Here is a 54,604-nt window from a genome sequence, read left to right as displayed (position 1 = left end):
CGCCCGTGGCGTCGCCGCGACGGGCGATCGCGAAGGCCTGGCGCAGGCGGCCCGGGTCGCCGCCGAGCAGCGCCACGAAGCTGTCCACCAGCACCTTCAGCTGCGGCGCGCGCTCCAGCGAGAAGCTGCGCTCACCCTTGCCTTCGCGCTGCTGGGTGACCTTGCCGTCGGCGATGCGCGCGGTCTCTTCATGCGGTTTGGTGACGTGGCGCTCGAGCGTGTCGCCGCCCAGCCAGGCCAGTTCGCCGGAGACCACCAGCGGACGGTCGAGTACCTGCATGAAGCGCGCTTCGGCGAACGCCGTGCGCGCGGGCGCGGGACGACCCAGCTGGCTGATCAGCGCATCGGTGGCGTCAGGTGCCGAGGCGTTCGCCGAGCAGGTCAGGGCCAGGGTGCACAGGACCGCGCTGATCTTGCTGCCAGAAGTCATAGAAGTTGAACCAGTTGTAGGGGGCCACGTGGACGTAATGCTCCAACCGCTGGGCATAACGGGCGATGAGCGCATCCAGCGCCGGGCCACGGGCGTGGCGCGGGATATCCACCTGGTCGACCAGCGGCTCGAACACCAGGCGGTAGCGCCGGCCTCCCAGGTACAGCCCGAAGCACAGCACCACCGGCACCTTCAGCGAATGGGCCAGAAGCCAGGGACCGACCGGGAACGGCGCGCCCTGGCCGAGGAACGGTGCGTGGCGCAACGCCTCGTGGCTGCGCCCGCGATCGGCCAGCAGCGCGACCAGTGCGCCTTGCTGGCAGGCTTCGGCGATCGCCAGGGTGATCGAGGTGCCGTCCTGCGAGGCGTCGATCACGCAGGCGCCCACTTCCGGCGCCAGCGCTTCGAGCAATTCGGTCATCGCCGGGGTCTTCTGCTTGTCCAGCAGCACGCGCAACGGCATCTGCGGGCGTCGCGCGCCGATCGCGCGCAGCGCCTCGAAACTGCCCTGATGGGAGCCGAACAGCAGCACGCCATGCCCGCGCGCCAGGCGTTCGTCGAGCATTTCCAGCCCGACCGTCTCGATCTCGAAGTGCTTCTCGCCGTGGGCGAGCAGGAAGATCCGGTCCATGATCGTGGCGGCGAAGCAATGGATGTGCCGCATCACCTGCCAGGACGACGCGCGCCGGCCGAACACGCGGCTCAGGTAGGCGCGCGAGGCGGCACGCTCGGGGCCGCGGCGCAGGAAGAAGTAGAGCGTGATCGGGTAGAGAAACAGCCGTCCGAAACGCCGCCCGCCGTACAGCGCGATGTTGCGGATCAGCCACAGCGCGAAACGTCCGCCGCCTTCAGGCCGGCTTTGCCAATGCTGGGTCATGCGTCAGTCGCTCCCTCGACCAGGCCACGCGCCAGCAGGGTGCCGTCGCGACGTATTTCGAAGCGTACCTGCGCGCCGGCCGGCGTCAATTCCAGTTCGGCCGGCTCCTCCGGCTGGAGCGGCGCGACGAACTTGGCCTCGCGCACGCAGGCCAGCCGCTGGCCGCGCCAGGCACGCAGGGCCTCGGCGACCTGTTCGAGTAGCAGCACGCCGGCGACCAGCGGGCGCCCCGGAAAGTGGCCCGGCAGGCTCGGGTGGCCGGCCGCGAAGGAAAAAGTGGTGTGGTAGCTGTCGGTGCTCATGGCGCGCGGTTCCTGCCGCGGATCAGCTGGGGCCAGCGTAGCGCCAGCCGGTGCAACAAATCATGCAGGCCCAGGTGCGGCAGATGCCGCAAGTGCCAGCGACGGAAGAGGTATTCCAGGGCGAACACCAGCGCCATCAACAGGTAGGCGCCCAGGTGCACGTAGCCCTGTACCCACGGCTGCGGCAGCGGCCAGGGCGAAGGCACCCCCATTCTTTCAAGCAGGCCGCCCGGAACCTGGCACGACAGCAGCACGGCCAGTAGCAGCGCCTGGGCGCTCAACAGCGCGCTCCAGAACGCGGTAAGGCCCCGCGCGTAGGGAACGATGCCCGGCATGGCCAGCCGCGGCGCGCCTTCGATCGCCTCGATGAACTGCGCCACCAGCGGCTGGCGGCCCGCACGCAGGGTCCGTCCGAACACCCATGCCAGCAGCAGATTCAACAGTACCGGCACCGCGTCCAGCACCAGCGAGGCCAGGCCGCGCGAAGCGAGCCAGGCCAACACGCCGGACAGAGCCAGCCACAGCAGCCAGGTCCCCGGGCGGCGTTCACGCAGGGCTGGCCACCACAGCAGGCCCAACAGCAGCGACAGCGCCGCCAGCGACAGGAATTGCCGGTGCAGCAAGGCGCCGGCGACGGCCAGCAACGGATAGGCGAGCAACAGCGGCAGCGGGCGCTTGCCGACGCGCCGGGCTTCGGACATGACGTGCGCGTGCATCAGTGGTGGAAAAGTCGATGATCCGCGCAATGGGTTGGCGAGGGCGTCACGAGGACGCGAACGCGCCAGCTCAAGCGGCGCGGTTCTGCTCGACGTGCGCCGAAAGCGTGGCCAGGCTCGTGAAGATGCGCTTGTTCTCCGGATTGTCCGAGCGCAGCTGGAAGCCGTAGCGCTTGGACACCGCCAACGCGATTTCCAGCGCGTCGATCGAATCCAGTCCCAGATCGCCGCCGAACAGCGGCGCGTCCGGCTCGATCTGCTCGGGTGGGACCGATTCCAGATTCAGGCTCTGGACGATCAAGGTGGCCAGCTCGTGCTGGGCCGCAGTCTGTTCTGCCATGCTTTTTTCCGTACCCCATGCGTGCCTCCCCCCGGCGGCAACTGGCGCGGAGTGTAACATAGAGGCCTGTTGCTCCTGGTTTGCAATGCATGATGCAGGGTTGTGAAAACGCACTGGCCGAACCGTTGCCGCGCCGCGCGCCGCGGATCGCCTATCGCAGCGGTGACGCGGCCACGGTGCTGGCCGAGTACGGCACGCTGGCGGTGTTCGGATTCGGCAGCGGCGCGCCGGCGAGCGAGGATCCGCGCTGGTTGCGCGTCGCGCTGGAAAGCTTCGACGCGCCGGCGTCGCTGGAGCTGTGGCAAGTCGATGCCGAGGTGGACCACGGCCGTGACGGCGACGTGCGCTGGGCGGTCGGCGGCGGCTGGCTGTTCGCCGCGGTGGAGCTGGATGAAGCCGCCCATGGTGGCCCCGGTCCTGCGGCGACCCATGCCTACCATGCGTTGCGCCGGCTGATCGAGGGCCGCGCCGAACGGCACGTGTTGCGGATCTGGAATTACCTGGAGGCGATCAACCAGGGCGAGGGCGACGCCGAGCGTTACAAGCTGTTCTGCGAAGGCCGCGCCACTGGCATGGGCGGGTTCTTCGCCGAGGGCTACCCGGCCGCCACCGCGATCGGCCACCACGGACCGCGCGGTCGCCTGCAGGTGTACCTGCTGGCTTGCGACCAGCCGGGCGAACGCATCGAGAACCCCCGGCAGGTCAGCGCCTGGTGCTACCCGCGCCAGTACGGCCGCACGCCGCCGAGCTTCGCCCGCGCGATGCTGCTGCCGGCGCAGGACGCACTGGCGATTTCCGGCACGGCGGCGGTGGTTGGCCACGCCTCGGCGCATGAGGACGACCTGCAAGCGCAGCTCGAGGAGACCTTCACCAACCTCGAGGCGCTGCTGGCGCGCGGTCGCCTGGCGCCCGGGTTCGACACCCACTCGCCACTGAAGGCCTACGTGCGCCATCCGGCCGACGCCGCGCAGGTGCGCGAGTTCATCACCCGGCGCCTGCCCGGCGTGCCGGTGCTGTTGCTCCACGGCGACATCTGCCGCACCGAACTGCTGGTGGAGATCGACGGCTGGCGTTACGCCTGACGCACACCCGCGGCAGGGGCGTATCGCGGTCGTAGAAGACACCTGTGCGCGACCGCGCGGCCCGCTCATGCGCGCGCAGAGTGCGCTTCTACACCGGCCAGCTTTCCCTTGGGACAAGAGTGAATGGCGGGCTTGCGGGAACGCGTTTCGCGAAGACGCACGGTCCCACGCAGCCTGCGGTCGCGCACGGGTGCGCTCCTACCGTTTCGGTTTCTTGATGGGCCGTTTGTAGCCGGGGATCGTCTGCTGGCGCGCACGCCCGACCGTGAGTTCGCCCTCGGGCGCATCCTTGGTGATCACGGACCCTGCGCCGATGGTGGCGTTGGGGCCGATCGTCACCGGCGCTACGAGCGCGCTGTTGGATCCGATGAAGGCACCATCCTCGATACGCGTCAGGTGCTTGTTGGCGCCATCGTAGTTGCAGGTGATGGTGCCCGCGCCCACGTTGACGCCCGCGCCGATGCGCGCGTCGCCCAGGTAGGTGAGGTGATTGGCCTTGCTGCCTTCACCCAGTCGCGCCTGCTTGGTCTCGACGAAATTGCCGATGTGCACGCCAGGCGCCAGTTCGGTGCCCGGGCGCAGCCGCGCGAACGGCCCGATGGTGCACGGGCCATGCGTAATGACGCCTTCGAGATCGCAGTGCGCCAGCACCGCCGTACCGGCGGCCAGCTGCACGTCCTTCAACCGCACGAAAGGACCCACGTGCACCTCGTCGCCGAGCACCACGCGCCCTTCGAGGATCACGTCGATGTCCAGCTCCACGTCCATGCCGGCATGCACCTGGCCGCGAACCTCCAGCCGTGCCGGATCGGCCATGCGCACGCCCGCCAGCAAGAGTTCCCGCGTCGCACGGCGACGATGATGGTCTTCCAGTTCGGTGAGCTGCAGCGGGTTGTTGGCGCCGGCCGCCTCGACCGGATCGGCGCATTCGATGCAGGCGGCGGGACGGCCTTCGGCCGCGGCCATGGCGAAGACGTCGGTGAGGTAGTACTCGCCCTGCGCGTTGTTGCGCTCCAGCCGGCCGATCCACCCTCGCAGCGCGTCGGCGTCGCCGGCGAGGATGCCGGTGTTGACCAGGCGGATGGCGCGCTGCGCAGCGTCGGCGTCCTTTTCCTCCACCACGCCGGCGACGCGACCTTCGGCATCGCGCTGCACGCGGCCATAACCCAGCGGGTTCTCCAGCACGGTGGCCAGCAGCGCCAGGCCGTCGGCCGCGACCAGCGGCGCCAGCGTGTCGGCGCGCAAGAGCGGCACGTCGCCGTAAAGCACCAGCACGCGCGCTCCATCGGGAATGTGCGCCAGCGCCTGCGCCACCGCGTGACCAGTGCCGAGCCGCTCCGCCTGCTCGACCCAGCCGATGTCCGGATCGGCGGCGAAAGCAGTGTGCACCTGTTCGCCGGCATGTCCGTACACGACGTGGATGGTGCCCGGGGACAGCGCCCGGGCGGTCGCCAGCACGTGGGCCAGCAGGGGCTTGCCGGCCAGCGGCATCAGCACCTTGGGCTTGCGGGATTTCATGCGCTTGCCCTCGCCGGCGGCGAGGATCACGACGTGGAGGGGCGAAGCGGGCATGCGGGTACCGGTGGAAGCCTTCAACGGGCGCCGAGGATAACAGCGCCTTCGTGAAGCGGACTGGTCAGTCCTGCTTTTCCGGCGCCGGCTTCAGGTCCTCGAGCTTGGGCGTGTATGCCTGCACGAAAGCGTTGTGCAGCACGTTGATCACCGCCTGCCAGGCGCCGACGTCCTTGTTGTCGATCCGCCCGCTGATCGGCACCTTGGTCGCGAACTGGTCTTTCTCGTGGTTCTTGAACAGCCAGGTGATGCCGCTGGCGAGCGCTTCCCACGCGACCCGCAACGGGTTTTCCTTGTCCTGCTCGACATCCTGCTTCCAGCTGAACACCTTGACGTCATGCAGCAACGGCTTTGCATAGCCGTTGAGCTCGCCGTTGCGTGCCTGCAGTTGCATGACGAAGGTGCCGTTGCCACCGGCAAAGTCGAGCTTGGCGTAGGCGCGCGCCAGGTCGTTCAGCCGCTTGAGCTCGATCTGCCGGACGCGCAGGTCGAAGGTGAAATCCAGCAGCTTCGGATCCAGCGGATCGAAGCTTGCATCGGCCGTCAGCGGCGCATTGCCGAGCACGTTGGCGGTGGCATGGAAGTCGGCCACGCGACTGCCCTTGGCGCGATCGGCGTTACTCAGGTTGACCGCCCTGGCTTCCACGTCGGTCATCTTCATGTCGACCTTCGGGTGCGACACGAAGTTATGGAAGGTGACCTGGCTGTTGTGCGCGGTCACCTCGTCCAGCCGGATCGGCACCAGCGCTTCCAGTTGCTGGCGCCAGTCCACGCCCTTGCCGGCCTGGCTGGGCGCCTGGTCGCCGCCGTCGACGAAGTTGAGGCTGGCATGGTCGAACTCGACGCGACCGCGGACGGTGCCGTGGGTGAGCGCGCGCCAGCTGATGGCAATGTCAGTGGTGCCCGCGCTGAAGAACGGCACCGGCAGCTTGCCGTCGACCTTGTCGATGCGCAGGTCGCCCAGGCTGTAGGCACCACGCCAGAGATGGATGTCCACGTCCGCGACATGGCCGTGGTAGTCGCCCATGCGGTCCATCTTGCGGTTGAGGTAGTTCTTGACGACGTAGGGCAGGGCCAACCGCGCCACCACCAGGAGCGCGACGATGACCAGCACGATGACCAGCGTACGGCGGGCGACGTGTTTCATGCAGTGTCCAGACAGCCCAGTCCGCCGCGAGTCTAGGCGGATGCGTGTGGGCGCGGCGTTCAGATCAACGGGCGGGCGATTGCGGCCCGGCGGACACCGAGGTATGGCCGTGCTCGCAGCGGAAGGTGAACACGTAGTCGAGGCTGAAGGGCTTGGCTTCGGTGTCCACTGCGTGACTGTTGCCGTCTGCATCGGCCGCCCAGCGGGTGATGGTCAGCGGCGTGTAGCGCCAGTCCTGCAGGGCCTTGCGCACGGCCTCGGCAAAGGGCTGTTGTGCGGTCGGCGGGGCCATCCGTACCTCGCCCACGTTTCCTCGCGTGTCCACGATCACGCGTGCCGGGAGTTCGACCTGCGGCGGGCAGGCCGCAAGCTCCGAGTCGGGGTAGGCGGGCGGGACGTGTTGCTCGATGGTGGCCCCCATGGCGACCTGGCCCAGGGCCAGCGAGTAATGCGCCAGGCCCGTGTCGTTGGCGACCCGGTAACTCGTCGAGCCGACACCCGGGTCGGACGTGGGCTTCTGCGCCGTGTGCGCGCAGGCTGCCAGCAGGGTGGCAGCGCTGAGCAGAGTGATCGCACGAATCATGTCGGGTCCTTCCTCGATGCCGGCACAGCCTAGCCGGCGACACCGCACGCGCCAAATCCGCAGCTTGCTCGGAGCGGACCGTGGCGTGGAGTCGGGACTCACCCAGAAGCCCGTCTGGAAGCAACGTCGGCTTGCGCATACCCGCAAGCGCGGCCCTCATCCCAACCCTCTCCGACGGGAAGAGGAGGCCGGTCGCCGCAAACGAAAAACGCCGGCGCGAGGCCGGCGTTCCCAGGTCGGACTTCGCAGCCCTTCAATGCTTCAGGTTGCGGCGCAGGCGCTCGAGCGCCTGCAGCTGGGTCAGCGCCGCGACCAGCTTGGCCTGCGCCTCGGCCACGTCGATGGCGTCGGAGCGGTTGGCCAGGGCGTCCTCGGCTTCCTTCTTGGCGGCCAGCGCGGCGGCCTCGTCGATCTCCTCCGAACGCACGGCCGTGTCGGCCAGCACGGTGACCGCGTGCGGCTGCACTTCCAGGATGCCGCCGCCGGTGATCGAGATATCGACCTTCTCGCCGCCGGCCTCGGTCACGACGACCTTGCCCGGCTTCAGGCGGGTGATCAGCGGCGCGTGGCGGGGCGTGATGCCCAGCTCGCCCTGGTCGCCGGTGGCGACGACCATCGTCGCCTCGCCCGAATAGATCGCGGCTTCGGCGCTGACGACTTCGACGCGAATGGTGGTTGCCATGGTGGTGTCTCGTTCTGCTCAGGGGGAGGCGGGCCGGAGCGACCCGCCCGAGGGGATCAGGCCGCCTTCTTGGCGGACATCTCCTCGCCCTTCTTGATCGCCTCGTCGATGCCGCCGACCATGTAGAACGCCTGCTCCGGCAGGTGGTCGACGTCGCCGTCCACGATCATCTTGAAGCCGCGGATGGTCTCGGCCAGCGACACGTACTTGCCCGGCGCGCCGGTGAACACTTCGGCCACGTGGAACGGCTGGCTGAAGAAGCGCTCGCACTTGCGGGCGCGCGACACCACCTGCTTGTCTTCCTCGGACAGCTCGTCCATGCCCAGGATCGCGATGATGTCCTTGAGCTCCTTGTAGCGCTGCAGCGTGCCCTGCACGCGGCGGGCCACGTCGTAGTGCTCGGCGCCGATCACGTTCGGGTCGAGCTGGCGGCTGGTCGAATCCAGCGGATCCACCGCCGGGTAGATGCCCAGCGCCGCGATGTTACGCGACAGCACCACGGTCGCATCCAGATGCGCGAAGGTGGTCGCCGGCGACGGGTCGGTCAGGTCGTCCGCGGGCACGTACACGGCCTGGATGGACGTGATCGAACCGGTCTTGGTGGAGGTGATGCGCTCCTGCAGCACGCCCATTTCTTCGGCCAGGGTCGGCTGGTAGCCCACCGCCGACGGCATGCGGCCGAGCAGCGCGGACACCTCGGTACCGGCCAGCGTGTAGCGGTAGATGTTGTCGACGAACAGCAGCACGTCCTTGCCCTTGCCGCTCTCGTCCTTCTGGTCGCGGAAGTACTCGGCCATGGTCAGGCCGGTCAGCGCCACGCGCAGGCGGTTGCCCGGCGGCTCGTTCATCTGGCCGTAGACCATCGCGACCTTCGACTCCGGCAGGTTGTCGAGCTTGACCACGCCCGCGTCCTGCATCTCGTGGTAGAAGTCGTTGCCCTCGCGGGTGCGCTCACCCACGCCGGCGAACACCGACAGGCCGGCGTGCTGGGTGGCAATGTTGTTGATCAGCTCGAGCATGTTCACGGTCTTGCCCACGCCCGCGCCGCCGAACAGGCCGACCTTGCCGCCCTTGGCGAACGGGCAGACCAGGTCGATCACCTTGATGCCGGTTTCCAGCAGCTCGTTGGCGGCGGCCTGCTCGTCGTAGCTCGGTGCTTCGCGGTGGATGACCCAGTGGTCCTCGGCGTTGATCGGACCGACTTCGTCGATCGGATTGCCCAGCACGTCCATGATGCGGCCGAGCGTGGCAGCGCCGACCGGTACCTTGATGCCTTCGCCAGTGTTGTGCGCGACCAGGCCGCGACGCAGGCCTTCGGTGGAGCCCAGCGCGATGGTACGGACGACGCCGTCGCCCAGCACCTGCTGGACTTCCAGCGTGATGTTCATGCCATCGATCTTCAGTGCGTCGTACACCTGCGGCACCTGATCGCGCGCGAACTCGACGTCGATGACCGCGCCGATGATCTGAACAACTTTGCCCTGGCTCATGGATGTGCTCCGGATGGATTCTTTCAGTGTCTGATTGCAGCGCCGCTACGCGTCGCTAAAAAGGCTGTGCTGTTGCGGTCAGACCGCAGCAGCACCTCCGACGATTTCGGAAATTTCCTGGGTGATCGCGGCCTGACGCGCCTTGTTGTAGCTGAGCGTCAATTCGGCGATGACCTTGTTGGCGTTGTCCGAGGCGCTCTTCATGGCGACCATGCGCGCGGCGTGCTCGCTGGCGAGATTCTCCAGCACGCCCTGGTACACCACCGACTCGATGTAACGGCCGAGCACATGCTCGAGCACCGCGGCGGCATCGGGTTCGTAGATGTAGTCCCAGTCGTGGGTCTGCTCCAGCGTGATGCCGGCATAGGCCGACTCGCCTGCCTGCTGGTGCGCCGACAGCTCGGCAGCCACCAGAGGCAACGGTAGCAGCGCGTCGACCATCGGCTTCTGCGTCATCGTGTTGACGAAGTCGTTGTAGGCCAGGAACACGCGGTCCAGTCCATTGGCCGCATAAGCGTCCAGCACGACCTTGATCACGCCGACCAGCTGCTCGAGCTTGGGCCGCTCGCCCAGGTGGCTGACGCTGCCGACAAGGTTGACGCCCTTGATTCGACGGAAGAACTGGATCGCCTTCTGGCCGATCGCCACCACGTCGACCTGCGCGCCCTTGTCCTGCCACTCGCGCACCGCCGGCAACACGCGCCGGAACAGGTTCGAGTTCAGGCCGCCGCACAGGCCGCGGTCGGTGGAGATCACGATGAAGGCCACGCGCGCGACATTCTCGCGCTCGACCAGGAACGGATGCTTGAAGTCCGTGTTGGCCTGGGCCACGTGGGCGATCACCCGGCGCATCATCCGCGCATACGGACGCGAGGCCTTCATCAGGTCCTGCGCCTTGCGGATCTTCGAGGCCGAGACCATCTCGAGCGCGCGCGTCACCTTGCGCATGTTCTGCGTGCTCTTGATCTTGGTTTTGATTTCGCGTCCGCTTGCCATCTGTCTGCTCTTGGGTTCGACCTGCGTGGGGCGGTCTCATGGCCCGCCGTCAACGTGCGCGGCAGGCCTCAAGGCCCACCGGCGGGGTTCACCAGGAACCGGTCTTCTTGTACTCGTCCAGGCCGCTCTTGAAGACGCCCTCGATCTCGCCGTTCCAGTCGCCGGTAGCGACGATCTTCTTCATCAGCTCGCCGTGGTTCTGATGGAAGAACGCGTGCAGGCCACGCTCGAAGTCGAGCACCTTGGCCACCGGCAGGTCGTCCAGGTAGCCCTTCTCGGCGGCGTACACCGACAGCGCGAGCTCGGCGATCGACAGCGGCGCGTACTGCTTCTGCTTCATCAGCTCGGTCACGCGCTGGCCGCGGTCGAGCTGGGCGCGGGTGGCCGGGTCCAGGTCCGAGGCGAACTGCGCGAACGCAGCCAGCTCGCGGAACTGGGCCAGCGACAGCTTCACGCCGCCGGAGAGCTTCTTGACGATCTTGGTCTGCGCCGCGCCACCCACGCGCGACACCGAGATACCGGCGTTCACCGCCGGACGGATGCCCGCGTTGAACAGGTCGGTTTCCAGGAAGATCTGGCCGTCGGTGATCGAGATCACGTTGGTCGGCACGAACGCCGACACGTCGCCGGCCTGGGTCTCGATGATCGGCAGCGCGGTGAGCGAACCGGTCTTGCCCTTGACCTCGCCGTTGGTCTCCTTCTCGACGTAGGCCTCGTTGACGCGCGCGGCGCGCTCGAGCAGACGCGAATGGAGATAGAACACGTCGCCCGGGTAGGCTTCGCGGCCCGGCGGGCGCTTGAGCAGCAGCGAAATCTGGCGGTAGGCCACGGCCTGCTTGGACAGGTCGTCGTACACGATCAGCGCGTCTTCGCCGCGGTCACGGAAGTACTCGCCCATGGCGCAGCCCGAATACGGCGCGATGTACTGCAGCGCGGCCGACTCGGAGGCCGAGGCGACGACCACGATGGTGTTGGCCAGCGCGCCGTTCTCTTCGAGCTTGCGCACCACGTTGGCGATCGACGAGCGCTTCTGGCCGATCGCGACGTAGATGCTGTAGATGCCCGAATCTTTCTGGTTGATGATCGCGTCGATCGCCACGGCGGTCTTGCCGGTCTGGCGGTCGCCGATGATGAGCTCGCGCTGGCCGCGGCCGATCGGGATCATCGAGTCGATCGCCTTGTAGCCGGTCTGCACCGGCTGGTCGACGGACTTGCGCCACACCACGCCCGGCGCGACCTTCTCGATCGGCGAGGTCTTCTTGGCGGCGATCGGGCCCTTGCCGTCGATCGGGTTGCCCAGCGCGTCGACGACGCGGCCGAGCATTTCCGGACCGACCGGCACTTCGAGGATGCGGCCGGTGGTCTTGGCGGTGTCGCCTTCCTTCAGGTGCTGGAACTCGCCCAGCACCACGGCGCCGACCGAGTCGCGCTCGAGGTTCAGCGCGAGCGCGAAGGCGTTGCCCGGCAGCTCGATCATTTCGCCCTGCATCACGTCGGCCAGGCCGTGGATGCGCACGATGCCGTCGGACACGCTGATGATGGTGCCTTCGTTGCGGGCCTCAGCGCCGAGCTTGAACTGCTCGATGCGGCTCTTGATCAGTTCGCTGATCTCGGACGGGTTCAGAGTGGTGCTGGACATGGTCGCTTTCCTGAATTTGGGAATGCTTTTTCAAGAGTCCGGCCCCATGGCCGGTTTTACTCTTCGATATTTTGTTCAGTGCCGGATGGCCGGCCCCGATTCGCGACGCGAACGCCGCGTTTGAATCAACTCGCCAGGACGCTGGCCAGACGCTGCAGGCGACCGCGTGCGGAGCCGTCGATCACCTCGCTGCCCGTATCGATCACCACACCGCCGAGCAAGGCTGGATCGACCTTGGCTTCCAGTTCGATCTCGCGCTTGAAGCGGCGCTTGAGCGACGCCTTCAGCTGCTCGGCCTGCGTGGCATCCAGCGCCATCGCGCTTGTCACCTTGACCTTCAGCTGGGAGCCCGCCTCGCGCTTGTGCTCCTCGTACAGATCCGCCACTTCCGGCAGCAGCGCCAGGCGGCGCTGTTCGGCGAGCGTCTTGAGGAACTGCGCGAACGCGGTGTCTGCAGCCATGCCCTGCGGAAGATGCAGCGCTACCAGTTGCATCGGTTGCACGCGCGGATCGCCCACCAGCGCGGCCACGCGCGGATCCTTCGCGACCGCCGCGGCGAAGCCGAAGGCCTGCGACCATTCGCCGAGCTTGCCGGCCTCGTGCGCCAGCTCGAAGGCGGCGCGCGCGTACGGACGGGCGAGCGTGATTGCCTGGGCCATGGTCAGATCTCGGTGGCGAGCTGGTCGAGCAGCGCCTTGTGCGCGGACGGATCGATCTCGCGCTGCACGATCTTGGTGGCGCCCTGCACGGCAAGCGCGCCGACCTTCTCGCGCAGCTCCTCGCGGGCACGCTGGGCCATCGAGGCGATGTCGTCCTGCGCGCTCGCCTTCAGGCGATTGATCTCGGTGATCGCGTCGGCGCGGGCCTTGTCCAGGATCTGGTTGGCCTGCTGCTGGGCGCGATCGATGATCTCGGCAGCCTGCTGGCGCGCCACCTTGATCTCGGCGGCCACCTTGCTGTCGGCATCGCGCAGCTCGGCGCGGGCGCGCTCGGCGGCGTCGAGGCCTTCGGCAATCTTGAGCTGGCGCTCCTCGATAGCCTTGTTGATGTGCGGCCAGATGAACTGGACCGTGAACCAGATCAGGATCGCGAAGGCGATCATTTCGCCGATCAAGGTCGCGTTGAAATCCATCGCTGCGTTACCTGTAAATGCGGGGGTGGTACGGGTACGGGCGCCGCTATCGCGGGCGCCCGTAGGGAGCGGCGCGCAAGCGCCGCTTCGTGCTTACTTCGCCGTCAGGGCCGCCAGCAGCGGATTGGCCACCGCGAAGTACATCGCAAGCGCCACGCCGATCAGGAACGCCGCGTCGATCAGGCCGGCGAGCAGGAACATGCGGCCCTGCAGCAGCGGCACCAGTTCCGGCTGGCGGGCAGCGGCTTCCAGGAACTTCGAACCCATGACGCCGATGCCGATACAGGCGCCGAGGGCGCCCAGGCCGATGATCAGGCCCAGCGCGATGGCGGTGAAACCCTGGATTTGCGCGATTTGAACGATAGCTTCCACGACGATCTCCTCAGAAAGAAAAGCTTATGTGTTTCGGTTGGACGTTGTTCGAAAGACGGGACTGCAGATCAGTGGTGGTCGTGAGCCATCGAGATGTACACGACGGTCAGCACCATGAAGATGAAGGCCTGGATCGAGATGATCAGGATGTGGAAGATCCCCCACACGGTGTAGCCGATGATGCCCATGCCATACAGCGCCCAGCTGCCGGCGGTGAACAGCCCGGCAATCAGCATGAACACGAGCTCGCCGGCGTACATGTTGCCGAACAGTCGCATCGCGAGGCTCACCGGCTTGGAGAGCAGCTCGACCAGGTTCAGCGCGAAATTGGGGACCCACAGCAGCGGGTGTTTGCCGAACGGCGCGGTAAACATCTCGTGCATGTAGCCGCTGAAGCCCTTGGCCTTGAAGCTGTAGAAAATGATCAGGATCAGCACGGTCAACGACATCGCGAAGGTCATGTTGATGTCGGCCGTGGGCACGGCACGGAAGTGGCCGATGCCGAACTTTTCGGTGATCCAGGGCAACAGATCGACCGGCAGCAGGTCCATCGCGTTCATCAGGAACACCCAGACGAACACGGTCAACGCGAGCGGGCCCAGCACGCGGCGGTCGCCGTGGAACACGTCCTTGACCTGGCCGTCGACGAACTCGAGCACGATCTCGACAAACGCCTGACCCTTGCCCGGCACGCCGGCCGTCGCCTTGCGCGCCTTCGCCCAGAACCAAAGGCAGAACAGGACGCCGAGCACCAGCGACACCGTGACCGAATCGATGTGCACCGCCCAAAAGCCTTCCGGACTCGTATGCGGAGTCAGGTGCTTGAGGTGGTGGGAGATGTATTCGGTAAGACCGCCCTGCGGCTCGCTTGCCATGTGTCAACCCTTGAATCGAAACGCCAGCAGATGAACCGCGTAAGCAGCCGCCAGCCCCGTGATGGCAGCCAGCGGCGGCAACTTCAGTTTGATCAGGATCACGCCCATCCCTCCGATGACCGCGATCCACTTGAGGATCATGCCCACCAGCAGCCGACCCAGTGCCATGCCCGCCCCGTGCATCCCGGCGAAGGCCCGCGCGCCAAGCAGCGCGTTGCCCAGCGCCACCACAAGGGCGCCTGCAAGAGCCGCCAAGGCTTCGCGGCGCCCCTGCATCAGGAAGACGAGGCCGACCAGCGCTGCCGCGGCGACCTGCCACATCACGATGCGCAGGGCCAGGCGGCGTCCGGAGGCAAGACTATTGAGCACGTGTGTTCCCGCGCGGCTTCGCACCAGGCGTCACCCTTGCAGCTACGGGCCACGATCCAATCCGCAAAAGTATATCAGCCGGGCGTTTGGACGGACAAGCCGCAGCGACTGCGACATCTTGTCGTGCGGGCGCTCGCGTTCACCTTGAGAGCTGGCGCAAGTTCCTGCATCGAGGCGCCATAAAAAAGGGCCGGACCAAAGTCCGACCCTGGAAATGCGTCCCGGCGGGGAGGATGGGACGCGGGCAGAAGCCCTTACCTGGCTGACGTCTTACGGGCGGCAGCAGCATTCGCGGCGACCGCGTCGTTGGCGGCCGTGAGCGGCTGCACCATCGCGCCGAGCGACTCGACCGTCTGGCGACCCACGGCCGCCAGGTTCTGGCTCAACGCGACACCCTGTTCGGCCTGCGCACGGCTCAACGCCACGCCCTTGTCCCAAAGGCCGCGCAGGGCCTCGGGGTCACGCGCTTCGCCGGCGGTGAGCAGGAAATCGGCGGCGGCGTGGGAATGCTGTTCCAGCGCAGCCAGCTGGAGGCCGACGGTTTGCTCCAGCCCCTTGAGCACCAGCGCCTGTGCCTTGAATGCGTTGTCGGCGAACTGACGGGCGTAGGCGAACATCTGGGAGTCGAACGGCTTGTTCATGGCTTGCCCCTCGCGGGAGTCTTGGGAGTGGAACAAGCCTAGCAAAGATTTTTGTGCATTGCAACATGATGCACCCGTCGGCCCCGTAGGGCTGGCCGCAAGAGGCTCCCGCACTGCATCAGAAGCTGCGTCGGCTGCAGCTCGCGCCCGATGTGCAGGTCTCATGCACCACCACCCGGTCAAGCCCTGGCAGCTGCGGATCGAGGCGACGGAAGATCCAGCGCGCCAGCATCTCGCTGGTCGGGTTTTCCAGCCCGTCGATCTCGTTGAGATAGTGGTGATCCAACTGCTCGAACAGCGGCGCGAAAGCTGCCTTGACGTCGGCGAAGTCCATCACCCATCCCTGGTTTGGGTCCGGCTCGCCTTCGACGTGGATCTCGATGCGGAACGAATGCCCGTGCAGTCGCGCGCACTTGTGCCCGGCCGGCACGTTGGGCAGCCGGTGTGCGGCCTCGATCTGGAACACTTTGTGGATGTGCATGGCGAGCCATTGTATGTCGTCCCGCGGCCAGGCCCGGGCGGCGACGCAAAGGGAAGTGGTGGGAAAAACACGGCGCCGCGGGCGCGTGGTGGCTATGGGTGGACTCGAACCACCGACCCCAGCATTATGAGTGCTGTGCTCTAACCGGCTGAGCTACATAGCCATGGGGCGTCGCCGGCGCGTGGCGCCAACGGAGCCCGGCAGTGTAATTGGCGCATCCGGCCGGTTCAAGCCTCTTCGCTTTCGGGCGTCACGCGCGCTATGGTTGGATTCGAGGCCCAGGGCCGCTGCATCCGTGGCACGCGGGCTCGAGGAGGCGACATGATCGACGCGGATGGCTATCGCCCCAACGTAGGCATCGTGCTGCTCAACGGCGATGGCCAGCTGTTCTGGGCCCGCCGCGTGAGCCACGATGGCTGGCAGTTCCCGCAGGGCGGCATGCGCAGCGACGAAACCCCGCTGGAGGCCATGTATCGCGAACTGGCGGAAGAGACCGGGCTTGCGCCGGAGCACGTCCAGGTCATCGCCAGCACCCGCGGCTGGCTGCGCTACCGCCTGCCCAACCGCTACGTGCGCCACCACCAGCGACCCACCTGCATCGGCCAGAAGCAGGTGTGGTTCCTGCTGCGCCTGGTCGGCGGCGAGGACGCACTCAAGCTGGACGCCTGTGACAAGCCGGAATTCGATATCTGGCGCTGGGTCGACTTCTGGTATCCGGCCGTGCACGTGGTCAATTTCAAGCGCCAGGTGTACGAACGCGCGCTTCGCCACTTCGCACCGCTGGTGGAGGAGCTGCTGAGCGTCCAGCTCGGCGCCCTCCCGCGCGCGCCGGAGGGCAGCCGTCCAGGCGATCGCGCAGTCGCCTGAACAAAAGGCCGGAAACCTAGTTGACAATCATTCGCATTCGCGCTGGAATGCGCGGCATGTACATCTGCCTCTGCAACGCCGTGACCGACGGCGATATCCGCCGCGCCGTCGCCGATGGCGTGCGCACCTTCTCCGAGCTGCAGGCGCGCACCGGCTGCTCCGACTGCTGTGGCTGCTGCGAGCCCGAGGCGCGGGCCTCGCTCGATACCGCCCTGGCGCAGGTGGCGTTCCCGTTGCCGCTGATCACCGCCTGAGGCGCGCGGACCCCAAACCGCAACCATTCGCGTTTCTCCGCCTCTACGGGCAAGCCCGTATAGTCGCCGGTCGGACAGACTGGAGACTCACCCGATGAAAGGCGATGCCAAGGTCATCGAGTACCTCAACAAGGTGCTCTATAACGAGCTGACCGCGATCAACCAGTACTTCCTGCATTACAGGATGTTCAAGGACTGGGGCTATGGCGAGCTGGCCGAGCACGAGTACAAGGAATCGATCGAGGAGATGAAGCACGCCGATCACCTGATCGAGCGCATCCTGTTCCTCGACGGCCTCCCGAACCTGCAACACCTGGGCAAGCTGCGCATCGGCGAGAACGTGCTCGAATGCATCCAGGGCGACCTCGACCTGGAGCTGGCTGCCGCAATCGACCTGCGCGCAGCGATCGCGCACAGTGAAGGCATTGCCGACTACGTCAGCCGCGACCTGTTCAAGAACATCCTGCACGACGAGGAAGAGCACATCGACTGGCTCGAAACCCAGCTCAACCTGGTCAAGGACATCGGCGCCGAGCGCTACCTGCAGAGCAAGATGGGTTGACATCGCCTCGCAGGATGACCTTCAGCCCGACGTGGGTGACACGGCGGCTAGCGAGGGGCTGACGTCCACCCTGCGAAGCCCGCTGCGCAAACCGTGCGGCCGTTCCTTGACGGTTTCGTCACGCTGCGGCTATACCGGTCACCCCAGCAGTTCCGGATCTCCACATGGCTTCACGCCCGCCTCCGCGCTTCGTCGTGCGTCCGCACGATGAAGCCAGCCAGCGCCGCCGTCGGCTGTGGCTGGGCGCGGCGTGGCTGGCCAGCCTGCTGCTGACCGGAGCCGTGGTCGGCGTGTTGGCCTGGCGCACCACGCCGGCCGCGATCGATCACCGCGAAGCGAAGCAGCTGGCCGCGCAGAACGAACAGCTCAAGCAGCAGATCGCCAACCTCAAGCGCGCGCAACAGGTCACCGACATCGCGACCAAATCCTTGCGCGGCACGCTCACCGAACGCGACGAAGAGATCAACGGCCTGCGCGCGGACCTGGGCTTCTACTCGCGCCTGGTCGGCGGCAACGCGCAGCGCGAAGGGCTCAAGGTGCAGGAAGTGCAGTTGCGCCCGGTAAACGGCTCGCATGCCTGGAACCTCGCGCTCAGCCTGACCCAGAACGCCAAACGCGGCAGCGACGTCAGCGGCACCGTCACGCTCAGCGTGGAAGGCGTGCGGGGCGACAAGGTGGTGGCGCTTGACTGGTCGCAACTGGGCGATGCCGCGCAAAGGGATGGCCTGCCCTTTCGCTTCCGCTATTTCCAGCAGTTGCATGCCACGTTCATGCTGCCGGCCGATTTCAAGCCGACGCGGCTGCGCATCCGTGTCAAACCCGAGGATGGCGACGCCGTCGACCGCGCCGTGGCGTGGAGCGACGCGCTGTCGGGCAACCTCACTACGATCGAAGGGGGAAACTGATCATGTTCAACCGACGCCGCACCGACCGTGCCGACGGTAGCAACGACACCAGCCTGATCGCCCGCGGCACGGTGATTCGCGGCGACCTGCGCTTCAGCGGCGCGCTGCACCTGGATGGCCGCATCGAGGGCACCGTGCTGGCCGACGGCGAGGACGCCGTGTTCACCGTGAGCGAGTACGGCCAGGTGCAGGGCGACATCCACGTGCCGCACGTGATCGTCAACGGCGCCGTGCAGGGCGACATCCACGCCGGCGAGCGGCTGGAGCTGGCGCCGCTGGCGCGCATCACCGGCGACGTGCACTACCGCACGCTGGAAATGGCCGGCGGTGCGCAGGTGAACGGGCGCATGAGCCATCGCGTGGAAGCGGTCGCGCGCGAGCTGCCGTCGCCGTCGCAGCCGGATGCCGAACTCGACGAGGCCGTGCCGGCCTGATGGCGGTAGCCGCCCGGACGCTGCACTGCCCGTCGGACCCAAGCCCCGTGGCCATGTCGGGCCGGGCGTTTTCCGCGGCCAGACTTCTGGTGGCCGGTAGGCGCTATCCTTGAGATCGCGCCCTCGCAACCGCACATTCGCCGCATGGAAACCCTCGTTTCGATTCCCGATTACCGCCAAGCCAACGCGCCACTGGTCTTCACCGAGGCCGCCGCGCGCAAGGTGCACGAACTGATCGTCGAGGAGGGCAACCCGGCGCTGAAGCTGCGCGTGTACATCAGCGGCGGCGGCTGCTCGGGCTTCCAGTACGGGTTCACCTTCGACGAGGCCCAGGCCGAAGACGATTTCGCACTCGATCGCGAAGGCGTCACCCTGCTGGTCGATCCGCTGTCCCTGCAGTACCTCGCCGGCGCGGAGATCGACTACGCGGAGAGCCTCTCCGGCGCCCAGTTCGTCATCCGCAACCCCAACGCCAAGACGACCTGCGGCTGCGGTTCCTCGTTTTCGACCTGAGCCGCCGATGGCCGCTGCCGTCACCAACATCTTCGCCGGCCTGAGCCTGGTGCTCGACCGCATGGCCGAACGCCGCGACCACGAAGCGTGGTTGCTCGAACAGGCCGGTTGTGAAGAGGTGCGCTACCTCCTGCTCGACCCCTCCGGCGACAGCTACCTGCTGCGCGAAGCCGAGGGCCTGCGCTGGCTGAGCGAAGCCGAGCGGCGCGAACTGTTCGCCGGAGTGCCCGCCAGTCTGCTCGGTGTCGCGCAGGGTTGTCCGCATTTCCTGCTAGCGCTGGACGAGGACCAGCCACTGGACTCGCTGGAAGAGCGTCTGGCTGCGCGCCGCATCGGCCTGCGTGAAGCGGGCCTGCGCCTGTCCGCCGCCGAGGCGGGGTTGTTCGCCTACGCCAAGGGCCTGGCGCACTGGCAGCGCGAGACGCGCTTCTGCAGCGGCTGCGGCGCGCCGCTCGTGCGGGTCGCCGCAGGCCACCGCATGCAGTGCACCAACGCGGCGTGCGGACGCCTCCACTTCCCGCGCACCGACGCGGCGATAATCACCATCGTCGAGCACGAAGGCGCCTGCCTGCTCGGTCGCCAGGCAAGCTGGCCGAAGGGCCGCTGGTCGGCGCTGGCCGGCTTCGTCGAGCCGGGCGAATCGCTCGAAGACGCCGTGCGCCGCGAAGTAGCCGAGGAGGCCGGCGTGCGCGTGGGCGCGGTGCATTACCACTCCTCGCAGCCCTGGCCTTTGCCGGCCTCGCTGATGATCGGCTTCATCGCCAGCGCGCTGGACCCCGCGATCAACCTGCGCGACGGCGAGCTGGAAGAAGCGCGTTGGTTCACACCCGCGCAGATCATCGAGGGCCTGGCCGATGGCAGTTTCGCCACGCCGACGAGGCTGTCGGTGTCTTATCAGCTGCTGGCGCACTGGTTGCGCGAGCGTGCAGGGCTGGAGCTGGACGCGTTCACGGCCGACCCGCTGAAGGAGCGCACTCGGGCGTGACCGCGTGGGCGGGCCGTGCATGGCGGTTCCAAACGGGTGCGCCGCAACGCTTGCCCTAGAATGGCGGGGCATCCAAGGAGTTTTTTCGATGGCCCTCAGCCTGCTCGCCGCCCTTATCGCCCTCGGCCTTTTGCATCTATTGCCGCAGCTGGCGCAATGGCGGGGCGATGGCGTGTTCCGCGGCTGGGTGCGGCAATTGGACGACACCGCCGGGCGCGGACGCGTGCTGCTGACACTGGTGGTGCCGGCCGTGCTCTGCCTGCTGCTGGCCGAACTGCTCGGCCAGCTGCCATTTGGCAGCTTCCTGCAGCTGGCCTTCGCGGTCGTCGTGTTGCTCTACGGGCTCGGCCCGCACCCTTTCGAGGCGGATCTGGAAGCGATCCTGCACGCACCCGATCCGGTCGCCCGCCACACCGCCGCGCAGCGCCTGGCCGAACCGGGCGGGCAGGTCGCCTGGAACGCGCACGCGCTGGGCGAAGCCGTGGCGCTCGCCGCACTGCGTCGGCGCTTCGGGGTGTTGTTCTGGTTCTTCGTGCTGGGGCCAGCCGGTGCGCTGCTTTACCGGCTCGCGCAGGCGCTGGGCCGCGACGACACGCTGGCGCTGGACGCCGCCAGCCGCCGTCACGCGCACTACGTCGCCAATGCGCTGGACTGGTTGCCCGCGCAGTTGCTGGTTTTCACGTTGGCGCTGGTCGGCCACTGGGATGCGGTAATGGCCGCCTGGCATCGCTGGCGCCTGCATGCGGCGCCCACCAGCTGGTATACCGACGGCCCGGATTTCCTGGCGGCCGCGGCCTGCGCCGACATCGAGGTGGAGATCGAAGCCGGCGACGGTTATGTCGAGGAGCGCAGTGACCCGCTGCTGGAACTGGCGCGCATGCGCAGCGCGTTCCTGCGGGCGTTGCTGGCGTGGCTGAGCGTGGTCGCGCTGATCGTGCTGGGCGGCTGGCTGACCTGACGAGCGGCCCCGTAGGGCGGGCTCAAGCCTCGCCCTGCAAGTGCACCTACGCCAGCGTGCCACGCAATTCGCGCACGCGTGCTTCCAGCACATCCAGCCGCAACCGTTCGGATGCGACCGGCGCATCGATCACCAGCTCGACCCGCGCGCGGAATCGCCGCGGCAGGCGCGCGCGTCCCAGCCGGGTGTCGCGCCGGCTCCACACGCTTCCCCACAACCCGCGCAGCGCCATCGGCACCACCGGCACCTGCCGCCGTTCCAGAATGCGCAGCACGCCCGGCCGGAACGCCCCGATCTCGCCATCGCGTGTGAGCCCGCCTTCGGGGAAGATGCACACCACCTCGCCGGCGGCGAGCGCCTGGTCGATCGCCTCGTAAGCCGCCGCCAGCACCGCCGGGTCCTCCTTCTGACCGGCGATCGGGATCGCCCTGGCGGTGCGGAACACGAACCGCAGCAGCGGAATGTTGAATATCCGGTAGTACATGACGAAGCGCGCGGGGCGGCGCAGATTGGCCATCAGCAGCAGCGGGTCCATGAAGCTGACGTGGTTGCACACCAGCAGCGCCGGGCCTTCCTCCGGCACATGGCGCGCACCTTCGACGCGCACGCGGTAGAGCGTGTTCACCAGCACCCAGGTGATGAAGCGCATCGGGAACTCGGGCACCAGCGTGAAGATGTACGCCGCCACCAACACGTTGAGCAGCGCGGCGGCAAGGAACGTCTCCACCGCATCGAAGCCCAGCGCACCCAGGCCCAGCCCGAAACCCGCCGCCAGCACGATCAGCAGTGCGTTGATGATGTTGTTGCCCGCAATCACGCGCGAGAGCTGCTCGCGCGCCGCGCGCGCCTGTACGAAGGCGAACAGCGGCACCACGTAGAAGCCGGCGAACACACCGATCAGGGTGAGGTCTAGCGCCACCCGCCAGCTGCCCGCGCCGTGCAGGAAAGCCAGCCAGTCGAGCCCCTGCACCAGCGCCGCGCCATGCCGCGCGAAGTAAAGGTCCACGCCGAACACGGTCAGTCCGAAGGCGCCCAGCGGCACCAGGCCGATCTCCACGCGTCTGCCGGACATCCGCTCGCACAGCAGCGCGCCCACGCCGGTGCCGATCGAGAACAGGGTCAGGACCAGCGTGTTGACCGAACCGTCGCCACCCAGGGTCTCGCGCGTGTAGTTGGGCAGCTGCGCGATCAGCACCGTGCCGAAAAACCAGAACCAGGAAATGCCCAGCACCGCGTTGAACACCGCGCGGTCGCGCCGCACGATGCCGAGGACGCGCGCGGTTTCGCTCATCGGATTCCAGTTGAACTTCAGATCCGGCGCCGTGGCCGGCGCGGAAGGGATGCGTCGACTGGCGATATAACCGGCCACCGCCACGGCGATGGTCGCGACCGATGCCAGCCATGGCCCGATGCCGGCCACCAGCATCAGCGAATTGCCGGCGATCATGCCGATAAGCATTGCCAGCTGCGTGCCCATCTCGACCAGCCCGTTGCCGCCGACCAGCTCACCGGGCTCGAGCGCCTGCGGCAGGATCGCGTACTTGATCGGCCCGAACGTGGTCGAGTGCAACCCCATCAGGAACAGCACCACCAGCAGCAGGGTGGTGTCGTGCGTGTGGAAGCCGATCGCCGCCAGCGCCATGGCAGCGATCTCGAACAGCTTCACCGCGCGGATGATGCGAGTCTTCTCGTACTTCTCCGCCAGCTGTCCGGCGGTGGCCGAGAACAGGAAGAACGGCAGGATGAACAGCGCCGGCGCGAGGTTGGTGTAGAGCGACACGCTCCTGTCGTCCAGCCCCATCTGGAACGCCACCAGCATCACCAGCGCGTTGCGGAAGGCATTGTCGTTGAACGCGCCCAGCGCCTGCGTCCAGAAGAACGGGGCGAAGCGGCGCTGGCCGAGCAGGTTGAATTGGCTCATGCGGGTTCTGGGCTGGGAGCTGGCGCTAGCCTAGCGTGAAAGCCGGTCTCCGCCCGCCGCCATGGGCGCATCGTTGCGAGGGCGCGTCAATGGGCATACCGTCGGCGGCGGAAGGTGCCGCCGGGGGGCGGACTCGTTGCACTCGCATTACAACGAAACCTTCCACGGCGCTCACGGCGCCCGCCTACCTGGCGCCTGCGTTTCGAGAGGGGAAAACACGATGGACATGAGCCGGAGATATCTGGTGTGGGCGTTGTGCTATGCCGCGATCGGCATGGCTTTGGGCATCTACATGGCCGCATCGCACAACCACGGGCAACTGGTGACGCACGCCCATGTGCTGATGGTCGGCTTCGTGGTTTCGTTGGTCTACGGCATCATCCACCGGCTGTGGCTGGACATGCCCCGACGCGCCCTCGCCATGACCCAGTTCGTGCTGCACCAGGCCGCGGCGGCCGTGCTGCTGGTCGGCCTTTTCCTGCTTTATGGCGGCAAGGCGACCGAAGCGACGCTGGGGCCGTTGCTGGGCATCGGCTCGATCGGCGTGCTGCTGGGCATGCTGCTGATGCTCTACATGGTGGTGCGTCCGGGCACGGCGGCGGCCATCCAGCCGTCGCCGACGGACCAGGCTGCCGCCTGAGCGTACCGGGCCCGCCGGCATCGTTGCTGCAGCACTGGTTGACGAGGACAGCGGTGCTCAGTCAGCGATGCCGGCTTTGCGCAGGTCCCAGGAGCCGTCGTCGTCGATCTTCAGGCACCAGCGGGCGGCGGCTGGGCAGGAGCCGACTACGCGGATGCTGTCCACCGGAAGCTTCAGGCGCCATGCCAGTCCATATTGTCCGAGGGCGTAGAAGCGATGGCTATCGTGGACGGCCACCCACAGGGGAGACCCCACCCTCTGCTGCTCCAGATCGCCCAGTATGCGTTCCGCCCAACGTGCTCGGCCGATGAGTCCGGGATGATCCAGCTGACGTGTTCCCTCGACCGCTGCCCATGAGGAGCACGCGACCAGAGCAAGGATGACAGGCAGTCGTGGATTGCCGATCGCGCAGCGCGCGAGGGCGATCGCGGGCAGTATGGCGGCGATCGCCGCGTAGTACGCATAGCTGTTCCATGAGAGCAGGAAGTACGGGCCATAAGCTGCGCCGGCAAAAAACGCGATGGAAAGCCACTGGCGCGGTCGCAGCAGCGAGCGCCCCTGCCAGAACGCCATGGCGGATGCAGCCAGCATTGGCAGCGCCGTGATCGCGATCCACGCCAGGGCCCGCAAGCGGTCCCCGGTGGCAGCCATACGCACTGCTTCGCGCGGAACACCCGACAGCCAGGCTACAAATGCAACGGCGTTGCGGATCACGTTAGTGCCCAGCGCCAGTTCGTAGGCACTGTCCACGTGGATAGTGAAGTGCGCTCGCAGGACCAGCCAGATTGCAGTGACAGCCGTGCAGGCGAGAATGGTCGCCACCTCGCCTTTTCCCACGCGAAGTTGTCCGGTGAACACCCGGAGGATGACCATCAGGACAACCGTCAACGCAGCCGATTCCTTGCTCAGCAACGCCAGTGTCAGCGTCAGCGGGATGCTTACCAGCAATAGCACCCGACGCAGGCCTTTCGTTTCCGCGGCGACGATCCACGCGGCGAGGGAAAGCGTGGTGAACAGGGTTAGGAAGGAGTTGTTGGCTGCCGCAGCCCAGTGAACCGGAAGCAAATGCATGCCCAAGCCGGCGTAGACCGTTCCGGCAAGCGCCGCAGTCGACTTGGGCGCTGGCCATTTGCATGCGCGGGTGATGACCAAGGCCAGTAAAGCGACCCCCGCGCTGGCCAGCAGGTGAAGGCCCAGGGACACGACGTGGGTGGCAAACGCGTTGTCGTGCAACAGCGCATCGATCAGGCGCCAGTAGCCCTCCTGGGAAAGCGGCCGCCAGAACCTTGGAAAGGACGACGGCACGAAATCCGACCACCAAGGTGCCGACGTGGCGTTTGTCGCATGGGCTATGTAGATGTAGAGGTAATCGTCACCCCAGAACGGGGTGCGCAAAGCCGCCAGCCACATCAGGAGCACGGATGCGCCCAGCAACACCATGCCAATCCGGGCGGTGGATCGTTGGTTATTCGTAGATTTCGCCGTCGTCATGACGCCTGCCCTGCGCCTCCTTTCGATGATTCAAGCGCACAGCCGCGCGATGGAGTATTACCGTCGCTGTGCACACGTTCGGCGTGCCACATCGGACCATGGTTCCAGCAGCAAACACAGCGCACGCGGCTCGAGCGAGATTCCCCAGGCGCGATTGGCGCGCACGCCCGGCAAAGACATCACCGTCGAGGTACGCGCCTGCACCCGGCTAGGACCCGCCCGTCAGGTCCCGCGCCGCAGCGCCCGGTGCGCGATGTCGCGCCTGCAGAACGCGCCGTTGAAATGGATCTTGGAAACCGCCTCGTAGGCGTGTTCACGTGCAGCGGCAAGATCGCTGCCCAGCGCGCAGACGGTCAGCACGCGTCCCCCGGCGGTGGCGGCGCGGCCCTGCTCGTCGAGTTTCGTACCGGCATGGAACACCTTCACCGTGGGCTCGAAGGCGCCATCGAGCCCGCCGATCGGGTCGCCACTGCGCACGCGGCCGGGATAGCCCTCGGCCGCCACCACCACGCCGATCGAGGGACGGCTGTCCCACTGCGCGCGGGTGTGGTGCAGCTCGCCGTCCAGCGCGGCCTCGATCAGCTCGATCAGGTCGGACTTCAGGCGCAGCATGATCGGCTGGGTTTCCGGATCGCCGAAGCGCACGTTGAATTCGATCACCTTGGGCGCGCCGGATTTGTCGATCATCAGGCCCGCATAGAGGAAGCCGATGAACGGCGCGCCCTCGGCGGCCATGCCGCGCAGGGTCGGCTCGATCACTTCCTTGAGGATGCGCTGCTCGACTGCGGCGTTGACCACCGGCGCCGGCGAGTAGGCGCCCATGCCACCGGTGTTCGGGCCGAGGTCGCCCTCGTCGCGGCGCTTGTGGTCCTGGCTGGAGGCCATCGGCAGCGCGTGGCTGCCGTCGCTCATCACGATGTAGCTCGCTTCCTCGCCGTCGAGGAATTCCTCGATCACCACGCGCGCGGAAGCGTTGCCGAAGACGTGGCCACCGAGCATGTCGTGCAGCGCCTGCTCGGCGTCGGCGAGGGTCAGCGCCACGACCACGCCCTTGCCGGCGGCCAGACCGTCGGCCTTGATCACGATCGGCGCACCCTGCTGGCGCACGTAGGCGAGCGCAGCGTCGAGTTCGTTGAACACCGCGTAGCGCGCGGTCGGAATGTTGTGGCGGAGCAGGAAGTCCTTGGCGAAGGCCTTGGAGCCCTCCAGCTGGGCAGCGACCGCACGAGGTCCGAAGATGCGCAGGCCGGCGGCACGGAAGCGGTCGACCACGCCGGCCACCAGCGGCACCTCGGGACCGACCACGGTGAGCTCGACCTTCTCGGCCTTGGCCAGCTTGAGCAGGCCGTCGAGGTCGTTCATCGCCACGTCGGCATTGCGCACGCCACGCTCGCGCGCGGTGCCGGCGTTGCCGGGAGCGACGATCACCTCGCTGACCCGCGGCGACTGCTTGAGCTTCCACGCCAGTGCATGCTCGCGCCCGCCGCTGCCGATCACCAGAACCTTCATGCGCTCTCCGAAGCGTGTCGCGCGCCCCGCGGCGCAGGCGCGCATTGTAGCGGTGCCGGCACGGTGCTTTGGAACGCAGGATGGGCCAAGCGCACCGCCTTGGTGCCGAATGGCGGGCTGAAGGCGCCCTACGGATGCGTGTGGTGGCGGTCGAGCAGCTCCAGCAGCGCCGCGCGCGGCAGCTTGCCGGTCTCGTTGCGCGGCAAGGCAGCGACCTTCAGCAACGGACGCGGCAGGAATACCGGGTCGATCGCCCGGCGCAGGATGTCGAGGATCGCGTGCTCGTCCAGTTCCGGCGCCACCGCCAGCGCGGCGATGCGGTGCACGCCGAGCGTGTCGCCGCCGTCGAGCTGGAACACCACACCGTCCTGGACGCCGGGAATGGCCAGCAGACGGCGGGTCAGGTCACCCAGCGACGCGCGCTTGCCGGCGATTTCCAGCATGTCGGCCTGACGCCCGCGCAGGCGGAAGGCACGGCCGTCCGCCGACAGGCTGACGATGTCGGCCAGCAGCCGCGGTGCGTCCAGCTGTGGCGCGTCCACCTGGGTGCCGTCGGGCTGCGGGTGGAGATGGACGTCCGGATACAGGGTCCAGTCCGCCTCGCGGGTCGTGCGCCGGCTGGCGAACACGCAGGTTTCCGTGGAACCGAACACTTCCAGCAGCGGTGCGCCGAAGCGCTCCTCGGCCGCCTGCGCCAGTTCGGTCGGCATCGGCGCGGTGGCCAACACCATCGCCGACAGCGGCGGCAGCGCGATGCCCGAGTCGACCAGCGCACGAAGGTGAACCGGGGTGGTCACCAGCACGCGCGGCTCGGGCACGTCGGCGAGTGCTGCGGCGACGTCGGCGGGAAAGAACGGCCGTCCCGCGTGCACACCGATGCCGCCCAGCAGCGGCAGCACCACGCTCATCTCCATGCCGTACATGTGTTGCGGCGGCACCGTGGCGATCACCCCGAAGCTGGCGCCGACCGCCACGCGCAGCATCGACAGGTTACCCGCGTTGCTGGCGTGGAAGCTGCGCCAGGTCTTGAGGTTGGCGCTGGGCACCCCGGTGGAACCGGAGGTGTAGCCGATCGCCACCACCTGGTCCGCCGGGATCTGCGGCCAGCTCTCGACCTCCTCCTCCAGCGGCGGGGCCGACAATGCCGGCAACCGGTGGTACCCGACCGGTGCCGGATCGAGCACCTGCTCGCCCAGCGCGTAGCAACCCGGATGCGCCGCCATCACCTCGTCGACCGCCTGCGGGGCGCGCGAGGAAGGCAGCAGGTTGGTCTGGCCGCGCAGCACGATGGCGCAGAAGGCGACCAGGAAGGCGTAGCGGTCTTCGCACAGGTTCACCGCCGCGCCGGCGCCCGGCAACGTGGCGGCGACCTGGCGCACGTGGGCCAGGAACTGCGCCGCGCTGACCGGTGCGCCATCGCGCCATGCCAGCACGCGCGCGGGCGTGTCTGCATGCAGCAGCGCCAGGCGCTGCGGCGCCTCGCGCTGGAACGTGTCGTAAACGATGGCCAAGCCGCTTATCTCCCAGTTCGCCATGCGCCAGACACACACAGCATGGCAACCGGCCGTTGCAAGCCGGCGTGAAGCGCGCGTGTGTTGCTGTCCCGCCGCGGGGCTTCCATCGACCCCGAGGCGCCCCCTGGACGCTCAGGCCCGGATGATAGCGCCGGTGAGGGCATCGCGGATCACCGTGGGACGTTCCTGGCCGCCGAGCGGGGCATCGAGCACGCCATCGAGCGCATCACCGAAGTAATCGAGCACCTGCTGCGCGCTTCGCGCGGGCGGCGAGCCGTGCGGGTTGGCGCTGGTCGATACCAACGCGCCGCCCCAGGCGCGGCACAACGCGGCGGCGGGTGCATGGGCGGTGACGCGCAGGGCGATGCCCGCATGCGCGCCGGCGACCCAGGCCGGCACTTCCGCGGTGCGGGGGAAGATCCACGTGTTCGGCCCGGGCCAGCTGGCCTTCACCTGCGCCATGACGTCGGCCGGCACCCGGGCCCGGTCGATGTAGCGCTCGACCTGGCTGAAGTCGGCGGCGATCAGCAACACGCCCTGGGTGGGCGGTCGCTGCTTGAGCGCGAACAGCCGTTCGAAGGCATCCTGGTCGCGCGGATCGCAGCCCAGGCCGTAGACCGCCTCGGTCGGGTAGGCCAGGACGCCGCCGCGCCGCATCAGCGCGGCGGCAGCGTCGCATTCGGCCAGGGTGAAACACGCCGTCATGGTCAGGCGTCGGTGGTCTTTTTCGCGGCCGCCTTTTTGGTGGCGGCCTTCTTGGCCGTCTTCCTGGCGGGTGCCTTCTTGGCAGCGGTCTTCTTCGCCGGCGCTTTCTTGGCGGCCGCCTTTTTCGGCGCGGCCTTCTTCGCAGCCGGTGCCTTCTTCGCAGCCGCCTGTTTGGTGGCGCTCTTGCGCGCGAAGCGGCCTTTCTTGACCGGCGCGGCCGCCAGCAGCTCCAGGCATTGCGCCTCGGTCAGGTCCTTTGGCTCGGTGTCCTTGGGGATGCGGGCGTTCTTCTCGCCGTCGGTGATGTACGCCCCGTAGCGGCCGTTGAGCACCTGCACGCCATTGCCGAAGTCGGTGATCACGCGGTTGGCGAGCATCTCCAGCTTCTCGCTCACGATCTGCAGCGCGCGCGGCAACTCGATCGTGTACGGATCGTCTTCCGCCTTGAGCGAGGCGTAGGTGCTGCCCTGCTTCACGAACGGGCCGAAGCGACCGATGCCCACGCTCACTTCTTCGCCGCTTTCGGACTGTCCGAGCTGGCGCGGCAGCTTGAACAGTTCCATCGCCTCCTCGAGCGTGATGGTGTGCATGCTCTGGCCGGGGCGCAGGCTCGCGAACTGCAGCTTCTCGTCGGTGTCCTTGTCGCCGATCTGCGCGTACGGCCCGTAGCGGCCAAGGCGCACGGAAACCGGCTTGCCGCTCTTCGGATCGATGCCCAGCTCGCGGGCGCCGGTGGCCTCGCTGCGATCGACCGACTCGGTCTTTTCCTCGACCTGGGTCTTGAACGGTTGCCAGAAGCGCTCCATCAGCGGCACCCACGCTTCCTCGCCGCGACTGACCGCATCCAGCTCGTCCTCGAGCTTGGCGGTGAAGTCGTAGTCGACGTACTGGTTGAAGTGCTGGGTGAGGAACTTGCCCACCGCGCGGCCGACGTCGGTCGGCTTGAAGCGGCGGTTCTCCAGGAACACGTATTCGCGGTTCTGCAGCACCTGGATGATGCTGGCGTAGGTCGACGGTCGGCCGATGCCGTATTCCTCCAGCGCCTTGACCAGGCTGGCTTCGGAATAGCGAGGCGGCGGCTCGGTGAAGTGCTGGTCGGCCAGGATGTCGGAAAGCGCGACCTGCTCGCCCTTGGAAAGGCGCGGCAGGCGGCGGGCTTCGTCATCGTCCTCGGCGCTCTTCTGGTCGCGGCCTTCCTCGTACACCGCGAGGAAGCCCGGATCGACCACGGTGGTGCCGGTGGCGCGGAACGCGGCGGGACCGCCGGCGGCATGGGGCAGATCGAAATCCACCGACACGGTATTGAGCGTCGCGTGGATCATCTGGCAGGCGACGGTGCGCTTCCAGATCAGCTCGTACAGCTTGCGCTGCTCGTCGTTGAGGAACGCGGCGACCTGGCGCGGCGTGCGCATCGCGGAAGTCGGACGGATCGCCTCGTGCGCCTCCTGTGCGTTCTTGGACTTGGTGCGGTAGACCTGTACGCCGTCGGGCAGCGCACCGTTGCCGAAGTCGCGGGCGATCAGCGCGCGCAGCTCGTCGGTCGCCTCGCTGGAGAGCGCCGTGGAGTCGGTACGCATGTAGGTGATCAGGCCGACGTTACCCTCGCTGCCCAGGCCCACGCCCTCGTACAAACCCTGGGCGACCTTCATCGTGCGGCTGGTGGAGAAGCCGAGCTTGCGCGCGGCTTCCTGCTGGAGCGTGGAGGTGGTGAACGGCGGTGCCGGGCGGCGCTTGCGCTCCTTGGAGGTCACCTCGCTGACGGTCAGGCGACCGTGCGCGGCGTCCTTGAGCGCGCCGCGGGCAGCCATCGCATCGGCCTCGTTGGTGAGGTCGAACTGCTCGAACTTCTTTCCGTTGAGTCGGGTCAGGCGCGCGCCGAAGTCACCGTCGGCATGCTTGAGCTTCGCCTCGACGGTCCAGTACTCGCGAGCGACGAAGGCCTCGATCTCCTCCTCGCGCTCGACGATCATGCGCAGCGCCGGACTCTGCACGCGGCCCGCGGAAAGGCCGCGCTGCACCTTGCGCCACAGCACCGGCGAGAGGTTGAAGCCGACCAGGTAGTCCAGCGCGCGGCGCGCCTGCTGGGCGTCGACCATGTCGTACGAAAGGTCGCGCGGCGAGGCCACTGCCGCCTTGATCGCCTTGGGCGTGATCTCGGAGAACACCACCCGGTGCATGCGCTTGCCTTCGGTCAGGCCGCGCTCCTTGAGGATCTCGCTGATGTGCCAGGAGATCGCCTCGCCTTCGCGATCCAAGTCGGTCGCGAGGTAAATGTCGTCGGCCGCCTTGGCCGCCTTGGCGATCGCGTCGACGTGTTTTTCGTTGCGCTCGATGACTTCGTACTTCATCGCGAAGCCGTTGTCCGGATCGACCGCGCCCTCCTTGGGCTTCAGGTCACGCACGTGGCCGTAGGAGGCCAGGACCTGGAAGTCCGTACCGAGGTATTTGTTGATCGTCTTGGCCTTGGCGGGCGACTCGACGATGAGGAGGTTTTTGGCCATGGGGCGGGGGGTTCCGGGAACGTTCCGTGCCGCCGGTCGGCGGGCACACTCTTTATTAGTTGAGCCATGCGCTCGCCGGAACTGTCAAGCCGGATCGCGTGAAACCGCGATGTGGCACCATTTCCCACAGTAGAGCCCGCCCGCGCGATCGGTGCCCGCGGGTCAGGAGACGCACTGGTACCGATTGCCGGGAAGGCTTTCGACCTGGCCATCCAGCTCCAGCATCAGCAGCGTGGAGGACAGCGCGGCCAACGGCAGGCCGGTACGGGTCGCCAGCTCGTCCAGCGTGGCCGGATCGTGGCCTAGGGCCTGACGCAGACGCTGGTGTTCCGGGTCCGCTGGCGACGTCGCGGACGACGCGGCCGCCGGACTCTCGGCCAGCCGTGTCGCCAGTTCCACACCCAGCGCACGTGCCGCCGGCGCCAGCACCTCGATCAGCTCGGCCGGTTCCTCGACCAGCCGCACGCCCTCGCGGATCAACCGGTGACAGCCGCGCGCCAGCGGGTTGTGCACGGAGCCCGGCAGGGCGAACACCTCGCGGCCCTGTTCCCCTGCCAGCCGCGCGGTGATCAGCGACCCGGACTTCAGCCCCGCCTCGATCACCAGCGTGCCTAGCGACAGCCCCGCGATCAGGCGGTTGCGGCGCGGGAAATGGTCCGCACGCGGCGCCGTGCCCGGCGGGAACTCGCTTACCAGGGCGCCCCGGCTCCCGATCGCCTGGGCCAGGGCCTGGTGCTTGCGCGGATAAACGAGGTCGGGGCCGGTGCCGATTACCGCGATGGTCGACGCACCGGCCGCCAGCGCGGCCGCATGCGCGGCGCCATCGACGCCATCGGCCATGCCGCTGGTGACCACGAAACCGGCCTGCGCCAGTGCCGCGGCGAAACGGCGCGCATGCGCCAGCCCCCCGGGTGTGGCGCCACGCGCGCCGACGATGGCGACCTGCGGGTGCAGGAGCAGGGCCGCATCGCCCTCGACGAACAGCGCCGCCGGTGGTTGCGGGATATGTTCGAGCAGCGAGGGAAAGTCCGCGTCAGTGCAGCACAGCAGCCGATGGCCGGGTGCGTCGAGCCAGGCCAGGTCTGCGGCCAGGCGCGCCTCGTCCGGGCGCCTGAGCCACGCGCTGGCGGCCTCGCCCAGGCGGGTGGGCGAACCGCGCAAGTGGGCCAGCACGGCGACGATGTCGCGATCGGCCGCCAGCCGCTCGCGCAGCATGGCCAGGCCAAGGCCGGGGGTGCGCAGCAGGATCAGCCAGGCGCGAAGTGCATCCGTGTCACTCATCCGCCCAGTGTAGGTTTGCACCAACGAAAAAACGGCGCGGCCAAGGCCGCGCCGTCGTGTCGGGCAACACCGAAAAGCTGGTTATTCGGGCATCACGAGGCGATCGCCGCGATGCACCGGGCGCAGGCCGTCCATCACCAGGCCGTAGCTCACGCGATCGAAGGCACGGAACACCATCACGTGTCCGACGAACTCGTCCGGCAGCGTCACGTGTTCGCCGGCGCCGCGGCTCCAGCTGCTGCTGGCCACGTCGTCGTGGACGGTCTCGCCGGGCTGGAAGATCGCGAACGTCTGGCCGTTGTCCACGCCGTCCTTCGCACCGATCGACAAGGCCACCACCTGGCGTGGACCGGCCGCGTCCATCGCATCGGCGAAGGCGATCACGCGTGCGTTGGCCGGCACCGAGCTCGGCGCATGCGGGTAGTAGTACGGATCGTAGGCCGGACCATCCAGCGGCAACACGCGATCGCCACTGCGGATTTCCTGGGTGGAGTCGAGCAGCAACAGCGTGGACGGATCGCCTGCGCGCAGCGTTTCGGCGGTGCCGATCACGCTGACTTCCACGCCCAGGTCCTCACCCCGGCCGTAGTGGCCGTCGTCGCGGAAGTCCTCCTCCCACGGCGAGCTGACCATCGCGACATTGCTGTCCAGCGTGTGGCCGACGATTTCGTTCCCGGCGTCGCTGGCGTCGTCCTGTTCGAAGCCACGGAAAACGTGGCTGGGACGCACGATCGCCCAACGCTGGCCGGGCTCGCCCTTGAGGCCGCGCACGTACAGGTTCTGGCCGACCGCGCCACGCAGCCGGGCCTCTTCGAAGCCGACCACGTAGGGCGCCGAGCTGACCTCGTTGGAGTCCATCACCCGCATGTCCTTGAGGAACAGGCGGAGTTGGTCCAGCGGGATCGCCGGCACCGCCTCGGTCTCGCGGTGCGCGCTCGGCTCGAGCTTCAGCCGCGGCCCGTTGATGAAGGACAGGTTGAGCACGTCGCCCGGGTAGATCAGGTGCGGATTGCGTACCTGCGGGTTGGCCTGCCAGATTTCCGGCCACAACCACGGCTTGGACAGGAACTTGGCCGAAATGTCCCACAGCGTGTCGCCGCGGCGCACGGTGTAGGTGTCGGGGTGATCGGCGCGCAACTGGGCCCCGGCGGCGTACACGGCCACGGTGACCAGCATGCCGGCCAGCAGCCCGATGGACTTCTTGATCATATGCTCAGATTCCCCTACCCCGAGGCTCGGGCGAGTGTAACCGAATGGTGAAGGCCCGCAACCGGGAGCAGTTGGCAAAATCGCCTGCCGCACGGGAGCTTGCCGCCGTACAATGAGGCTCATTCTAGTTTGCGCCGGGGCTTTCGTTACGACGAATTGCCCGCATCTTTTCAGGCGCTCCGAGGTATCGATCATGTCCGTGCTGACCATTCTTGAATTCCCCGACCCCCGGCTGCGCACCCGGGCCGCGCCTGTGACCGTCTTCGACGCCGAGCTCAAGCAGTTCGTCGCCGACATGTTCGAGACCATGTACGAGGCCAACGGCGTGGGCCTGGCCGCGACGCAGGTCAACGTGCACCAGCGCGTGCTGGTCGCCGACATGAGCGATCAGCGCAACCAGCCGCTGGCGCTGATCAACGCCGAAATCGTGGGCAAGGAAGGCACCCAGGTGTATCAGGAGGGCTGCCTGTCCTTCCCCGGCATCTATGCCGACGTCACCCGGGCGCTGAAGGTCACGGTCAGGGCGCGGGACGTCGACGGCAAGGAATTCACCGTGGAGGCCGAGGGCCCGCTGGCGGTGTGCATCCAGCACGAGCTGGACCACCTGGCCGGCAAGGTGTTCGTCGATTACCTCTCGCCGCTCAAGCGCAACATGCTGCTCAAGCGCATGGAAAAGCAGCGCAAGCAGGCGGCGAGCGCTTGAGGATCGTCTTTGCCGGCACGCCGGAGTTTTCCGTCCCCTGCCTGGAAGCCTGCCGCGCCAGCGGCGCGCAGGTGGTGGCCGTCTATACCCAGCCCGACCGGCCCGCCGGCCGCGGCCGCAAGCTCGCTCCCAGCGCGGTGAAGCAGGCGGCGCTGGCGGCCGGGCTGCCGGTCGAACAACCCGAATCACTGAAGTCGGCCCAGGCGCAGGCCACCCTGGCGGCGTATGCGCCCGACCTGATGGTGGTCGTCGCCTACGGCCTCATCCTGCCGCGCAAGGTGCTGGCCATCCCGCGATTGGGCTGTTGGAACGTCCACGCCAGCCTGCTGCCGCGCTGGCGCGGGGCGGCGCCGATCCAGCGCGCGATCCTCGCCGGCGACAGCGAGAGCGGCGTGGACCTGATGCGTATGGAAGCGGGCCTGGACACCGGCCCGGTGCTGCTGGAAAGGCGCACGCCGATCGGCCCGGACGAGACGGGCGGCACGCTGCACGACCGCCTGTCGGCGCTCGGGGCCGAGGTGCTCGCCGAGGGCCTGCGCCGCGCGCTGGACGGCGAAACTTTGATGGCCATGCCACAGCCGGACGAAGGCGTGACCTACGCGCACAAGCTCGACAAGACCGAGGCGAAGCTGGATTTCGCGCGACGGGCACTCGAGCTCGAACGCACCGTGCGCGCGTTCGACCCCTGGCCAGTGGCCGAGGGTGCGATCGCCGGCGAGAGCGTGCGTATCTGGGGCGCGCGGGCCGTTGATCGTGCCCACGACGCCACGCCGGGCGAGGTACTCGCCGCCAGTCGCGATGGCATCGAACTGGCGTGCGGCGAAGGCGCGCTGCGCGTGACCGCGCTGCAGCGCCCCGGTGGCAAGCGCATCACCGCCGCCGACTACCTCAACGCACGCCCCGAACTGCGCGGAGTTCTCAAGTGAACCCGTTGCTGCTTCCCCTCCCCTCCGGCGAGGGGATCGCGGTGAGGAGCGAAGGCTCGCGGGGACGCGCAACGAGCGCGTCGCCTGACGTTCCGTGGCAATGACCGACACCCGCGCCCTCGCCGCCACCGCGCTGGCGGAAATCGCCCTGCGCGGCACCTCGCTGCGCGAGGCGATGGAGCGCCACGCGCCGAAACTCCCCGATCCACGCGACCGCGCCCTGCTGATGGCCCTGCTCAGCGAAGGCGCGCGCTGGTGGCTGCGCTTCGATCCCGCGCTCGACCGCCTGCTGGCCCAGCCGCTGCGCCGCAAGGAGCCGCAGGTACACGCGCTGCTGGTGCTCGGGCTGGTGCAGCTGGAGATCCTCCAGTTGCAGGATTACGCCGCGGTGGCCGCCACCGTCGAGGCCACCCGCGCGCTCAAGCGCCCGCGCCTGGCCGGGCTGGTCAACGCCGTGCTGCGCCGCTGGCAACGCGAGCGCACCGACCTGCTGGCCGCGCTCGACGCCTCGCCGCCGACCCGCCACGCGCATCCGCCCTGGCTGGCCGACGCCATCGCCCGCGATTGGCCCATCCACGCCGAGACGGTGTTGGCAGCCGACAACATCGAACCTCCGCTGATGCTGCGCGCCAACCGTCGGGTCACCACCCGCGAGGCGCTGCTCGAACGGCTGCACCTGGACGGCCAGACCGCGTCGGCGCACCCATGGCTGGTCGATGCCATCATGCTCCCCCACAGTGGGGACATCACCCGGCTTTCCGGCTTCGCTTCAGGCGAATTCGCGGTACAGGACGGCGCCGCCCAGGTTGCCGCCGACCTTCTCGACGCCCGCCCCGGCCAGCGCGTGCTCGATGCCTGCGCCGCGCCCGGCGGCAAGGCCTGCCACGTGCTCGAGCGCAGCGACCTGGCGCTGACCGCGCTGGATTCGGATCCGGTCCGCCTGCGCCGGATCGGCCAGAACCTGGACCGGCTCGGCCTGCACGCCGCGCTCCTGGCCGGCGATGCCGCCGCGCCGGAGGCCTGGTGGGACGGCCAGCCCTACGACCGCATCCTCATCGACGCGCCCTGCTCGGCTACCGGCGTGCTGCGCCGCCGGCCGGACGTACGGCTGCATCGGCGCGAGAGCGACATCCCTACGCTGGCCGCCCTGCAGCAACGCATCCTCGGCGCGCTGTGGCCCCTGCTCAAGCCGGGCGGGAAGCTGGTCTACGCGACCTGCTCGCTGCTGCGCGCGGAAAACGAAGCGGCGGTGCAGTCCCTGCTCGCCACCGCCGCTGACGCGCGCCCACTGCCGTTTGCCTTGCCGACGGGCCAGGCCGCCGCGGTCGGCTGGCAGATCCTGCCCGGCGATGGCGACCTGGACGGCATGTACTATGCCGTCCTCGTAAAGCAGTAACGGCTCAGCACACGGTAAGCCCAGCCCGGTTACAACGTTTGCTGTTCCGCACGGATCGCCCATGGCCCCTCCCCACGCCAGCCCACTCGACCGCCGCCGCTTCTGGCTGCTCATGCTGATCGCCTTGGTGGTGGTCGGCGCCGGCATTGGCATGCGCGATCCGTGGCCGTCCGACGAGCCGCGTTTCACGCTGGCGGCCAAGCAGATGGTCGAAGGCGGCGACTGGATGTTTCCTCACCGCGGCAGCGAGCTGTATGCCGACAAGCCGCCGGTGCTGATGTGGACCGAGGCGGTGAGTTTCGAAATCGTGCGCAACTGGCGCATTGCGTTCCTGTTGCCCTCGCTGCTCGCCGCGCTCGGCTCGCTGGCCCTGATCTACGACCTGGGCCGTCGGCTGTGGAACCGGCAGGCGGGGCTGTACGCGGCGGCCGGCCTGTTGTTGGCGTTCCAGTTCGTCTATCAGGTCAAGCGCGCGCAGATCGACCCGCTGGTGATGTTCCTGATCACCGCCGGCAACTGGGGTTTGCTCCGGCACATGCTGCTGGGCCCGAACTGGCGTGCGTACTGGCTGGGTTGCTTCTGTGCCGGGCTGGGCGTGATCACCAAAGGCGTCGGCTTCCTGCCGCTTCTTTTGTTCATCCCCTACGCCTTCGCGCTGCGCGGGTGGGACGGCGTGGCGCGAATGGGCCGCGGCCAGGCGATGCGCTGGTGGCTGGGTCTGGTTGCCGTGCTGGCGGCGATTGCCCTGTGGCTCGTCCCGATGCTGCTGGCCGCGCGCGCGCATCCGGAAAACCCCGCCTACGCCGCCTACGTGCGCGACATCCTGTTCCACCAGACCGCCGACCGCTACGCCAACTCGTGGGGTCACATCCACTCGCCGCTCTACTACCTGCCGATCGTGCTGTTCAGCTGGTTGCCGCTATCGCTGACCTACCCGGGCACGCTGCCCCGCTGGTGGCGCGCGCTGAAAGCGAAGGACGCGCGGTTGATGCTGCCGCTGGCGTGGGTGGCACTGGTGCTGGTGTTCTTCTCGATTCCCGCCGGCAAGCGCGACGTCTATATCCTGCCGACGCTGCCGATGGTCGCGCTGGCCAACGCGCCGTTCATCGGCGAGTTGCTGCAGACGCGCTGGTTGCGGGCCGCGGGTCTCGCGTTCACCGCGTTGTTCGGCACGCTGCTGCTGGTGGTGGGCGCATACGCGCTCATCGCGCATCCGCCGGCCGCCGCGCAATGGGCGGCGCGCCGCGGTTTCGACGGCGGCGCACAGGCGCTGTTCGGCTGGCTTGCGGCGATCGGCGCGGTGCAGTTGGCGCTGGTGGCAGCACTGCGGCTGCGCGGCGCGGCATGGGCGGTCTGCGGCGGCATGGCAGCATTGTGGCTGGGCTGGAGCGTAGGCATCGCGCCTCAACTCAACGACTCCAGTTCCGCCGCGGGGCTGATGGCCAAGGTGCGCGCGCAGCTGGGTCCGGCCGATGAGGTCGGCCTGGTCGCCTGGAAGGAACAGAACCTGCTCATGCTCGACCGTCCGGCAAAGGATTTCGGCTTCACCCAGCCGTGGACGCGGCAATACGCCGACGCGGTCGCCTGGCAGGCCACCGATCCGGCGCATCGCTGGTTGTTCGTGCAGGAGCCTGCGATGGGCGCTTGCGTGCGTCGCGACCGCGCCCTCGACCTGGGCCATGCCAACCGCCGCGAGTGGTGGTTGTTCAAGGCTGATGCGGTGATTCCCGGTTGCGTGCCCGATCCCTCCGCCGAGGCCGCCGACGCCAGGGTGCCCGAATGAGCGCGCGCAGTCCCGAGATGGCGGTGAACCGTCAGGAGCAGGTTCGACCCGTCTGGCAGGCCTGGCCGGCCTGGGCGCTCTCGGCGCTGGTGGCGCTGATGCCGCTGTCCTTCTCGGTCGAACCGGACATCAAGGCGCTGCCGGCGGCGCTGCTGTTCTTCTGCGGGCTGGGCCTGCTCTGGCGCGCGCCGGTGCGCCAGGGCTACCGCGCCGCGGCGGCGGTGGTGATCCCTTCGGTGCTGCTGATCGCGCTGGACGTGGCCAACGTGCTTTGGCACGGCCTGGGCTGGCGGCCGCTGGACCACGCCGCGCACGTGCTGTTGTACGTGGTGGTGGCCGCGGTGTTCGCGCGGCAGCTGTGCATGACCCTGGTGTGGTCGACTTTCAGCCTGACCGCCATCGGCCTGGGCGCGGTCTGCCTGGTGCAGCATTACTGGCTCCACGTGGGGCGCGCCTACGGCCTCAACGGCGGTGGTTCGAGCGCGATCGAATGCGCCACGCTGCTGCTCGGGCTGGCGCTGCTGGCGCTGGTGCAGCTGCTGCGTGCCCGGCCGGGCAGCTGGCGCTGGTGGCTGCACGGTGGCGGCATGGCATTCGGCATGTACGGCGCACTGCTGACGCAGAGCCGAGGCCCGCTGCTGGCCTTCGTGCCGGCGTTCCTGCTGGTGCTGCTGGTGCAGGCACGGCGCACCCGCCGCTGGCGCTGGAGCCTGGCGCTCGGAGTGGCCGTGTGCCTGGGTGGCGCGATCGCCACCGCCACGCTGCACGGCGCCATGCTGGGACGCTTCACCACGATCCAGCAGGAGGTCGCCGGTTTCGACCAGGGCGACCCGGACGGGTCGGTGGGCGAGCGGCTGGAGATGTGGCGCACCGCACTGCGCGCATTCGGCGAGCATCCACTGGCCGGCGTCGGCGTGGACCGGTATGCGGACTATGCGCAGGCCGAGATCGCCGCCGGCCGCAGCGATCCGACAATCGCCCGCTACAACCAGCCGCACAACGAATACCTGCGCGCCCTGGCAACCGGCGGCCTGCCGCTGCTGCTGGCGGTGCTGGCGGTGTTCGTACTGGCGCTGCGCTACTTCGCGCGCTGGACGCGCGATGCCGACGACACGGTCGCGGCGACCGCCACGGCCGGATTGGCCATCGTCGTGCTCTACCTGCTGTGCGCGCTGGGCGAGAGCGTGTTCTACCGCGTGATGTCGCAGTCGTTCTTCTTCTTCCTGGTGCTCGGGCTCGCGCTCAGGGTCGGTTACCTGATCCGCGTCAGGGGCGATAACCCCGATCCAGCAACCACAGCTTGATTGCCTTGCGCCGGACGTATTCCACGCGCACCAGCGCGTAGAGCAGGCCGCGCCAGCCGTCCAGGAAGCCGCCGCGGAGCACGTAGCCGCGCACGAATCGCCACCACGGGTTGAGCAGGATGTGCCGCAGCTTCGCCCGCTTGCCGCGCGCGTGCTGGTACTCGGCCATCATCTGCGCGTAGCGCTCCTGCTTGGCCAGTTGCTCGGAGAGCGAGCGGTACGGGTGATGCTCGAGGTTTCCGGCCAGCGTCTTCCGTGGCCCATCGAGGCTGACCGCCTCATGGATTTCCCGCTCGCCGCGCCAACCCCCACGACGCCGGTCGAACAGCCGCAGCACGCGGTCCGGGTAGGCGTTGCCGTGGCGCAGGAAGGCGCCGAAATATTCGGACAACCGCGCGAACCGGTAGCCGGCCGCGCCGGGGAATCCGTGATCGCGCGCCGCTTCGATGCTCGCCCGCAAGGTGGCATCGACGCGCTCGTCGGCGTCCAGGCACAGCACCCAGTCGTGCCGCACCTGTTCCACCGCGAAGGCCTTCTGGCTGCGGAAGCCGTCGAACGGCCGCTCGATCACGCGTGCACCATGCGCCTGGGCGCGTGCGCGGGTGTCGTCGGAGGAACCGGAATCGACCACCACCACCTCGTCACAGAACGCCAGCGAGGCCAGGCAGTCGTCGATGCGATCGGCCTCGTTGAAGGTGATGATGCAGGCGGAGATCGGGGTACGGCTCATCCGGAGACCGACGCGGGAACGGTGGCGGCATAATGCCAGCTTGTGCCCGCCTGATGCCCGCCATGGATTCGTGCCTTCTGTTCGCCACCGAGCTTTATGCGCTGCCGATCCTGCGTCCGCTGGCCGTGGCAGCGCAGCGCGCGGGCCAGCGCGTGGGCTGGGTAGTGCCCGAATCGGTGGCCGGCTACCTGCGCGCGGACGAGACGCGGCTGCGCTCGGCGCACGCGGTGCGCGCTCTGGCGCCGCAAGCGGTGTTCTGCGCCGCCAACTGGGTAGCGCCTTCCTTGCCTGGGGCCAAGGTGCAGGTCTTCCACGGTTTCAACGCGGAAAAGCGCGAGCCCGATCGCGGCCACTTCCGCCTGCGCGGGTTCTTCGACCTCTATTGCACGCAAGGCCCGGCGACCACCGCGCCGTTCGAGGCGCTGGCGCGCGGGCAGCGCTATTTCGCGGTGGCCGAAACCGGCTGGCCCAAGCTCGATCCGCTGTTCGCGCCGGCGCCGGACGCGCCCTCGCTGTGTCCCGAAGACGGCAAGCCGGTGGCGATGTACGCGGCCACCTTCACCGAGTCGCTGAGCTCCGCGCGCGCGATGGTCGACACCCTTCGCGTGCTGACCGCACGCGGTGACCGCCATTGGCTGCTCACCCTGCATCCAAAGTGCGACGCCGAACTCATCGCCCGCTATCGAAGCCTGGAAGGCCCGTTCGCGCGCTTCTACGAATCGGACAGGCTGCTGGACATGCTGCGCGCCGCCGACGTGCTGGTCTGCGACACCTCGTCGGTCATCGACGAGTTCGCCGTGCAGCTGAAGCCGGTGGTCACGCTGCGCAATCGGCGACCCAAGCCGTTCATGCTCGACGTCGCCGAGCCCTCGCAGGTGGACGCGGCGATCGCCGCCGCGCTGTCCCATCCGGCGGCGCTGATGCAGGCGCTGGCCGACCATGCCGCCGCCATCCACCCTTACCGCGATGGCCGCTCCAGCGAGCGGGTGCTGGCCGCCACCGACCGCCTGCTCACCGGCGGCTACGGCCGGCTCGCGCGCAAGCCGTTGAATCTGTGGCGGCGCTGGCAGGCTTCACGCGACGTGCGCGCGCTGCTGCCCGACTGACGCGCCAGCGCACACGGGCGTCCACGGCGAACAGGCTAAACTTCCGTCCCTTCCCGCCGACGACTTCCCGCCCGTGCCGCCTAACGCCTACAGCCGAACCGAACACCTGCGCGCCCTCTGGCCCTGGCTGCCGTTGTGGGCGCTGGCCGCGCTGCTGGCGATCTTCTCGCACGGGCCGATGCCGCTGTATTCGACCCGCACGCTGGCTGTGGCCTGGGAAATGTGGAGCCACGGCCATTGGCTGGTGCCCTACAACAACGGCGCGCCCTACAGCGAAAAGGCGCCGCTCCTGTTCTGGATGATCCATGCCGGCTGGTTCGCCTTCGGGGTCAGCGACGTCTGGCCGCGCGTGCTGGAGGTGATCTTCGGCGGCAGCCAGCTGGTGCTGATCGCGGCGCTGGCGCGGCGGCTGTTCCCGGACCGCCCGTGGGTAGCACGTGCCGCGCCGTGGATGCTGCTGGCGTTGGCGTATGCGTTCCTGTTCGGCCTGCAGATCATGTACGACGTGCTGCTGGCCGTGTGGTCGCTGGCCGCGCTGTTGTGCCTGACGCGCACGCGCACGCGGGATGAACCGCGCTGGTGGCTGTTCGGCATCTGCCTCGGGTTGGGACTGCTCACCAAGGGACCGGTGATGGCTCTGCACGTGGTGTTCCCGTGGCTGCTCGGCCCGCTGTGGAACGACTGGGCGAACCAGCATCGCGCGCGCTGGTACGGCCGCGGCCTGCTCGCCTTCCTGCTCGGCTTCGCCATGCTGCTTGCGTGGGCGCTGCCTGCCGGGTTCAGCGGCGGCGAGGCGTACCGGCAGCGGCTGTTCTTCACCCAGACCGCCGGCCGCGTGGTGAACGCGTTCGACCACGCCCGCCCGATGTGGTGGTACGTGCTGGCGCTGCCACTGCTGATGTTCCCGTTCAGCGGCTGGCCGCGCGCTTGGGTGGCGCTGGCGATGTTGCGCCGCCCGCTGGACGCCGGCGTGCGCTTCGCGCTGTGCTGGGTGGTGCCGGTGTTCGTCACCTTCTCGCTGATCAGCGGCAAGCAGCTGTACTACCCGCTGCCGGAATTCGCCGGTGCCGTGCTGCTGCTGGCCGGCGCCATCGCGTTGCTGCGCGAGCGGCGGCCCGAGCTGGCCTACAACCGTTGGCTGGGTACATGGCCGCTGGCCGTGGGCGGCATCGTCTTCGGCGTGTTCCTGTTCGTGCTGCCCTGGCTGGTCGCCAGCGGGCGGCTGCACGGTGAATGGTTCGACACCACCGCCGGCTACAGCCGGTTCTTCGCCGTGGTGTTCATGCTGCTCGGTGCGCTGCTGCTGTTGCGCGGTCGCGGCGAGATGCGCCGCCTGGCCTTCGCCGGCCTGCTCGGCACGCTGGCGATCAATACGCTGTTCACCCTGACCCTGTGGCCGCGCTACGACCTCACGCCGGCGACCCGGCTGCTGGGCGCGGCGGACGCGCAGAATCGATCGATCGGCTACGCCGGCGTGTACGAGGGCCAGTTCCATTTCGCCGGGCGGTTGGACCATCCGATCACGGAGCTGCACGGGGACGACGCCATTGCCGCCTTCGCGCGCGCCCACCCCAACGGCCTGATCGTGACCCATCCGGACAAGCTCGACGCGGCCGCGCTGCGCTATCCGCTGCTCGCGCAGCCGTTCCGCTCCTCCTGGGTGGTGGTCTGGCCGGCAACCTCGCTGGCCGACCTGCGCACCGGTCACCGTCCGCCCGAACCGGCCCAGCCCACCCGGGTCTTCCCCAATCCCGACGGCCGCTCGCGGCAGTTGCCGTGAACGTCGCGCTGATCGCCGGCCTGCGTGCGCAGTGCGGCGGTCCGCGCGATGGCGCCCTGTTGCGCTTCTCGCTGGGTAACGCGTTGCTGGGCGAGGGACGGGCGGCCGAGGCGGTCGAGGAGCTGCGCCGGGCGCTGGTTTTCGATCCCGCCTATTCGGCTGCGTGGAAGCTGCTCGGCAAGGCCTGCCTGGCGATGGAAGACCGCGCTGGCGCCGCCGAAGCCTGGCGTCAGGGTATCGCCGCGGCCAGCCAGCGCGGCGACAAGCAGGCGGAGAAGGAAATGGCCGTGTTCCTGCGGCGTCTCGCGTAGGGCGGCCTTTCGACCGGCTTTTCCCATAGACGGGTTGGACTGAAGCCCACCCTGCTGCCGCCTCTCGCGGCCTGAGCGTTCCCCCATGAACGGGCGAACGACACGCTCACCCCCGCTTGTAGGGATTGGGCAGCCCGTGCCCCGACCAGCGCCGGTAATGCCACTGGTACTGCACGAAGGCGCGCTCCACGCAGGTTTCCACGCCGCGGTTGAGCGCCGCGCAGGCGCGGTGCGGGTCGGCGTCGTCCAGTCCCTCTGGCGCCGGCAACAGATGGATGCGGAACCCCTCCCCGCGCGGCAGCCGCTCGGCAAAGGCAAACAGCACCGTCGCGCCGGTGCGCGCAGCCAGGCGCGGCAGCAGCACCATGGTCAGCGCATCGCGTCCGTAGAACGGCGCCGCCTCGCCCTCGCCGGCCCGCGGCTTCTGGTCGGGAAGGATCCCGATCGTGCCGCCCGCGGCCAGGCGCTTGTACAGCGTGCGCACGCCCGCGCCCTCGGCGCGCACCTGCTCGGGCGCCAGCGCGCCACGCACGCGGCGCAGCAGGGGCTCGATTGCGGCCAGCCGCGGCGGGCGGTACAGGATCGCCATCGGCATGCGGCTGCACAGCCAGTAGTTGAGCAGTTCCCAGCAACCCAGGTGCGGCGCGGCGATGACCACGCCCTTGCCCTTGGCCACTGCCGCGTCCAGCAGTTCGCCGCCGCGCACCTCGCGCACCAGCCCCAGCATCTTTTCCGGGCCCGCGCCCCAGACCTTGACGATTTCGGTGATCGACTTGCCGCCTTCGGCCATGACCTGGCGCAGCAGCGCGGCATGGACGGACCGATCCAGCCCGGGCCGGGCGATCGACAGGTTGACCGTGGTGTCGTGCGCGGTGCGTCCGCGCGCCCACAACGACAGCCGCCCCAGGCCCGCGCCCGCGGCATGGAGTAGCCGCAGCGGGAGCAACCCGAACAGGCGCAGCAGGAGATAGAGCACGTAGATGTCGGGGCGCATGGAGGACTGCCGCTTGCCGCGCCTTCCGGCGCAAGGTAAAGGGAACGCCGGCCCTGCCGTTAAGCGCAGGACCGGAGACGCTCCACCGTTTTTGCCTATTCTTGCAGGGACGCCCTGCCGACGCCTGCCGCCCCCATGATCAGCCTCATCCAGCGCGTGCTTAGTGCCAGCGTCGACGTCGACGGCGTGACCGTGGGCGCGATCGGCCCGGGCCTGCTCGCCCTGGTGGCGGTCCAGCCGGACGACGGCGAGGCCCAGGTCCGTCGCATGCTGGAGAGATTGCTGGGTTACCGCGTCTTCGCCGACGCGGCCGGGCGGATGAACCGCTCGCTGGCCGACACCGGCGGCGGCCTGCTGCTGGTGAGCCAGTTCACGCTGGCCGCCGACACACGGTCGGGGATGCGCCCCAGTTTCACGAGTGCCGCCCCGCCCGAGCACGGCCGGCGCTGGTTCGAGCGGCTGGTGGAACTGGCCCGCGCCACGCACGGGGGAGGGGTGGAAATCGGGCGCTTCGGCGCCCACATGGAGGTCAGGCTGGTCAACGACGGCCCGGTCACCTTCTGGCTGGAAGTGCCCTGACCGGATCCCCAACGACTCGATGGCATACGACACGCGATGTCCCACGCAAACGCCGTTCTGGCGCGATTTTTGCGTGTAGGGCACGCGAAATTTTTCCCTTTAAAACTGGTCAAAAAAGCGCCACATCGCTATACTGATCGGTTCCTGCATCTGCGGCGGTAGGTATGAACAACAAAGCTCCCGAGCAACAGTCCGAAATCAAGGCGCTCATTTCCAAGGGCCTGGAACAGGGCTACCTGACCTACGCGGAGATCAACGACCACCTGCCCGACGACATCGTCGACCCGGAGCAGATCGAAGACATCATGGCGGTGCTCAAGGGCGTCGGCATCGAAGTGCACGACGCCGCACCGGATGCCGACCCGCTGGCCGACAACGCCCCGGGCTCGGGCACCGACGACGAGGCCGCCGCCGAGGAAGCGGTTGCCCTGCTTTCGGCCGTCGACGCCGAAGTGGGCCGCACCACCGATCCGGTGCGCATGTACATGCGCGAGATGGGCACGGTGGAACTCCTCACCCGCGAGGGCGAGATCGCCATCGCCAAGCGCATTGAGGAAGGCCTGGCGCAGGTACAGACCGCGCTGGCCAGTTTCCCGCTGACCATCGAACTGCTGCTGGAGGAATACGACCAGCATCTGGACGGCAAGCGCCGCCTGTCGGAGATCCTGGCCGGCTTCGCCGACCTGGAGCAGCTGGCCGACGAAGCGCGCGCCGAGGCCGAGGAAGCGGCCGCCAACCGCGAGGTGGTCGAGGGCGAGGAGGACGAGGAAGACGAGGAAGAGACCGCCGAAGAGGAAGAGGCCGGCCCGACCGGTCCGGATCCGGAGGAGGTCAAGCGCCGCATGGAACTGCTGCGCGACTACTACGGCAAGTTCCAGAAGGCCGCGCCCAAGGCCACCGGCATCACCGACAAGAAGATCGTCAAGCTGCGCGACCAGATGGCCGAGGAATTCCTCAAGCTCAAGCTGCCGTCCGCGCTGATCGACAGCTTCGTGCGCAAGCTGCGCGAAGTGGTGGGCGACATCCGCCACCATGAGCGCGTGCTGATGGAAATCTTCATCAAGCAGGTGAAGATGCCCAAGGCCGAATTCCTCAAGGCGTTTCCGAGCAACGAGGGCAACGTGGAGTGGGCGGCCGAGCTCGGCCGCAAGCGCCAGAAGTGGTCGCCCAACATCAAGAACCACCGCGAATCGATCGACGCCGAGCAGGAGAAGCTTGCCGCCATCGAGAAGAAGCTGTTCCTGCCGCTGACCGACATCAAGGAAATCAACCGCGCCATGTCGATCGGCGAGGCCAAGGCCCGCCGCGCCAAGAAGGAGATGGTCGAGGCGAACCTGCGCCTGGTGATCTCCATCGCCAAGAAGTACACCAACCGCGGCCTGCAGTTCCTGGACCTGATCCAGGAAGGCAACATCGGCCTGATGAAGGCGGTCGACAAGTTCGAATACCGCCGCGGCTACAAGTTCTCGACCTACGCCACCTGGTGGATCCGCCAGGCGATCACCCGCTCGATCGCCGACCAGGCGCGCACCATCCGCATCCCGGTGCACATGATCGAGACGATCAACAAGCTGAACCGCATCTCCCGCCAGATGCTCCAGCAGTTCGGCCGCGAGCCGACGCCGGAGGAGCTGGCCAAGGAGATGGAGATGCCCGAGGACAAGATCCGCAAGGTGCTGAAGATCGCCAAGGAACCGATCTCGATGGAGACCCCGATCGGCGACGACGAGGACTCGCATCTGGGCGATTTCATCGAGGACACCAACGCCTCTTCGCCGATCGAGTCGGCGACCGAGACGGGCCTGATGGAAACCGTGCGCGACGTGCTTGCCGGCCTCACCCCGCGGGAAGCGAAGGTGCTGCGCATGCGCTTTGGCATCGACATGAACACTGACCACACCCTCGAGGAAGTCGGCAAGCAGTTCGACGTCACCCGCGAGCGCATCCGCCAGATCGAGGCCAAGGCGTTGCGCAAGCTGCGCCACCCGAGCCGCTCGGAGCAGCTGCGCTCGTTCCTCGATCTCGAGTAAGCGCAGGCCCCACGCATCAACACGACGCCCGCCTCGCGCGGGCGTCGTCATTTTCGCCTCTTGTGCTTCCATGTGAGGCAGTCCGCTCCTACGCACACAACTGGCCAGGAGCATCGCCCGCAAGCGTGCCACTACCGTGACCGGCCAACGCACACATTTGCCCGGCTGCACGCTGCCGCTACCATGCATCTCCGCCGGTCCTGCCGGCGCACCCCGATCGGGCCTATAGCTCAACGGTTAGAGCAGGGGACTCATAATCCCTTGGTTCCAGGTTCGAATCCTGGTGGGCCCACCATCTGCTGCCCCGAAGCGGCGCTTTCGGACCGCTGCTTCAAAGTCGCCAGCTCGCCTGCCCGTCGGACACGGGAGCCACGCGCGGGTCTGCCCGGCTCATGGCAGGGCAGGCGATTAGCGCGTCGGTGACGCTGGCAGCGACGGGTCGCTGACGCGCGGCACGTGGTACGCATCGAGAATGCGATCGATCGCCCCGCGGTTGCGTGCCAACGCTTGGTCGAGCTCGCGGCGCAGCGCGCGATCGTCGCGACGCAGGCCCATCGAAATGTCGAACACCATCGGCGACTGCGGACCATCGAGCCATGGCGTGACCGGCGTCAGCACCATCGGCACGCCCGATTGCGCGGCGAAATAGCCTGCGGTGGGGCCCCAGACCACCGCGACGTCGACATCGCCGCGCGCCACGGCCTGGATGACCGCGGCTTGCGGCGCCTTGTCCGCGTAGTTGCCGTAGACCGTGTAGCCACGCACGTTGACGGTGATACCGCGGCGCGCCAGCGACATCGCCGGCGGTGGATTGGCGCCGTCGTCGCCGATCAGCTGCACACCGATGCGCAACGTGCGCAGGCGCGGATCGTCCAGCGACGCCAGTGTCCGCAGGCCGCGGTCCGCGCGACTGACGAAGACATAGGTCGAGCGGTAGTACGGATCGGTGGTACCGGTCATGCCGCCGTTGCTGGCCATGCCCGGGATGACGTCGCAGTCGCCCGCGTTGAGCGTGTTGCGGATGGCACCGCGGCGCTGCGCCCACCAGGTGTATCTGACGTGCGCGCCGAGATCCTTCGCGAGCAACTCGACGATGCGGTTTTCGAAGCCCTCGCCGGCGGCGTTGGAAAAGGGGAGGTTGTTGGGATCGGCGCAGACCCGCAGGTCGCGGGCGCTGGCGGTGGTACACGCAGCGAGGCCAAGCAACAGCATGGCAAGATGCGGACGCAGGCGGGAAAGGCGGCGAAGAAGAGCAGTCATGGCGTCACCACCACGCCCCAGGGTTTGCCGCCGACGGCAATCGTCGCGACCGGCTTGTTCGCGACCAGATCGATCACGGTGATGTCGCCGGACAACCCATTGGCCGCGAACAGATGCCTGCCGTCGGGCGCGATGCCGATACCCCAGTTGCGGTGGCCGACCGGAAAATAGCGGCGGACCGCGAAAGTCTTCGGATCGACCTCCGCCACGGCATCGCCGCGGCCGAGCGCAACGAACGCGCGATCCGGGCGGAGCACGAGCCCGACGGCCTGCACGGTCGTCGGCGCCCGGTCGTCGTCGTCGAAATCGACCGTGTGCAGCACCGTGCGCGCAGGCATCGCGAAGATCGCGACGGTGGCGCGCGTTTCGGAGGACACCCACAGCTGGCTGCCGTCGGCACTGAACACCGCGTCGCGCGGGCGCGTGCCGACCAGCACGCTGTCGACGAGTTTTGCGCTGGCGGCGTCGATGAAATGGACCAGGCTCGCGCTTTCGGAGGTGCAGATCACCCAGCGTCCGTCCGGGCTCACCGCCATGCCCTCCGGCTCGGCGCCGACCGGCACCTCGTGCACGATCTTCTTCGCGGCGATGTCGACGAAGGACACGGTGCTGTCGTTCTCGTTGGCCACGTACAGCCAGCGCCCGTCAGGGCTGACCACGAAGCGTTCCGGGTCCGGGCCCGACGGAAGATGGTCGACCACCTTGCGTGTGGCCAGGTCGATGACGTCGATGCGGTCGTCGTTGCCGAGCGCGACGTACAGATGTTTGCCGTCATGACTGAGCTGCATGCCGCGCGGGCGCTTGCCCACCGGGATGCGTGCGGCCTCCTGCCAGCGCGGCGCCTGGATCACGTGGATGACGTTCGCGCCTTCGTCCGAGACGTAGGCGGTCTGCGCCTGCGCGACGGGCGCGAGCATGGCGAAAGCCAGCGTGACGGATGCCAGGCACCGTTCAATCGAACGCATCGAGTCGCCCTCCCTCGCGGCCGAGCCGGCGCGCGAACAACGCAAGCCCGGCGAACGCATGCACGAGCCCGCCGGGAATCCACATCAGCAGGCCGGCCAATTGCTGGTCCTCGGCGGGTGTCAGCCCGAAGGCATCCAATCCGCTGGAGGCATAGCCGGCGTACCAGGGGCTGGACGAGAACGCCATCAGCGCGCCGAGTGCGCCGCTCACCGTCGCGGTGAAGAATAGGCAGCCCACCGCGACGCCGACGCGTTGCTCGTGTCCGCGAAGCACGGCCCACCAGAACAGCAGCGCGGACAGCAGGAACGACAGGTGCTGGACGATGTGCCAGCCGGGGTTCGCCAGGGCCAGGTCGAACAGCCGCGGCGCATGCCACAACCACAAGGCGGCGGCCTGCAACAGCGTCGCCGTCGCCGGCGCGGTCAACGCGCGCCACGGTGTGCCGATGCCACGCCCGAACGCCGCCAGCGCGCGGCGCGCGCCCTGCGGAAACGCCCACAGCGCGATGCCGATCGGGCGCGACAGCACCAGCAGCGGCGCGGCCACGAGCATCAGCAACTCGTGCTCGACCATGTGCGCGGCGAACGAACGCTCGCCGGCTTCGTGCAGCGGCGTGACCAGCGCCGCGGCCAGCACCAGCCACCCGGCGATGAACCAGCCCGCACTCGCGTGGTGCGCGGCGGCGACGGTCGAGCGCTGGCGCAAGCGCAGGTAGCCCACCGCATACCAGGCGAGGCCGACCAGCAGCGGCCCGACGACCCAGCCATCGAAGGTCCATCCGGGAGCGGCGCCGTCATCGTGCACGCCATGCGCGCGCGCCGCGAACGATGCCGCCGCCCATGCCGCAACCGCCATGCGAACCGGAGCCTTCATGGCAGGCACGGGGGCAGGATGGCGCCGGCCATGAGTCCCCACAGCACCATCAACGCGAACAGCGCCGCCGCCATCAGGCTCATGTGGGCGACGAAGCGGCGGGGCGATTCGGGCTCGGGATGCGCACGCACGGCCGACCAGGAGACCGCTGCGCCGACCACGATCAGCAGCAGTGCGGCCAATCCAACCAGCAGGCCGTAACCCCCGTAGCGGCAGTCGAAATGCATGGAATCGGACACCAGCTGGTGCTGCAGGCCGGCGCCGCCCATGCCGGCGATCAGCCCGGCCCACGGTTTGACTTCGGCGACGTTCGGCATCTTCATCGGCGCGCGCTCACAGCCATCGCGGCGTCCAGTACACGACGACGTACAGCACCACCCAGCTCCACACGATGAAATGCCAGTACAGCGCATTGTCGGAGACGTCGGAGAATCGGCGTCCGTCGAACTTCTTGACGAAGGCGAGCACGGCGAGCACGCCGCTGTCGAAGGTGTCGGTGGCCATGTGCAGCGTGTGCAGGGCGAGGATCGCCCACACGATCGAGCCGTAGGCGTTCTTGTCCCAGCTGACGTTGAGCGCGGTGAACTCCATCGCACGGATCGCCAGCAGCACCACGCCCACCAGCGTCATCAACACCAGCCCGAAGCGCACCGCCGGCAGGTCGTATTTCTCGCCGCGCTTCTTCAGCCACTGGTTGGGAATTTCGCTGGCGATCGCGATCGCCGTGAACAGCGTGCCCCACAACAGTGACGGCGGCGGACTGGCCGGCGGCCAGGAGGTTTCGTAGTGCAGCAGGTAGAAGTACGCGCCGATCACGAGCACGAAACCCATGCCCTCGATCAGCATGAAGCCGATCACGCCCCACCAGCCCAGGCTGGTCGATCCGAAGTTGTGGTCCGGCAGGCTAGAGAGGTCGCCGACCACGGTCTCCAGGCGGCTCATTGCGCGCCTCCCATGCTCGGCTGGCTGCGCTTGGGCCAGAACCACGCGGTCAGCGCGATGGCCACGGGAATCGCGCCCCAGACCACGCCCCACGGGCTGAAGATCGACCACACGAACAGCAGGGTGAGCGCCAGCGCCGACAGAAGGGGCCAGATGCCGGGATCGGGCAGCGCCCAGCGCGTGGCCGGCAGGGCATCGGTCGAGGATGTCAGCAGCGCCTCGCGCCGGGTCTTGCTCAGTCCGGTCATCACCGCGAGGTCCGCGTCCAGCGGCCACAGCGGCTCGCGGCTGCGCACGGCGGGCGTTTCCTCGAAGTTGTACGGCGGTGGCGGCGAAGTCGTTGCCCACGCCAGATCCGGCGCGCCCCACGGGTTGTCGCCGGCTGGCTCGCGCGATCGCAGCGCGAGCACGACGTTGATGGCGAACAGCAGCACGCTGGCGGCGATGATCCAGGAACCGATCGAGGCGATCAGGTTGGGAAGATCCCACCCCAGCCCCGCCGGATAGGTGTACACGCGGCGCGGCATGCCCATCAGCCCGAGGATGTGCATCGGGAAGAAAGTGACGTTGAAGCCGATGAAGAACAGCCAGAACTGCCAGCGCCCGAGCCGCTCGCTGAGCATGCGGCCGGTGAACTTCGGGAACCAGTAGTACAGCGCACCCATCAGGGGAAACACCGCCCCGCCGATCAGCACGTAGTGGAAGTGCGCGACCACGAAATAGGTGTCGTGCACCTGCAGGTCCAGCGGCACCGCCGCGACCATGACGCCGGTCATCCCGCCGAGCACGAACAGGGCAAAGAAGCCGAGCACGAACAGCAGCGGCACGGTAATGATCGGCTTGCCGGTCCACAGCGTCGCGATCCAGCAGAAGATCTGCACGCCGCTGGGGATCGCGATCATCATGCTGGCCGCGGTGTAGAAGCTGTTGCCCAGCGGCGGCAGGCCGGTGGCGAACATGTGGTGCACCCACAACCCGAACGCGAGGAACCCGGTCGCGAACAGCGCCAGCACCATCGCGGTGTAGCCGAAGATCGGGCGGCGTGAGAAGGTCTCGACGATGCTGGAGATCATCCCCAGCGCGGGCATGAAGATGATGTACACCTCCGGGTGGCCGAAGAACCAGAACAGGTGCTGCCACAGCAGCGCGTCGCCGCCTTCGGATGCGTTGTAGAACTGCGTGCCGACCAGGCGGTCGGTGATCAGGAAGGTGCTGCCGACCATCACCGCCGGCATCGCGAAGATCACCATCAGGCTGGTGACCAGCATCGACCACACGAACAGCGGGATCCGCCGCAGGGTCATGCCCGGCGCGCGCATGGACAGGATGGTGGCGACAAGCTCCACCGCGATGCACAGCGCGGCGACCTCGGTGAAGGTGATCATCTGCGCCCAGAAGTCGGTGCGCTTGCCCGGCGAGAAATCCGGTCCCGACAGCGGCACGTAGCCCGACCAGCCGGCTTCGGGCCCGACCTCGGCGAGGAAGGCGAGGAAGATCATGATCCCGCCGAACAGGTAGATCCAGTAACTGAAGGCATTCAGCCGCGGGAACGAGATGTTCCGCGCGCCGACCATCAGCGGGACCATGTAAACCGCCACCGCTTCCATCACCGGCACGGCGAACAGGAACATCATCACCGAGCCGTGCATCGAGAACAGCTGGTTGTAGCGATCCGGACCGAGAAAATGGTTCTCCGGCCGCGACAGCTGGATGCGCATGAGCATCGCCATGATGCCGGCGAGCACGAAGAACACCAGCGCGGTGACGATGTAGCGCCGGCCGATGCGCTTGTGGTCGACCGTGGTCAGCCAGCCCATCAGGCCCGGGCGGTCGGCCCAGGTGGCGAGCAGGGTCTGCCGGTCGCGTTCGCGTTGCACAGTGGTGGCGTCGGTCATGTGAGCCCCGTCATTGCAAGGTCATCAGGTAGTCGACGATGTCTTCCAGCTGCCGCGGCCGCAGCGGCACCGCGGGCATGTTGGTGCCGGGCTTGTGCACCTGCGGCGCGGCGATCCAGGCGGTCAGCGTGCCGCGGTTGAGCGGCAGCGCGCCGGCCGCCAGGGTGCGCCGCGAGGCCAGGTGCGTGAGGTTCGGCCCGGTGATGCCGCCGGCGTCGGTGCCATCGATCGTGTGGCACATCGCGCAGGCGGTGGCGGTGAATTCGTGCAAGCCGGCCAGCGCGGCCGGCGTGGACGGCGGCGGCGCCGGGGCGCGCTGGTGCGCCTTCCAGGCGGTGAACGCGGCGGCGTCATCGATCTGTACGTCCAGCGCCATGTTGGCATGCTGCAGGCCGCAGAACTCGGCGCACTGGCCGCGGTACGTTCCCGTCTTGCGCGGCGTCATCACGATGGTGTTGGTGCGGCCCGGGATCAGGTCTTCCTTGCCGTTGAGCACGGGAATCCACAGGCTGTGGATCACGTCGCTGCTGCGCAGCTCGATGCGCGCGGGCCGGTCGACCGGCAGGTGCAGTTCGTTGGCGGTGGTGAATTGCTTCGATGGATCGGGGTCGAGGTATTCCACTTGCCACCACCACTGCATCGCGGTGATGCGCACGTTGACCGGATCGGTGACCGCCGCATGCAAGTGGCGGTCGGCGATGTAGCTCGACGCGGTGAGCACGGTCAGCAGGCCGGCGACCAGCACGACGAACGCGGTCAGGCCCATCGCGGCGCGGCGGTCGCCTTCGGCCGTGTGGCCGCGCGCGCGCCGGCGTACCAATGCCCAGCCCAGCGCGGCCAGCACCAGCACATACATCGGCACGCAGATCCACAGCATCAGGTCCCACACCCGCTCGATGGCGGCGGCCTGGTCGCCGGCGGGCGCCAGCGCCGACTGCACGCGGTTGCAGCCGGCGAGGAGCGCCGCCGCTGCCGGCGCCAGCCGTGCAGGACGCGGTTTCATGGCGATGGCACCGTCGACGCACTGGCGTCGCCGTTGCGTGGCGGTTGC

The 54,604-nt window shown here is 68.1% G+C and carries 57 protein-coding genes and 2 tRNA genes (2 of these 59 only partly in view); 21 read left to right on the top strand and 38 right to left on the bottom strand.

Translation table 11 applies throughout. The features are described 5' to 3' along the window. The 5 genes from ACFWZ1_RS01290 to ACFWZ1_RS01270 all read right to left on the bottom strand — a co-directional run. Positions 1-430 carry the 5' portion of a LolA-related protein gene (locus ACFWZ1_RS01290; RefSeq protein ID WP_439665162.1) on the bottom strand. 209 nt of this gene lie to the left of the window's left edge, so 430 of the gene's 639 nt are visible here — the first part of the coding sequence; it begins with the start codon at positions 428-430; the stop codon falls past the left edge of the window. Further along, positions 354-1,307 (bottom strand): LpxL/LpxP family acyltransferase, encoded by a 954-nt coding sequence (locus tag ACFWZ1_RS01285; protein ID WP_231322918.1) that lies wholly within the window; start codon positions 1,305-1,307, stop codon positions 354-356. The genes ACFWZ1_RS01290 and ACFWZ1_RS01285 overlap by 77 nt, the downstream gene beginning before the upstream one ends. Further along, the gene (locus tag ACFWZ1_RS01280; protein ID WP_439665161.1) at positions 1,304-1,609 is read right to left on the bottom strand and encodes a hydroxymyristoyl-ACP dehydratase; all 306 of its coding nucleotides are present in this window, start codon (positions 1,607-1,609) and stop codon (positions 1,304-1,306) included. Before ACFWZ1_RS01280 ends, ACFWZ1_RS01285 begins: the two co-directional genes overlap by 4 nt. Continuing rightward, entirely contained in the window at positions 1,606-2,310 is a 705-nt protein-coding gene (locus tag ACFWZ1_RS01275) for a xanthomonadin biosynthesis protein (RefSeq protein WP_231322915.1), read from the bottom strand. The genes ACFWZ1_RS01280 and ACFWZ1_RS01275 overlap by 4 nt, the downstream gene beginning before the upstream one ends. Positions 2,311-2,395: 85 nt before the next feature. Next, positions 2,396-2,665, bottom strand: coding sequence for a phosphopantetheine-binding protein (locus ACFWZ1_RS01270; RefSeq protein ID WP_231322913.1), 270 nt, complete (start codon positions 2,663-2,665; stop codon positions 2,396-2,398). 89 nt (positions 2,666-2,754) lie between these two features. On the opposite strand from ACFWZ1_RS01270, the gene ACFWZ1_RS01265 reads away from it, so the two are divergent. Then, positions 2,755-3,747 carry a pteridine-dependent deoxygenase gene (locus ACFWZ1_RS01265; RefSeq protein WP_439665160.1) on the top strand — a complete coding sequence of 331 codons (993 nt, stop codon included), beginning with the start codon at positions 2,755-2,757 and terminating at the stop codon, positions 3,745-3,747. 198 nt (positions 3,748-3,945) lie between these two features. On the opposite strand, the gene glmU is transcribed toward ACFWZ1_RS01265, so the two are convergent. The 15 genes from glmU to ACFWZ1_RS01190 form a co-directional block, all read right to left on the bottom strand. Continuing rightward, entirely contained in the window at positions 3,946-5,319 is a 1,374-nt protein-coding gene (gene glmU, locus ACFWZ1_RS01260) for a bifunctional UDP-N-acetylglucosamine diphosphorylase/glucosamine-1-phosphate N-acetyltransferase GlmU (protein WP_439665159.1), read from the bottom strand. A 64-nt stretch (positions 5,320-5,383) separates the two neighbouring features. Next, positions 5,384-6,466: a hypothetical protein gene (locus ACFWZ1_RS01255; RefSeq protein ID WP_439665158.1), complete on the bottom strand. Its 1,083-nt coding sequence runs from the start codon at positions 6,464-6,466 to the stop codon at positions 5,384-5,386. A gap of 64 nt (positions 6,467-6,530) precedes the next feature. Continuing rightward, positions 6,531-7,049 (bottom strand): energy transducer TonB, encoded by a 519-nt coding sequence (locus ACFWZ1_RS01250; RefSeq protein WP_439665157.1) that lies wholly within the window; start codon positions 7,047-7,049, stop codon positions 6,531-6,533. 253 nt (positions 7,050-7,302) lie between these two features. Next, complete coding sequence (locus ACFWZ1_RS01245) at positions 7,303-7,731, bottom strand: F0F1 ATP synthase subunit epsilon (RefSeq protein WP_091335041.1); 429 nt, start codon at positions 7,729-7,731, stop codon at positions 7,303-7,305. 56 nt (positions 7,732-7,787) lie between these two features. Further along, positions 7,788-9,221, bottom strand: a complete 1,434-nt coding sequence (gene atpD, locus ACFWZ1_RS01240; protein ID WP_231322902.1) for a F0F1 ATP synthase subunit beta — start codon at positions 9,219-9,221, stop codon at positions 7,788-7,790. Between the two features lie 78 nt (positions 9,222-9,299). After that, positions 9,300-10,217 (bottom strand): F0F1 ATP synthase subunit gamma, encoded by a 918-nt coding sequence (gene atpG / locus ACFWZ1_RS01235; protein ID WP_439665156.1) that lies wholly within the window; start codon positions 10,215-10,217, stop codon positions 9,300-9,302. Between the two features lie 88 nt (positions 10,218-10,305). After that, positions 10,306-11,856, bottom strand: coding sequence for a F0F1 ATP synthase subunit alpha (gene atpA / locus ACFWZ1_RS01230; RefSeq protein WP_231322898.1), 1,551 nt, complete (start codon positions 11,854-11,856; stop codon positions 10,306-10,308). A 125-nt stretch (positions 11,857-11,981) separates the two neighbouring features. Beyond that, a complete protein-coding gene (locus tag ACFWZ1_RS01225; protein WP_439665155.1) occupies positions 11,982-12,515 on the bottom strand; it encodes a F0F1 ATP synthase subunit delta in 534 nt (177 codons plus the stop codon). Between the two features lie 2 nt (positions 12,516-12,517). Next, positions 12,518-12,988, bottom strand: coding sequence for a F0F1 ATP synthase subunit B (locus ACFWZ1_RS01220; protein ID WP_231322894.1), 471 nt, complete (start codon positions 12,986-12,988; stop codon positions 12,518-12,520). A gap of 93 nt (positions 12,989-13,081) precedes the next feature. After that, on the bottom strand, positions 13,082-13,360 hold the full coding sequence (gene atpE, locus ACFWZ1_RS01215; protein WP_231322892.1) for a F0F1 ATP synthase subunit C: 279 nt from the start codon (positions 13,358-13,360) through the stop codon (positions 13,082-13,084). Between the two features lie 68 nt (positions 13,361-13,428). After that, positions 13,429-14,235, bottom strand: a complete 807-nt coding sequence (atpB, locus tag ACFWZ1_RS01210) for a F0F1 ATP synthase subunit A (protein WP_439665154.1) — start codon at positions 14,233-14,235, stop codon at positions 13,429-13,431. A gap of 3 nt (positions 14,236-14,238) precedes the next feature. Further along, positions 14,239-14,604 (bottom strand): hypothetical protein, encoded by a 366-nt coding sequence (locus ACFWZ1_RS01205; RefSeq protein ID WP_231322889.1) that lies wholly within the window; start codon positions 14,602-14,604, stop codon positions 14,239-14,241. Between the two features lie 254 nt (positions 14,605-14,858). After that, positions 14,859-15,245 (bottom strand): phasin family protein, encoded by a 387-nt coding sequence (locus ACFWZ1_RS01200; protein ID WP_439665153.1) that lies wholly within the window; start codon positions 15,243-15,245, stop codon positions 14,859-14,861. 118 nt (positions 15,246-15,363) lie between these two features. Next, positions 15,364-15,726: a 6-carboxytetrahydropterin synthase QueD gene (queD, locus tag ACFWZ1_RS01195; RefSeq protein WP_439665152.1), complete on the bottom strand. Its 363-nt coding sequence runs from the start codon at positions 15,724-15,726 to the stop codon at positions 15,364-15,366. A gap of 86 nt (positions 15,727-15,812) precedes the next feature. Further along, positions 15,813-15,889 (bottom strand) — tRNA-Met (locus ACFWZ1_RS01190). 158 nt (positions 15,890-16,047) lie between these two features. On the opposite strand from ACFWZ1_RS01190, the gene ACFWZ1_RS01185 reads away from it, so the two are divergent. The 8 genes from ACFWZ1_RS01185 (at position 16,048) to ACFWZ1_RS01150 (ending at position 21,204) form a co-directional block, all read left to right on the top strand. Beyond that, on the top strand, positions 16,048-16,593 hold the full coding sequence (locus tag ACFWZ1_RS01185) for an RNA pyrophosphohydrolase (RefSeq protein WP_439665151.1): 546 nt from the start codon (positions 16,048-16,050) through the stop codon (positions 16,591-16,593). Between the two features lie 47 nt (positions 16,594-16,640). Beyond that, on the top strand, positions 16,641-16,847 hold the full coding sequence (locus tag ACFWZ1_RS01180; RefSeq protein ID WP_439666855.1) for a (2Fe-2S)-binding protein: 207 nt from the start codon (positions 16,641-16,643) through the stop codon (positions 16,845-16,847). A 94-nt stretch (positions 16,848-16,941) separates the two neighbouring features. Further along, positions 16,942-17,409 (top strand): bacterioferritin, encoded by a 468-nt coding sequence (gene bfr / locus ACFWZ1_RS01175; protein WP_439665150.1) that lies wholly within the window; start codon positions 16,942-16,944, stop codon positions 17,407-17,409. A 164-nt stretch (positions 17,410-17,573) separates the two neighbouring features. Continuing rightward, positions 17,574-18,314: a DUF6776 family protein gene (locus tag ACFWZ1_RS01170; protein WP_439665149.1), complete on the top strand. Its 741-nt coding sequence runs from the start codon at positions 17,574-17,576 to the stop codon at positions 18,312-18,314. Between the two features lie 2 nt (positions 18,315-18,316). Next, positions 18,317-18,748: a bactofilin family protein gene (locus tag ACFWZ1_RS01165; protein WP_231322877.1), complete on the top strand. Its 432-nt coding sequence runs from the start codon at positions 18,317-18,319 to the stop codon at positions 18,746-18,748. A 144-nt stretch (positions 18,749-18,892) separates the two neighbouring features. Beyond that, positions 18,893-19,261, top strand: a complete 369-nt coding sequence (erpA, locus tag ACFWZ1_RS01160; protein WP_439665148.1) for an iron-sulfur cluster insertion protein ErpA — start codon at positions 18,893-18,895, stop codon at positions 19,259-19,261. 7 nt (positions 19,262-19,268) lie between these two features. After that, the gene (nudC, locus tag ACFWZ1_RS01155; RefSeq protein WP_439665147.1) at positions 19,269-20,246 is read left to right on the top strand and encodes an NAD(+) diphosphatase; all 978 of its coding nucleotides are present in this window, start codon (positions 19,269-19,271) and stop codon (positions 20,244-20,246) included. An 88-nt stretch (positions 20,247-20,334) separates the two neighbouring features. Beyond that, a complete protein-coding gene (locus ACFWZ1_RS01150; RefSeq protein ID WP_439665146.1) occupies positions 20,335-21,204 on the top strand; it encodes a beta-lactamase induction protein in 870 nt (289 codons plus the stop codon). 46 nt (positions 21,205-21,250) lie between these two features. On the opposite strand, the gene ACFWZ1_RS01145 is transcribed toward ACFWZ1_RS01150, so the two are convergent. Continuing rightward, entirely contained in the window at positions 21,251-23,125 is a 1,875-nt protein-coding gene (locus ACFWZ1_RS01145) for an MFS transporter (protein ID WP_439665145.1), read from the bottom strand. 226 nt (positions 23,126-23,351) lie between these two features. Between ACFWZ1_RS01145 and ACFWZ1_RS01140 the strand changes: the two genes are divergently transcribed. Next, on the top strand, positions 23,352-23,765 hold the full coding sequence (locus ACFWZ1_RS01140) for a TonB-dependent receptor (protein WP_439665144.1): 414 nt from the start codon (positions 23,352-23,354) through the stop codon (positions 23,763-23,765). Positions 23,766-23,822: 57 nt separating this feature from the next. Here the strand turns inward: ACFWZ1_RS01140 and ACFWZ1_RS01135 are convergent, their stop codons facing one another. The 7 genes from ACFWZ1_RS01135 to ACFWZ1_RS01105 all read right to left on the bottom strand — a co-directional run bounded on the left by ACFWZ1_RS01135 (position 23,823) and on the right by ACFWZ1_RS01105 (position 33,975). After that, on the bottom strand, positions 23,823-25,256 hold the full coding sequence (locus ACFWZ1_RS01135) for a hypothetical protein (RefSeq protein ID WP_439665143.1): 1,434 nt from the start codon (positions 25,254-25,256) through the stop codon (positions 23,823-23,825). 222 nt (positions 25,257-25,478) lie between these two features. Further along, positions 25,479-26,765: a phosphoribosylamine--glycine ligase gene (gene purD, locus ACFWZ1_RS01130; RefSeq protein WP_439665142.1), complete on the bottom strand. Its 1,287-nt coding sequence runs from the start codon at positions 26,763-26,765 to the stop codon at positions 25,479-25,481. A gap of 128 nt (positions 26,766-26,893) precedes the next feature. Beyond that, complete coding sequence (locus ACFWZ1_RS01125; protein ID WP_439665141.1) at positions 26,894-28,276, bottom strand: AMP-binding protein; 1,383 nt, start codon at positions 28,274-28,276, stop codon at positions 26,894-26,896. Positions 28,277-28,411: 135 nt separating this feature from the next. Beyond that, on the bottom strand, positions 28,412-28,984 hold the full coding sequence (locus ACFWZ1_RS01120) for an L-threonylcarbamoyladenylate synthase (protein ID WP_439665140.1): 573 nt from the start codon (positions 28,982-28,984) through the stop codon (positions 28,412-28,414). Positions 28,985-28,986: 2 nt separating this feature from the next. Then, entirely contained in the window at positions 28,987-31,485 is a 2,499-nt protein-coding gene (locus ACFWZ1_RS01115; protein WP_439665139.1) for a DNA topoisomerase I, read from the bottom strand. A gap of 162 nt (positions 31,486-31,647) precedes the next feature. Further along, entirely contained in the window at positions 31,648-32,766 is a 1,119-nt protein-coding gene (gene dprA, locus ACFWZ1_RS01110; protein ID WP_439665138.1) for a DNA-processing protein DprA, read from the bottom strand. Positions 32,767-32,847: 81 nt separating this feature from the next. Further along, positions 32,848-33,975, bottom strand: a complete 1,128-nt coding sequence (locus ACFWZ1_RS01105) for a LysM peptidoglycan-binding domain-containing protein (RefSeq protein WP_439665137.1) — start codon at positions 33,973-33,975, stop codon at positions 32,848-32,850. Between the two features lie 193 nt (positions 33,976-34,168). On the opposite strand from ACFWZ1_RS01105, the gene def reads away from it, so the two are divergent. From def to ACFWZ1_RS01080, 5 genes are all read left to right on the top strand, one after another. Next, on the top strand, positions 34,169-34,678 hold the full coding sequence (def, locus tag ACFWZ1_RS01100) for a peptide deformylase (protein WP_231322854.1): 510 nt from the start codon (positions 34,169-34,171) through the stop codon (positions 34,676-34,678). Then, a complete protein-coding gene (gene fmt, locus ACFWZ1_RS01095) occupies positions 34,675-35,604 on the top strand; it encodes a methionyl-tRNA formyltransferase (protein ID WP_439665136.1) in 930 nt (309 codons plus the stop codon). Before def ends, fmt begins: the two co-directional genes overlap by 4 nt. Positions 35,605-35,704: 100 nt before the next feature. After that, entirely contained in the window at positions 35,705-37,000 is a 1,296-nt protein-coding gene (gene rsmB, locus ACFWZ1_RS01090) for a 16S rRNA (cytosine(967)-C(5))-methyltransferase RsmB (protein WP_439665135.1), read from the top strand. Positions 37,001-37,061: 61 nt separating this feature from the next. Then, on the top strand, positions 37,062-38,783 hold the full coding sequence (locus ACFWZ1_RS01085) for an ArnT family glycosyltransferase (RefSeq protein ID WP_439665134.1): 1,722 nt from the start codon (positions 37,062-37,064) through the stop codon (positions 38,781-38,783). Continuing rightward, positions 38,780-40,087 carry an O-antigen ligase family protein gene (locus ACFWZ1_RS01080; RefSeq protein ID WP_439665133.1) on the top strand — a complete coding sequence of 436 codons (1,308 nt, stop codon included), beginning with the start codon at positions 38,780-38,782 and terminating at the stop codon, positions 40,085-40,087. Before ACFWZ1_RS01085 ends, ACFWZ1_RS01080 begins: the two co-directional genes overlap by 4 nt. On the opposite strand, the gene ACFWZ1_RS01075 is transcribed toward ACFWZ1_RS01080, so the two are convergent. After that, on the bottom strand, positions 40,050-40,817 hold the full coding sequence (locus ACFWZ1_RS01075; protein ID WP_439665132.1) for a glycosyltransferase family 2 protein: 768 nt from the start codon (positions 40,815-40,817) through the stop codon (positions 40,050-40,052). The genes ACFWZ1_RS01080 and ACFWZ1_RS01075 overlap by 38 nt on opposite strands. Positions 40,818-40,879: 62 nt before the next feature. On the opposite strand from ACFWZ1_RS01075, the gene ACFWZ1_RS01070 reads away from it, so the two are divergent. The 3 genes from ACFWZ1_RS01070 to ACFWZ1_RS01060 all read left to right on the top strand — a co-directional run bounded on the left by ACFWZ1_RS01070 (position 40,880) and on the right by ACFWZ1_RS01060 (position 44,014). Next, the gene (locus tag ACFWZ1_RS01070; RefSeq protein ID WP_439665131.1) at positions 40,880-41,923 is read left to right on the top strand and encodes a CDP-glycerol glycerophosphotransferase family protein; all 1,044 of its coding nucleotides are present in this window, start codon (positions 40,880-40,882) and stop codon (positions 41,921-41,923) included. Positions 41,924-41,996: 73 nt separating this feature from the next. After that, positions 41,997-43,703, top strand: coding sequence for an ArnT family glycosyltransferase (locus tag ACFWZ1_RS01065; protein WP_439665130.1), 1,707 nt, complete (start codon positions 41,997-41,999; stop codon positions 43,701-43,703). Then, entirely contained in the window at positions 43,700-44,014 is a 315-nt protein-coding gene (locus ACFWZ1_RS01060) for a tetratricopeptide repeat protein (protein WP_231322838.1), read from the top strand. The genes ACFWZ1_RS01065 and ACFWZ1_RS01060 overlap by 4 nt, the downstream gene beginning before the upstream one ends. Before the next feature lie 106 nt (positions 44,015-44,120). Here the strand turns inward: ACFWZ1_RS01060 and ACFWZ1_RS01055 are convergent, their stop codons facing one another. After that, positions 44,121-45,008: an LpxL/LpxP family acyltransferase gene (locus tag ACFWZ1_RS01055; protein WP_439665129.1), complete on the bottom strand. Its 888-nt coding sequence runs from the start codon at positions 45,006-45,008 to the stop codon at positions 44,121-44,123. Positions 45,009-45,143: 135 nt separating this feature from the next. On the opposite strand from ACFWZ1_RS01055, the gene dtd reads away from it, so the two are divergent. From dtd to ACFWZ1_RS01040, 3 genes are all read left to right on the top strand, one after another. After that, positions 45,144-45,587 (top strand): D-aminoacyl-tRNA deacylase, encoded by a 444-nt coding sequence (dtd, locus tag ACFWZ1_RS01050; RefSeq protein ID WP_439665128.1) that lies wholly within the window; start codon positions 45,144-45,146, stop codon positions 45,585-45,587. A gap of 164 nt (positions 45,588-45,751) precedes the next feature. Then, the gene (gene rpoD / locus ACFWZ1_RS01045; protein WP_231322830.1) at positions 45,752-47,617 is read left to right on the top strand and encodes an RNA polymerase sigma factor RpoD; all 1,866 of its coding nucleotides are present in this window, start codon (positions 45,752-45,754) and stop codon (positions 47,615-47,617) included. 219 nt (positions 47,618-47,836) lie between these two features. After that, a tRNA-Ile gene (locus ACFWZ1_RS01040) sits at positions 47,837-47,912 on the top strand. A 113-nt stretch (positions 47,913-48,025) separates the two neighbouring features. Here ACFWZ1_RS01040 and ACFWZ1_RS01035 read toward each other — a convergent pair. The 8 genes in view from ACFWZ1_RS01035 to ACFWZ1_RS01000 are tightly spaced (at most 10 nt apart) and all read right to left on the bottom strand, a layout consistent with a single transcriptional unit that may run on beyond the window. Further along, positions 48,026-48,877 carry a quinoprotein dehydrogenase-associated putative ABC transporter substrate-binding protein gene (locus ACFWZ1_RS01035; protein WP_439665127.1) on the bottom strand — a complete coding sequence of 284 codons (852 nt, stop codon included), beginning with the start codon at positions 48,875-48,877 and terminating at the stop codon, positions 48,026-48,028. After that, positions 48,874-49,842 carry a PQQ-dependent catabolism-associated beta-propeller protein gene (locus tag ACFWZ1_RS01030; protein ID WP_439665126.1) on the bottom strand — a complete coding sequence of 323 codons (969 nt, stop codon included), beginning with the start codon at positions 49,840-49,842 and terminating at the stop codon, positions 48,874-48,876. The genes ACFWZ1_RS01035 and ACFWZ1_RS01030 overlap by 4 nt, the downstream gene beginning before the upstream one ends. After that, positions 49,829-50,716, bottom strand: a complete 888-nt coding sequence (locus ACFWZ1_RS01025; RefSeq protein ID WP_439665125.1) for a cytochrome c oxidase assembly protein — start codon at positions 50,714-50,716, stop codon at positions 49,829-49,831. The genes ACFWZ1_RS01030 and ACFWZ1_RS01025 overlap by 14 nt, the downstream gene beginning before the upstream one ends. Then, positions 50,713-51,039, bottom strand: a complete 327-nt coding sequence (locus tag ACFWZ1_RS01020) for a hypothetical protein (RefSeq protein WP_231322821.1) — start codon at positions 51,037-51,039, stop codon at positions 50,713-50,715. Before ACFWZ1_RS01020 ends, ACFWZ1_RS01025 begins: the two co-directional genes overlap by 4 nt. A 10-nt stretch (positions 51,040-51,049) precedes the next feature. Next, complete coding sequence (locus tag ACFWZ1_RS01015) at positions 51,050-51,658, bottom strand: cytochrome c oxidase subunit 3 (RefSeq protein WP_231322818.1); 609 nt, start codon at positions 51,656-51,658, stop codon at positions 51,050-51,052. After that, positions 51,655-53,553 carry a cytochrome c oxidase subunit I gene (gene ctaD / locus ACFWZ1_RS01010; protein WP_439665124.1) on the bottom strand — a complete coding sequence of 633 codons (1,899 nt, stop codon included), beginning with the start codon at positions 53,551-53,553 and terminating at the stop codon, positions 51,655-51,657. The genes ACFWZ1_RS01015 and ctaD overlap by 4 nt, the downstream gene beginning before the upstream one ends. A gap of 10 nt (positions 53,554-53,563) precedes the next feature. Beyond that, positions 53,564-54,556 (bottom strand): cytochrome c oxidase subunit II, encoded by a 993-nt coding sequence (locus ACFWZ1_RS01005; RefSeq protein ID WP_439665123.1) that lies wholly within the window; start codon positions 54,554-54,556, stop codon positions 53,564-53,566. Beyond that, positions 54,553-54,604 carry the end of a c-type cytochrome gene (locus ACFWZ1_RS01000; protein ID WP_439665122.1) on the bottom strand. 521 nt of this gene lie beyond the right edge of the window, so 52 of the gene's 573 nt are visible here — the last part of the coding sequence; the start codon falls outside the window, past its right edge — the gene reads right to left on this strand; it ends in the stop codon at positions 54,553-54,555. Before ACFWZ1_RS01000 ends, ACFWZ1_RS01005 begins: the two co-directional genes overlap by 4 nt.

It is taken from the genome of Frateuria sp. GZRe14, assembly GCF_051900395.1.
In the GTDB taxonomy this organism is placed as follows: Bacteria; Pseudomonadota; Gammaproteobacteria; order Xanthomonadales; family Rhodanobacteraceae; genus Frateuria_A; species Frateuria_A edaphi.
Note: the sequence above shows the minus strand (reverse complement) of the source record. Positions and strands in the feature narration are given on the sequence as shown.

Coding starts and splice junctions, on each gene's coding strand:
- ACFWZ1_RS01285 (WP_231322918.1), bottom strand. CDS start 1,307: ATGACCCAGCATTGGCAAAGCCGGCCTGAAGGCGGCGGACGTTTCGCG.
- ACFWZ1_RS01280 (WP_439665161.1), bottom strand. CDS start 1,609: ATGAGCACCGACAGCTACCACACCACTTTTTCCTTCGCGGCCGGCCAC.
- ACFWZ1_RS01275 (WP_231322915.1), bottom strand. CDS start 2,310: ATGTCCGAAGCCCGGCGCGTCGGCAAGCGCCCGCTGCCGCTGTTGCTC.
- ACFWZ1_RS01270 (WP_231322913.1), bottom strand. CDS start 2,665: ATGGCAGAACAGACTGCGGCCCAGCACGAGCTGGCCACCTTGATCGTC.
- ACFWZ1_RS01265 (WP_439665160.1), top strand. CDS start 2,755: ATGATGCAGGGTTGTGAAAACGCACTGGCCGAACCGTTGCCGCGCCGC.
- glmU (WP_439665159.1), bottom strand. CDS start 5,319: ATGCCCGCTTCGCCCCTCCACGTCGTGATCCTCGCCGCCGGCGAGGGC.
- ACFWZ1_RS01255 (WP_439665158.1), bottom strand. CDS start 6,466: ATGAAACACGTCGCCCGCCGTACGCTGGTCATCGTGCTGGTCATCGTC.
- ACFWZ1_RS01250 (WP_439665157.1), bottom strand. CDS start 7,049: ATGATTCGTGCGATCACTCTGCTCAGCGCTGCCACCCTGCTGGCAGCC.
- ACFWZ1_RS01245 (WP_091335041.1), bottom strand. CDS start 7,731: ATGGCAACCACCATTCGCGTCGAAGTCGTCAGCGCCGAAGCCGCGATC.
- atpD (WP_231322902.1), bottom strand. CDS start 9,221: ATGAGCCAGGGCAAAGTTGTTCAGATCATCGGCGCGGTCATCGACGTC.
- atpG (WP_439665156.1), bottom strand. CDS start 10,217: ATGGCAAGCGGACGCGAAATCAAAACCAAGATCAAGAGCACGCAGAAC.
- atpA (WP_231322898.1), bottom strand. CDS start 11,856: ATGTCCAGCACCACTCTGAACCCGTCCGAGATCAGCGAACTGATCAAG.
- ACFWZ1_RS01225 (WP_439665155.1), bottom strand. CDS start 12,515: ATGGCCCAGGCAATCACGCTCGCCCGTCCGTACGCGCGCGCCGCCTTC.
- ACFWZ1_RS01220 (WP_231322894.1), bottom strand. CDS start 12,988: ATGGATTTCAACGCGACCTTGATCGGCGAAATGATCGCCTTCGCGATC.
- atpB (WP_439665154.1), bottom strand. CDS start 14,235: ATGGCAAGCGAGCCGCAGGGCGGTCTTACCGAATACATCTCCCACCAC.
- ACFWZ1_RS01200 (WP_439665153.1), bottom strand. CDS start 15,245: ATGAACAAGCCGTTCGACTCCCAGATGTTCGCCTACGCCCGTCAGTTC.
- queD (WP_439665152.1), bottom strand. CDS start 15,726: ATGCACATCCACAAAGTGTTCCAGATCGAGGCCGCACACCGGCTGCCC.
- ACFWZ1_RS01185 (WP_439665151.1), top strand. CDS start 16,048: ATGATCGACGCGGATGGCTATCGCCCCAACGTAGGCATCGTGCTGCTC.
- ACFWZ1_RS01180 (WP_439666855.1), top strand. CDS start 16,641: ATGCGCGGCATGTACATCTGCCTCTGCAACGCCGTGACCGACGGCGAT.
- bfr (WP_439665150.1), top strand. CDS start 16,942: ATGAAAGGCGATGCCAAGGTCATCGAGTACCTCAACAAGGTGCTCTAT.
- ACFWZ1_RS01170 (WP_439665149.1), top strand. CDS start 17,574: ATGGCTTCACGCCCGCCTCCGCGCTTCGTCGTGCGTCCGCACGATGAA.
- ACFWZ1_RS01165 (WP_231322877.1), top strand. CDS start 18,317: ATGTTCAACCGACGCCGCACCGACCGTGCCGACGGTAGCAACGACACC.
- erpA (WP_439665148.1), top strand. CDS start 18,893: ATGGAAACCCTCGTTTCGATTCCCGATTACCGCCAAGCCAACGCGCCA.
- nudC (WP_439665147.1), top strand. CDS start 19,269: ATGGCCGCTGCCGTCACCAACATCTTCGCCGGCCTGAGCCTGGTGCTC.
- ACFWZ1_RS01150 (WP_439665146.1), top strand. CDS start 20,335: ATGGCCCTCAGCCTGCTCGCCGCCCTTATCGCCCTCGGCCTTTTGCAT.
- ACFWZ1_RS01145 (WP_439665145.1), bottom strand. CDS start 23,125: ATGAGCCAATTCAACCTGCTCGGCCAGCGCCGCTTCGCCCCGTTCTTC.
- ACFWZ1_RS01140 (WP_439665144.1), top strand. CDS start 23,352: ATGAGCCGGAGATATCTGGTGTGGGCGTTGTGCTATGCCGCGATCGGC.
- ACFWZ1_RS01135 (WP_439665143.1), bottom strand. CDS start 25,256: ATGACGACGGCGAAATCTACGAATAACCAACGATCCACCGCCCGGATT.
- purD (WP_439665142.1), bottom strand. CDS start 26,765: ATGAAGGTTCTGGTGATCGGCAGCGGCGGGCGCGAGCATGCACTGGCG.
- ACFWZ1_RS01120 (WP_439665140.1), bottom strand. CDS start 28,984: ATGACGGCGTGTTTCACCCTGGCCGAATGCGACGCTGCCGCCGCGCTG.
- ACFWZ1_RS01115 (WP_439665139.1), bottom strand. CDS start 31,485: ATGGCCAAAAACCTCCTCATCGTCGAGTCGCCCGCCAAGGCCAAGACG.
- dprA (WP_439665138.1), bottom strand. CDS start 32,766: ATGAGTGACACGGATGCACTTCGCGCCTGGCTGATCCTGCTGCGCACC.
- ACFWZ1_RS01105 (WP_439665137.1), bottom strand. CDS start 33,975: ATGATCAAGAAGTCCATCGGGCTGCTGGCCGGCATGCTGGTCACCGTG.
- def (WP_231322854.1), top strand. CDS start 34,169: ATGTCCGTGCTGACCATTCTTGAATTCCCCGACCCCCGGCTGCGCACC.
- rsmB (WP_439665135.1), top strand. CDS start 35,705: ATGACCGACACCCGCGCCCTCGCCGCCACCGCGCTGGCGGAAATCGCC.
- ACFWZ1_RS01085 (WP_439665134.1), top strand. CDS start 37,062: ATGGCCCCTCCCCACGCCAGCCCACTCGACCGCCGCCGCTTCTGGCTG.
- ACFWZ1_RS01080 (WP_439665133.1), top strand. CDS start 38,780: ATGAGCGCGCGCAGTCCCGAGATGGCGGTGAACCGTCAGGAGCAGGTT.
- ACFWZ1_RS01075 (WP_439665132.1), bottom strand. CDS start 40,817: ATGAGCCGTACCCCGATCTCCGCCTGCATCATCACCTTCAACGAGGCC.
- ACFWZ1_RS01070 (WP_439665131.1), top strand. CDS start 40,880: ATGGATTCGTGCCTTCTGTTCGCCACCGAGCTTTATGCGCTGCCGATC.
- ACFWZ1_RS01055 (WP_439665129.1), bottom strand. CDS start 45,008: ATGCGCCCCGACATCTACGTGCTCTATCTCCTGCTGCGCCTGTTCGGG.
- dtd (WP_439665128.1), top strand. CDS start 45,144: ATGATCAGCCTCATCCAGCGCGTGCTTAGTGCCAGCGTCGACGTCGAC.
- rpoD (WP_231322830.1), top strand. CDS start 45,752: ATGAACAACAAAGCTCCCGAGCAACAGTCCGAAATCAAGGCGCTCATT.
- ACFWZ1_RS01035 (WP_439665127.1), bottom strand. CDS start 48,877: ATGACTGCTCTTCTTCGCCGCCTTTCCCGCCTGCGTCCGCATCTTGCC.
- ACFWZ1_RS01030 (WP_439665126.1), bottom strand. CDS start 49,842: ATGCGTTCGATTGAACGGTGCCTGGCATCCGTCACGCTGGCTTTCGCC.
- ACFWZ1_RS01025 (WP_439665125.1), bottom strand. CDS start 50,716: ATGAAGGCTCCGGTTCGCATGGCGGTTGCGGCATGGGCGGCGGCATCG.
- ACFWZ1_RS01020 (WP_231322821.1), bottom strand. CDS start 51,039: ATGAAGATGCCGAACGTCGCCGAAGTCAAACCGTGGGCCGGGCTGATC.
- ACFWZ1_RS01015 (WP_231322818.1), bottom strand. CDS start 51,658: ATGAGCCGCCTGGAGACCGTGGTCGGCGACCTCTCTAGCCTGCCGGAC.
- ctaD (WP_439665124.1), bottom strand. CDS start 53,553: ATGACCGACGCCACCACTGTGCAACGCGAACGCGACCGGCAGACCCTG.
- ACFWZ1_RS01005 (WP_439665123.1), bottom strand. CDS start 54,556: ATGAAACCGCGTCCTGCACGGCTGGCGCCGGCAGCGGCGGCGCTCCTC.